General features: G+C 43.8%; 53 protein-coding genes, 2 tRNA genes and 2 riboswitches (1 of these 57 running past the window's edge). Of the genes, 16 read left to right on the top strand and 39 right to left on the bottom strand.

Annotated features, from left to right (window positions below):
* Positions 1-6: 6 nt before the first annotated feature.
* The 3 genes from MHN81_RS16965 to orn all read right to left on the bottom strand — a co-directional run bounded on the left by MHN81_RS16965 (position 7) and on the right by orn (position 1,014).
* Positions 7-82: transfer RNA gene (locus MHN81_RS16965), tRNA-Gly, on the bottom strand.
* Between the two features lie 112 nt (positions 83-194).
* Positions 195-270, bottom strand: a tRNA-Gly gene (locus MHN81_RS16970).
* 198 nt (positions 271-468) lie between these two features.
* The gene (gene orn, locus MHN81_RS16975) at positions 469-1,014 is read right to left on the bottom strand and encodes an oligoribonuclease (RefSeq protein ID WP_023397748.1); all 546 of its coding nucleotides are present in this window, start codon (positions 1,012-1,014) and stop codon (positions 469-471) included.
* Positions 1,015-1,188: 174 nt separating this feature from the next.
* Between orn and rsgA the strand changes: the two genes are divergently transcribed.
* The gene (rsgA, locus tag MHN81_RS16980; RefSeq protein WP_239426322.1) at positions 1,189-2,241 is read left to right on the top strand and encodes a small ribosomal subunit biogenesis GTPase RsgA; all 1,053 of its coding nucleotides are present in this window, start codon (positions 1,189-1,191) and stop codon (positions 2,239-2,241) included.
* An 89-nt stretch (positions 2,242-2,330) separates the two neighbouring features.
* The gene (asd, locus tag MHN81_RS16985) at positions 2,331-3,197 is read left to right on the top strand and encodes an archaetidylserine decarboxylase (protein ID WP_023397746.1); all 867 of its coding nucleotides are present in this window, start codon (positions 2,331-2,333) and stop codon (positions 3,195-3,197) included.
* Positions 3,198-3,261: 64 nt separating this feature from the next.
* Here asd and MHN81_RS16990 read toward each other — a convergent pair whose 3' ends face one another.
* From MHN81_RS16990 to MHN81_RS17025, 8 genes are all read right to left on the bottom strand, one after another.
* Positions 3,262-4,014, bottom strand: coding sequence for a HesA/MoeB/ThiF family protein (locus MHN81_RS16990; RefSeq protein WP_023397745.1), 753 nt, complete (start codon positions 4,012-4,014; stop codon positions 3,262-3,264).
* Positions 4,011-5,531 (bottom strand): bifunctional hydroxymethylpyrimidine kinase/phosphomethylpyrimidine kinase, encoded by a 1,521-nt coding sequence (gene thiD, locus MHN81_RS16995; RefSeq protein ID WP_239426289.1) that lies wholly within the window; start codon positions 5,529-5,531, stop codon positions 4,011-4,013. Before thiD ends, MHN81_RS16990 begins: the two co-directional genes overlap by 4 nt.
* Positions 5,532-5,548: 17 nt before the next feature.
* Entirely contained in the window at positions 5,549-6,346 is a 798-nt protein-coding gene (locus MHN81_RS17000; RefSeq protein WP_023397743.1) for a thiazole synthase, read from the bottom strand.
* Entirely contained in the window at positions 6,347-6,544 is a 198-nt protein-coding gene (thiS, locus tag MHN81_RS17005) for a sulfur carrier protein ThiS (RefSeq protein ID WP_023397742.1), read from the bottom strand.
* Entirely contained in the window at positions 6,541-7,563 is a 1,023-nt protein-coding gene (locus MHN81_RS17010; protein ID WP_239426290.1) for an FAD-dependent oxidoreductase, read from the bottom strand. The genes thiS and MHN81_RS17010 overlap by 4 nt, the downstream gene beginning before the upstream one ends.
* A 48-nt stretch (positions 7,564-7,611) precedes the next feature.
* Positions 7,612-9,564 (bottom strand): phosphomethylpyrimidine synthase ThiC, encoded by a 1,953-nt coding sequence (gene thiC / locus MHN81_RS17015; protein ID WP_023397740.1) that lies wholly within the window; start codon positions 9,562-9,564, stop codon positions 7,612-7,614.
* Positions 9,565-9,743: 179 nt separating this feature from the next.
* Positions 9,744-9,845, bottom strand: a riboswitch (TPP riboswitch).
* 32 nt (positions 9,846-9,877) lie between these two features.
* Positions 9,878-10,285: an META domain-containing protein gene (locus tag MHN81_RS17020; protein WP_052027333.1), complete on the bottom strand. Its 408-nt coding sequence runs from the start codon at positions 10,283-10,285 to the stop codon at positions 9,878-9,880.
* Between the two features lie 97 nt (positions 10,286-10,382).
* Positions 10,383-10,772, bottom strand: a complete 390-nt coding sequence (locus MHN81_RS17025; RefSeq protein ID WP_023397738.1) for an acyl-CoA thioesterase — start codon at positions 10,770-10,772, stop codon at positions 10,383-10,385.
* A 107-nt stretch (positions 10,773-10,879) separates the two neighbouring features.
* Here MHN81_RS17025 and MHN81_RS17030 point away from each other — a divergent pair, with 107 nt between their 5' ends.
* A complete protein-coding gene (locus tag MHN81_RS17030; RefSeq protein ID WP_239426291.1) occupies positions 10,880-12,994 on the top strand; it encodes a TonB-dependent receptor plug domain-containing protein in 2,115 nt (704 codons plus the stop codon).
* Between the two features lie 42 nt (positions 12,995-13,036).
* On the opposite strand, the gene speD is transcribed toward MHN81_RS17030, so the two are convergent.
* From speD to MHN81_RS17070, 8 genes are all read right to left on the bottom strand, one after another.
* Positions 13,037-13,846, bottom strand: a complete 810-nt coding sequence (gene speD, locus MHN81_RS17035) for an adenosylmethionine decarboxylase (protein ID WP_023397736.1) — start codon at positions 13,844-13,846, stop codon at positions 13,037-13,039.
* Between the two features lie 92 nt (positions 13,847-13,938).
* Positions 13,939-14,346 (bottom strand): OsmC family protein, encoded by a 408-nt coding sequence (locus MHN81_RS17040; protein WP_023397735.1) that lies wholly within the window; start codon positions 14,344-14,346, stop codon positions 13,939-13,941.
* 70 nt (positions 14,347-14,416) lie between these two features.
* A complete protein-coding gene (locus MHN81_RS17045; protein ID WP_172642397.1) occupies positions 14,417-14,755 on the bottom strand; it encodes a DUF3802 family protein in 339 nt (112 codons plus the stop codon).
* A gap of 196 nt (positions 14,756-14,951) precedes the next feature.
* Positions 14,952-16,424 carry a succinylglutamate-semialdehyde dehydrogenase gene (astD, locus tag MHN81_RS17050; RefSeq protein WP_023397733.1) on the bottom strand — a complete coding sequence of 491 codons (1,473 nt, stop codon included), beginning with the start codon at positions 16,422-16,424 and terminating at the stop codon, positions 14,952-14,954.
* Positions 16,425-16,437: 13 nt separating this feature from the next.
* On the bottom strand, positions 16,438-17,466 hold the full coding sequence (gene astA, locus MHN81_RS17055) for an arginine N-succinyltransferase (protein ID WP_023397732.1): 1,029 nt from the start codon (positions 17,464-17,466) through the stop codon (positions 16,438-16,440).
* Between the two features lie 86 nt (positions 17,467-17,552).
* Positions 17,553-18,764, bottom strand: a complete 1,212-nt coding sequence (locus MHN81_RS17060; RefSeq protein WP_023397731.1) for an aspartate aminotransferase family protein — start codon at positions 18,762-18,764, stop codon at positions 17,553-17,555.
* Positions 18,765-19,087: 323 nt separating this feature from the next.
* The gene (locus tag MHN81_RS17065; RefSeq protein ID WP_239426292.1) at positions 19,088-20,263 is read right to left on the bottom strand and encodes an HDOD domain-containing protein; all 1,176 of its coding nucleotides are present in this window, start codon (positions 20,261-20,263) and stop codon (positions 19,088-19,090) included.
* Positions 20,264-20,308: 45 nt separating this feature from the next.
* Complete coding sequence (locus MHN81_RS17070; protein ID WP_023397729.1) at positions 20,309-20,890, bottom strand: aminodeoxychorismate/anthranilate synthase component II; 582 nt, start codon at positions 20,888-20,890, stop codon at positions 20,309-20,311.
* Between the two features lie 286 nt (positions 20,891-21,176).
* Here MHN81_RS17070 and MHN81_RS17075 point away from each other — a divergent pair, with 286 nt between their 5' ends.
* Positions 21,177-21,329, top strand: coding sequence for a hypothetical protein (locus MHN81_RS17075; RefSeq protein ID WP_023397728.1), 153 nt, complete (start codon positions 21,177-21,179; stop codon positions 21,327-21,329).
* 54 nt (positions 21,330-21,383) lie between these two features.
* On the opposite strand, the gene MHN81_RS17080 is transcribed toward MHN81_RS17075, so the two are convergent.
* The 4 genes from MHN81_RS17080 to MHN81_RS17095 all read right to left on the bottom strand — a co-directional run bounded on the left by MHN81_RS17080 (position 21,384) and on the right by MHN81_RS17095 (position 24,420).
* On the bottom strand, positions 21,384-21,899 hold the full coding sequence (locus tag MHN81_RS17080) for a DUF2489 domain-containing protein (protein ID WP_023397727.1): 516 nt from the start codon (positions 21,897-21,899) through the stop codon (positions 21,384-21,386).
* Complete coding sequence (gene yihI / locus MHN81_RS17085; protein ID WP_023397726.1) at positions 21,896-22,474, bottom strand: Der GTPase-activating protein YihI; 579 nt, start codon at positions 22,472-22,474, stop codon at positions 21,896-21,898. The genes MHN81_RS17080 and yihI overlap by 4 nt, the downstream gene beginning before the upstream one ends.
* Positions 22,471-23,151 (bottom strand): class I SAM-dependent methyltransferase, encoded by a 681-nt coding sequence (locus MHN81_RS17090; RefSeq protein ID WP_036975103.1) that lies wholly within the window; start codon positions 23,149-23,151, stop codon positions 22,471-22,473. The genes yihI and MHN81_RS17090 overlap by 4 nt, the downstream gene beginning before the upstream one ends.
* Before the next feature lie 636 nt (positions 23,152-23,787).
* Positions 23,788-24,420 (bottom strand): c-type cytochrome, encoded by a 633-nt coding sequence (locus MHN81_RS17095; RefSeq protein ID WP_023397724.1) that lies wholly within the window; start codon positions 24,418-24,420, stop codon positions 23,788-23,790.
* A gap of 351 nt (positions 24,421-24,771) precedes the next feature.
* Between MHN81_RS17095 and yihA the strand changes: the two genes are divergently transcribed.
* Positions 24,772-25,416, top strand: coding sequence for a ribosome biogenesis GTP-binding protein YihA/YsxC (gene yihA, locus MHN81_RS17100; protein WP_023397723.1), 645 nt, complete (start codon positions 24,772-24,774; stop codon positions 25,414-25,416).
* Here yihA and MHN81_RS17105 read toward each other — a convergent pair.
* Complete coding sequence (locus MHN81_RS17105; RefSeq protein ID WP_239426293.1) at positions 25,413-25,952, bottom strand: DUF1285 domain-containing protein; 540 nt, start codon at positions 25,950-25,952, stop codon at positions 25,413-25,415. The genes yihA and MHN81_RS17105 overlap by 4 nt on opposite strands.
* Positions 25,942-26,508 carry a YceI family protein gene (locus tag MHN81_RS17110; protein WP_023397721.1) on the bottom strand — a complete coding sequence of 189 codons (567 nt, stop codon included), beginning with the start codon at positions 26,506-26,508 and terminating at the stop codon, positions 25,942-25,944. Before MHN81_RS17110 ends, MHN81_RS17105 begins: the two co-directional genes overlap by 11 nt.
* Positions 26,509-27,247: 739 nt before the next feature.
* On the opposite strand from MHN81_RS17110, the gene MHN81_RS17115 reads away from it, so the two are divergent.
* The gene (locus MHN81_RS17115) at positions 27,248-28,012 is read left to right on the top strand and encodes a hypothetical protein (RefSeq protein WP_239426294.1); all 765 of its coding nucleotides are present in this window, start codon (positions 27,248-27,250) and stop codon (positions 28,010-28,012) included.
* 139 nt (positions 28,013-28,151) lie between these two features.
* Here the strand turns inward: MHN81_RS17115 and polA are convergent, their stop codons facing one another.
* Positions 28,152-30,902: a DNA polymerase I gene (gene polA, locus MHN81_RS17120; protein WP_239426295.1), complete on the bottom strand. Its 2,751-nt coding sequence runs from the start codon at positions 30,900-30,902 to the stop codon at positions 28,152-28,154.
* Between the two features lie 419 nt (positions 30,903-31,321).
* On the opposite strand from polA, the gene elbB reads away from it, so the two are divergent.
* The 3 genes from elbB to MHN81_RS17135 all read left to right on the top strand — a co-directional run bounded on the left by elbB (position 31,322) and on the right by MHN81_RS17135 (position 35,302).
* Positions 31,322-31,975 (top strand): isoprenoid biosynthesis glyoxalase ElbB, encoded by a 654-nt coding sequence (elbB, locus tag MHN81_RS17125; RefSeq protein ID WP_023397717.1) that lies wholly within the window; start codon positions 31,322-31,324, stop codon positions 31,973-31,975.
* Positions 31,976-32,182: 207 nt separating this feature from the next.
* Positions 32,183-32,572: a c-type cytochrome gene (locus MHN81_RS17130; RefSeq protein ID WP_023397716.1), complete on the top strand. Its 390-nt coding sequence runs from the start codon at positions 32,183-32,185 to the stop codon at positions 32,570-32,572.
* A gap of 159 nt (positions 32,573-32,731) precedes the next feature.
* Entirely contained in the window at positions 32,732-35,302 is a 2,571-nt protein-coding gene (locus MHN81_RS17135) for a diguanylate cyclase (RefSeq protein ID WP_239426296.1), read from the top strand.
* Here MHN81_RS17135 and rep read toward each other — a convergent pair.
* Positions 35,291-37,303 (bottom strand): DNA helicase Rep, encoded by a 2,013-nt coding sequence (gene rep / locus MHN81_RS17140; protein ID WP_239426297.1) that lies wholly within the window; start codon positions 37,301-37,303, stop codon positions 35,291-35,293. The genes MHN81_RS17135 and rep overlap by 12 nt on opposite strands.
* Positions 37,304-37,490: 187 nt before the next feature.
* Between rep and MHN81_RS17145 the strand changes: the two genes are divergently transcribed.
* The gene (locus MHN81_RS17145) at positions 37,491-37,754 is read left to right on the top strand and encodes an accessory factor UbiK family protein (RefSeq protein ID WP_023397713.1); all 264 of its coding nucleotides are present in this window, start codon (positions 37,491-37,493) and stop codon (positions 37,752-37,754) included.
* 59 nt (positions 37,755-37,813) lie between these two features.
* Here MHN81_RS17145 and can read toward each other — a convergent pair whose 3' ends face one another.
* The 8 genes from can to ilvG form a co-directional block, all read right to left on the bottom strand.
* Positions 37,814-38,506, bottom strand: coding sequence for a carbonate dehydratase (can, locus tag MHN81_RS17150; protein WP_023397712.1), 693 nt, complete (start codon positions 38,504-38,506; stop codon positions 37,814-37,816).
* A gap of 14 nt (positions 38,507-38,520) precedes the next feature.
* Entirely contained in the window at positions 38,521-39,705 is a 1,185-nt protein-coding gene (locus MHN81_RS17155; RefSeq protein WP_239426323.1) for a methyltransferase, read from the bottom strand.
* 75 nt (positions 39,706-39,780) lie between these two features.
* Complete coding sequence (locus MHN81_RS17160) at positions 39,781-40,830, bottom strand: ABC transporter substrate-binding protein (RefSeq protein ID WP_023397710.1); 1,050 nt, start codon at positions 40,828-40,830, stop codon at positions 39,781-39,783.
* 70 nt (positions 40,831-40,900) lie between these two features.
* Positions 40,901-42,442, bottom strand: coding sequence for a threonine ammonia-lyase, biosynthetic (ilvA, locus tag MHN81_RS17165; protein ID WP_023397709.1), 1,542 nt, complete (start codon positions 42,440-42,442; stop codon positions 40,901-40,903).
* A gap of 2 nt (positions 42,443-42,444) precedes the next feature.
* Entirely contained in the window at positions 42,445-44,301 is a 1,857-nt protein-coding gene (ilvD, locus tag MHN81_RS17170) for a dihydroxy-acid dehydratase (protein ID WP_023397708.1), read from the bottom strand.
* 73 nt (positions 44,302-44,374) lie between these two features.
* Positions 44,375-45,298 carry a branched-chain amino acid transaminase gene (locus MHN81_RS17175; protein WP_023397707.1) on the bottom strand — a complete coding sequence of 308 codons (924 nt, stop codon included), beginning with the start codon at positions 45,296-45,298 and terminating at the stop codon, positions 44,375-44,377.
* A gap of 20 nt (positions 45,299-45,318) precedes the next feature.
* The gene (gene ilvM, locus MHN81_RS17180; protein ID WP_023397706.1) at positions 45,319-45,561 is read right to left on the bottom strand and encodes an acetolactate synthase 2 small subunit; all 243 of its coding nucleotides are present in this window, start codon (positions 45,559-45,561) and stop codon (positions 45,319-45,321) included.
* Complete coding sequence (gene ilvG / locus MHN81_RS17185) at positions 45,558-47,207, bottom strand: acetolactate synthase 2 catalytic subunit (RefSeq protein ID WP_036975099.1); 1,650 nt, start codon at positions 47,205-47,207, stop codon at positions 45,558-45,560. The genes ilvM and ilvG overlap by 4 nt, the downstream gene beginning before the upstream one ends.
* Before the next feature lie 517 nt (positions 47,208-47,724).
* Here ilvG and MHN81_RS17190 point away from each other — a divergent pair.
* Positions 47,725-48,603: a TraB/GumN family protein gene (locus MHN81_RS17190; RefSeq protein ID WP_023397704.1), complete on the top strand. Its 879-nt coding sequence runs from the start codon at positions 47,725-47,727 to the stop codon at positions 48,601-48,603.
* 91 nt (positions 48,604-48,694) lie between these two features.
* On the opposite strand, the gene MHN81_RS17195 is transcribed toward MHN81_RS17190, so the two are convergent.
* A complete protein-coding gene (locus MHN81_RS17195) occupies positions 48,695-50,395 on the bottom strand; it encodes a hybrid sensor histidine kinase/response regulator (protein ID WP_023397703.1) in 1,701 nt (566 codons plus the stop codon).
* A 226-nt stretch (positions 50,396-50,621) separates the two neighbouring features.
* Positions 50,622-50,798: riboswitch (Lysine riboswitch) on the top strand.
* A gap of 118 nt (positions 50,799-50,916) precedes the next feature.
* On the opposite strand from MHN81_RS17195, the gene dapA reads away from it, so the two are divergent.
* The 5 genes from dapA to MHN81_RS17220 all read left to right on the top strand — a co-directional run bounded on the left by dapA (position 50,917) and on the right by MHN81_RS17220 (position 55,278).
* On the top strand, positions 50,917-51,801 hold the full coding sequence (gene dapA, locus MHN81_RS17200) for a 4-hydroxy-tetrahydrodipicolinate synthase (RefSeq protein WP_036975095.1): 885 nt from the start codon (positions 50,917-50,919) through the stop codon (positions 51,799-51,801).
* A 10-nt stretch (positions 51,802-51,811) separates the two neighbouring features.
* Positions 51,812-52,552, top strand: coding sequence for a 2,3,4,5-tetrahydropyridine-2,6-dicarboxylate N-succinyltransferase (locus MHN81_RS17205; RefSeq protein WP_023397701.1), 741 nt, complete (start codon positions 51,812-51,814; stop codon positions 52,550-52,552).
* Positions 52,552-53,757, top strand: a complete 1,206-nt coding sequence (locus MHN81_RS17210; protein ID WP_023397700.1) for a PLP-dependent decarboxylase — start codon at positions 52,552-52,554, stop codon at positions 53,755-53,757. Before MHN81_RS17205 ends, MHN81_RS17210 begins: the two co-directional genes overlap by 1 nt.
* A gap of 2 nt (positions 53,758-53,759) precedes the next feature.
* Positions 53,760-54,872 carry a succinylglutamate desuccinylase/aspartoacylase family protein gene (locus tag MHN81_RS17215; RefSeq protein WP_239426298.1) on the top strand — a complete coding sequence of 371 codons (1,113 nt, stop codon included), beginning with the start codon at positions 53,760-53,762 and terminating at the stop codon, positions 54,870-54,872.
* 214 nt (positions 54,873-55,086) lie between these two features.
* Complete coding sequence (locus MHN81_RS17220; protein WP_239426299.1) at positions 55,087-55,278, top strand: hypothetical protein; 192 nt, start codon at positions 55,087-55,089, stop codon at positions 55,276-55,278.
* A 72-nt stretch (positions 55,279-55,350) separates the two neighbouring features.
* Here the strand turns inward: MHN81_RS17220 and trpS are convergent, their stop codons facing one another.
* The 3 genes in view from trpS to rpe are tightly spaced (at most 14 nt apart) and all read right to left on the bottom strand, a layout consistent with a single transcriptional unit that may run on beyond the window.
* On the bottom strand, positions 55,351-56,355 hold the full coding sequence (gene trpS, locus MHN81_RS17225; RefSeq protein ID WP_023397697.1) for a tryptophan--tRNA ligase: 1,005 nt from the start codon (positions 56,353-56,355) through the stop codon (positions 55,351-55,353).
* A gap of 14 nt (positions 56,356-56,369) precedes the next feature.
* Positions 56,370-57,038, bottom strand: a complete 669-nt coding sequence (locus tag MHN81_RS17230; RefSeq protein WP_239426300.1) for an HAD family hydrolase — start codon at positions 57,036-57,038, stop codon at positions 56,370-56,372.
* A protein-coding gene (gene rpe, locus MHN81_RS17235) for a ribulose-phosphate 3-epimerase (protein WP_211012944.1) crosses the window boundary here: on the bottom strand, positions 57,038-57,671 show its 3' portion. Its footprint extends 56 nt past the window's final position; only the last 634 of its 690 coding nucleotides appear in the window; the start codon falls outside the window, past its right edge; its stop codon occupies positions 57,038-57,040. The genes MHN81_RS17230 and rpe overlap by 1 nt, the downstream gene beginning before the upstream one ends.

Consider the following 57,671-nt stretch of genomic DNA (forward strand, 5'->3'; position numbering starts at 1 on the left):
TTTTGTTGGAGCGGCACACGAGGTTCGAACTCGTGACCTCGACCTTGGCAAGGTCGCGCTCTACCAGCTGAGCTAGTGCCGCTTCATAGTTTGCTCTAAGTTGTCCGCTGGAGCGCGACAGGTCGCGTCTAACGTTTCAGCAGCTGAGCTAGTGCCGCATCATATTTGCTTATTATTTAATAAGACTTTTTTGTTGGAGCGGCACACGAGGTTCGAACTCGTGACCTCGACCTTGGCAAGGTCGCGCTCTACCAGCTGAGCTAGTGCCGCATCACAGTTTGCTCTAAATTGTCCGCTGGAGCGCGACGAGTCGCGTCTAACGTTTTAGCAGCTGAGCTAGTGCCGCTTCATAGTTTGCTCAGATATTTTGAACAAAACCCGCTTAATCAACTCGCTCTTAGCCTTAAGAGCTTGTCGTTTCAAGCGGGGCAGGATTCTACAAGATACAAAATGCTTTGCAAGCTTTTTTTATAAATTGAAGAATTTTTCTTGATAAACCTTCAACTCCATAATGGAGTCTTTGATATCGTCTAGCGCTAAATGCGAGCTTTTCTTTTTGATATCATTTAAAAGTTCTGGTCGCCAACGCCTTGCAAGCTCTTTAATCGTGCTCACGTCAAGGTTGCGATAATGGAAGTATGCTTCAAGTTCTGGCATATACTTGTGAAGGAAACGACGGTCCTGCCCGATGGAGTTACCACACATAGGTGATTTGCCCGGCGGTACCCACTGCTTCAAGAAGTCGAGAGTTTGTGCTATCGCGTCTGCTTCGCTAAAAGTACTCGCTTTACAGCGGGCTGTTAACCCTGAGCGGCCATGTTGATTGGTACACCACTCATCCATATTATCAAGCAACTCATCACTTTGATGAATCGCGATCACTGGACCTTCAGCAAGCACATTTAAATCGCAATCTGTTATCACAGTTGCAATTTCGAGAATTTTATCTGTTTTAGGTTCTAGCCCTGTCATCTCTAGGTCGAGCCAGACCAAGTTTGATTCATGAAAAGACATACATTACCTTAACGGTACTTTCCTTTAGATCCAATGCAATTAGATATATCATATTAGCTTCATCACTCGACCAAAAGCTTTTTTTTACAAAGCGGGGCATTTTTATTGAGTTATAGCCTATGAATGGCTTATACACCAATCATTCGCAATAATTCGTCTCGTGAGTTTATAGATATGGCAAAACGTAAAAAACTCAGTCAAGGCCAATCCAGACGGATAAAGGCCAACCAACAAAAACGTTTGGCTAAGGCCAAACACAGTGAAACTGCTGAATTACAGTGGCAATCAGACAACCTCGGACCAACCGAGACAGCTATTGTTGTAAGCCGCTTTGGCCAACATGCGGATGTTGAAGTCGAAGGAGGCGATGTCCTGCGTTGCAACATTCGTCGCACCGTCGGTAGCCTTGTATGCGGTGACAATGTTATTTTCCGCCGGGCAAAAGTAAGCGAGGGAGATTTAGCTGGCGTTATTGAAGCTGTTGAAGAAAGACGGTCTCAACTCACCCGTCCAGACTTCTACGATGGCGTGAAGGTGGTCGCAGCCAATATTGACCAAATATTAATGGTGTCAGCGGTTGTACCCGAATTTACACCTCAAATTATTGATAGGTACCTAGTTGCATGTGAAGACATGGGTATTGAGCCCATATTGCTGCTCAATAAAATTGATCTACTTGATCAAGAAGGCCTCGAGTATGTCGATGAGGTGCTTGATATCTATCGTGATTTGGGCTATCGCGTGCTACTTGTTAGTAACAAATCAGGTGAAGGTATTGATGAGCTGAAAGATTTATTAAAAGACAAAAATAATATTTTTGTCGGACAATCAGGCGTCGGTAAATCCACCTTGGTCAATACCGTTTTACCCGACGCCGATATACTCACGCAGGAAGTCTCCGAAAATAGCGGCCTTGGGCAGCATACTACGACTGTTTCAAAACTCCACCATCTGCCTACTGGCGGCAATCTCATTGACAGTCCAGGGATCAGAGAGTTTGGCTTATGGCACTTAGAAGTAGAGCGCGTCACTTGGTGCTTTAAGGAATTTAGAGAATTTATCGGCGGATGTCGCTTTAGAGATTGCAAGCACTTAAATGATCCAGGCTGCTTAATCACCGAAGCCGTTGAGCAAGGCGCAATCAGTGAACTGCGTTTTGACAGCTACCACCGTATCTTAGAATCAATGGCTGATGGCCGTGCAGGTGCACGTGCACCCAGAGTTTGATATTATCCATCATCGGATTTAGATAAGTTAAATTAAATAATGCCAATGGCAGCGGATACGCTCTTGGCAAGATACTTCAGGAAAATAATGTGAACTTGGATAAAATAAAAATTGCAATGCAATATGCGCTGCCTAAACACGCGGTGTCACGTTTAGTGGGGAAACTTGCCGCAGCCCAAGCCGGCGCGCTTACAACTCAATTGATCAAGCTGTTTATCAAACAGTATAAGATTGATATGAGTGAGGCATTGTACGAAGATCCTGCGCATTATAAGACCTTCAATGAGTTTTTTACTCGTCCGCTTAAACCTGGTATTCGCCCGTTAGCGACTGAAGAGCATATCATCGCGCACCCTGTGGATGGGGCGATTAGCCAGTTAGGAGATGTAGTTGATGGTCAAATTATCCAAGCAAAGGGCCATGATTATAGCCTGCAAACACTGCTAGGGGGTAATGAACAAGACGTCGCCCCATTCCTTGGTGGTAAATTCGCGACTATCTATTTGGCGCCTAAAGACTACCACCGCATTCATATGCCAGTAGATGGTGTACTTAAAAAAATGATTTACGTGCCCGGAGACCTTTTCTCCGTAAATCCATTAACAGCACAAAATGTTCCAAACCTTTTTGCTAGAAACGAACGAGTCGTAGCTATTTTTGATACTGAGATTGGCCCTCTGTCTATGGTTCTTGTTGGTGCGACCATCGTAGCGAGCATCGAAACAATCTGGGCTGGTACAGTAACTCCACCAGCTGGCAAAGATGTATTTAGTTGGGATTACCCTACGGATGGGCCGCAAGCAATTAAATTGAAAAAAGGTGATGAAATGGGCCGTTTTAAGCTCGGTTCGACCGTCATTCTATCGTGGGGTCCAGAAACCGCTGAATTCCTCGCGGATCAACAGCCTGAAACGGTGACAAGAATGGGCACGCCATTTGCGACTATCAATCAATAACAAACGTAAAAGGCCCACTCTGGGCCTTTTCATGTATCTTAGCCAGCACTTTGCGTAAATTGATTTAATTACACACTTTACATGCAGGGTCTTTCGCTAAAGCAAACCGCCTTTGCATAAGCGTTAATGCATCAATGCTCACAAAAAAGCTCTCCCCTTTTTGCAAACCTAATATCGCGTTACACACAGCTTGTGCTTGCATTGAACCAACCATACCCAACAACGGGCTCATCACCCCTGCATTTTGACAGTTGAGACCTTCACGACTCTGCTCTGTTTCAGGAAATAAACATGCGTAACATGCACTCTGTTCACGGTAATCAAAAAAGCCAAACTGACCACTGGTGGCTTGCGCTGCCCCCGAGATCAACACCTTGCCATTATCAAAGCAATATTGATTGAGTAAATAACGTGTGGCGAAATTGTCACTACAATCCACGACCCAATCAACCTCTTTTAATTGCGCTTCAATGTTATCTTTGGAGAGGCGTAGATTATATGGATTGAGTTGAATATCATTGTTCAAACTTGCCAACACTTTTTTAGCAGCAAGACTTTTGCCTTGACCCAAATGATTAACTTTATACAAGATTTGACGCTGCAGATTAGACAACTCGACTTTATCATCATCATAAAATGACAAAGTACCGATGCCACTGGCCGCCAGATAAAATAAAACAGGGCTACCTAGCCCGCCGCAACCAATAACTGCTACATGAGCTGATTTGAGCTGTATTTGGCCTGCTTCTGTGACTTTATCTAACAAGATATGCCGACTGTACCTCAGCCGCTCTCTATCGGTTAATTCCTCACTCATGGCTCGCCTATAGCCTGCTTAAGATTGACAATAGCTTGCTCAGGTGACTGCGCTTCAGTAATTGCACGTACAACTGCAACACTGCCGACTCCTGTGTCTGCCACTTCACTGGCTCGCCCTAAATCGATCCCGCCAATAGCAACCGTCGGGTACTCCGACTTCATTAATGGTACGAAATGACGCAGCTTCTCTAGCCCTTGAATTTGTCCCGTCATATCTTTGGTTGTGGTTGGGTAGATAGCACCAAAGGCCAAATAACTTGGGCGGTAATTGTGCGCGCGTAGCATTTCATAAAAACCATGTGTCGATAAGCCTAAACGTAACCCAGCTTGTTTAATGGCATTTAAATCCGCAACATTTAAGTCCTCTTGTCCCAAGTGCACACCATAAGCACCGTGCTTTATCGCAAGTTGCCAATGATCATTGATAAACACACGACCACCATAGGTGTTACCAAGCTCTATTGCTTTAGCAATATCCTGTTCAAGGGTTGGAGAGTCAGCATCTTTGATGCGAAGCTGGACTGTTTTAACGTCATGCTTTAAACAAAGCTCAACCCAGTCAAGGGTATCAACAACAGCATATAAACCTAAATCACCCTCAATAGGCGCGAACCCAGCCGCATAGTTGTAATCATCTGGCACACAAAACTCAAGTTCATCACCCAACCAACTCCCCGCTTCAATAACTTGTGGATAGTCGCCGATGTTATGAGGAAACGCAGTATGTGCCACCGGTCCAATACCTTCGCCGTAGCGTATCGCAGATTTTAAGCCCGCATTGATATACGCCTTACCTAAGATAAAAGCATCTTTTAACGGGTACCCTTTTGCTAAACTTGCTGCGATCACGGATGACAAACTACACCCAGTACCATGTGTGTGCGGCGTGTTTATTGACTCATTCCCCAGCCAATACTCTTCTTCTTGATGCCAGCAGTAATCAATGCAATATCCCTTTGGATAATCCCAATGTCCACCTTTAATCACCACAGATTGAACGCCAAATGCACGCAATTTTTCAGCCGCTTCTCGCACCGCATCAGGTCCGATCAAATACACACCTGTCAATAATTGGGTTTCATGTGTGTTTGGCGTTATCACATCGATCAAGGGAAGCAAGTGGGTTTTCAGCGCATCAACGGTATCTTCTTCGGTCAGCGCATCACCACTTGTCGCGATGGCCACAGGATCATATACCACAGTGGGTGGCGTGTCCCAACGTTGCTTGTAGCGTGATATATGCTCAGCAACGAGCTGAATTTGCTGTACATTAGCAAGCATGCCAATCTTTATGACTGACGCTTTCATATCGGATTCAAGCGCCAATAATTGCGCTTCGATCACGTCTGTAGATACCGCGTTGAGAGATTCTACACCCAAACTATTTTGCGCAGTCAGTGCAGTTATCGCCGTGCAACCTTGTACTCCAAAACTGTGCATTGCTTTTAAATCAGCTTGAATTCCTGCTCCACCTCCCGAGTCAGAACCAGCGATACTCCAAACAACTTTCGACACTTTAACTCCTAAATTCTTTAATTTTGATGCCAAAAAGGCATTCCCATAGTTGGGGTTGAAGGCGCTGCGACTTCTTTTTCAGGCATCGCTTTTGCTACATAGCCCATGCGACCGGCTTCAACAGCGTGGGAAAATGCTTTTGCCATTTTAACCGGATCACCTGCCCCCGCAACAGCACTGTTTAGTAGCACCGCATCATAACCCAGCTCCAACGCAGTACAGGCGTGTGACGGCACGCCTAAGCCTGCATCAACAATCAGGGTGTGCTCAGGTAAACGCTCTCGTATGGTTTTCAGGTTATATGCGTTAATTAAGCCTTTCCCCGTACCAATCGGCGCTCCCCAAGGCATCAGTACTTCACAGCCAAGATCCGCTAACCTCTGACACAACACCAAATCATCAGTGCAATAAGGAAGTACTTTAAATCCCTCTTTTAGGAGTATTTCAGTGGCTTCCAGCAAACCGAATGGATCAGGCTGTAAATTGTATTCATCGCCGATCAATTCCAACTTGATCCAATCGGTTTTGAATACTTCTCGACACATTTGTGCCAGTGTTATCACTTCTTTTACACTGTGACAACCTGCTGTGTTGGGCAATACTTTTAGGCCTGTTTCTTTGATCAGCTGCCAAAAGTCTTCACCAGCAGATACTGAATTTTGCCTGCGCAATGAGACTGTCACTATCTCGGCACCTGAGCTGTGTATCGCCTGTTGCATAATTTGAGGTGACGGATACAAAGCAGATCCAATGAGCAGACGACTATCAAAGTATTCGCCGTATATATTCAATTGTTCGTGATCTGAACTACTCACTTAACCCCCCTGAATAGGTGAGAGGACTTCAATACTGTCACCACTGTTGGGCTTAGTGTCAGGAAGTTGTCCGGCTGGTACAAATTGGCCGTTTAACGCAACAGCAAAAGGCGGTTTCGCCCCTTTACTGACAATAATTTGCTGTAAAGACTGTTCGCTATCTACGCAAATAGCCTCTCCGTTATAAGTTAGATTCATAATAGCCCCTTTGAAAGTGCTTGCTGTACAACAACTGGCGCAAGTAAATAACCATGTCGATATAATCCGTTAATTGAAATTACATTATCTTGAATATCAATATGTGGATGATTATCTACAAAAGCAGGCCTCAAACCTGCGTTAAGCGACAACACACGCCCCTCGGCAAAACCGCTGTGCACGGTATATGCGGCCGACAATAACTCTAATGTAGAACGCACTGTAATATCAGCGGCATCTTGCGACTCTATTTCGGTTGCACCTATCACAAATTGATGATCCGGCTTGGGTGCGATATAGATAGGGTATCTTGGGTGCATCAATCGAACAGGACGCTGTAACTTAACTTCAGGCGCATAAATTCGTGCGACTTCACCGCGTACACCCCGCAGTCCAGGTTTATCCTGCTTTGCGCCGAAACCTCTGCAATCTATGATCCAGTCAAATGCTTGGTTGTTTACCTTACCCGTTTCAATTTTCGCCTCTTGAGCAAAGTGAAACTGTACGCCACGAGCAACAAGCGTATCATAACTGCTGGTAAAAAAAGCTTGGTTATCAAGTTGACCTTCACATGGCAAGAACAGCCCCTGACTAAATTTGCTGCCAAGTTCGGGCTCCAGTTTAGCAATTTCTAACTGATTAACGGTCTCAGCTCGATGCTGCTTTAGTGGCTTCAAACGCTGTTGAAAGCTCAGCAGATCGCCCCTATCTTGCTGATGGGCAACAATCAAACTGCCTTGTTGCTGAAAAAATACTTGAGAGTCTAATTTGGCCAGCAATTTTGGCCACATGGCGATGCTCTTTAAGCCTTGCTCTGCCAAGGCTTGATCGCAAATCACCGACTCTGCCAAAGGCGCCAGCATCGCTGCCGCTAAAGTACCCGCGCCAGTTTGAGCGTCTTGCGGATCTTTTTCAAAAATAGTTAGCTGATATCGCGCCATTAACTCCAACGCGACCACTCTGCCAACCAAGCCAAACCCAACGATAGCAACGGACGGTTTTGCTCCGTACTCTGTCATGAGAATTCCAGTTGTTGTGCGCTGCAACGAGATTGCAGCGCGATAAGGTTAAATGGCTTTGTGATAGATTTCAGAGCCAGTGCTCTTGAACTCTTCAGACTTTGCTTTCATTTCGGCTTCAACATCAACCATTTTTATTTCAATTGCATCGCCAACATTGTTTGGATCAATGCCCCGCGCTTCAAGCTCTTTTGCATAATCACGCACATCTTGGGTGATCTTCATTGAACAGAACTTAGGTCCACACATTGAACAGAAATGTGCAACCTTGCCTGATTCTTGCGGCAATGTCTCATCGTGATACGACAAAGCTCTTTCCGGATCAAGGCTCAGATTGAACTGATCGTGCCAACGGAATTCAAAACGCGCTTTTGATAATGCATTATCACGGATCTGTGCACCGCGGTGACCTTTTGCAAGATCGGCTGCGTGGGCTGCAATTTTATAGGTGATCAGGCCTTCTTTTACGTCTTCTTTGTTTGGTAAACCCAAATGCTCTTTAGGCGTTACATAGCATAACATTGCAGTGCCATACCAAGCGATTTGCGCTGCACCAATACCAGATGTAAAGTGGTCATAACCTGGGGCAATATCAGTCGTCAGCGGGCCTAGTGTATAGAAAGGCGCTTCGTGACAGTGCTTTAATTGCTCGTCCATGTTTTCTTTGATCATATGCATAGGAACGTGGCCTGGACCTTCAATGAATACCTGAACATCATGCTCCCAAGCAATTTTGGTCAGTTCACCCAAGGTGCGCAGCTCTGATAATTGTGCATCATCATTTGCATCGGCAATCGATCCTGGACGCAAACCATCTCCTAGCGAGAAACACACGTCATACTGCTTCATAATTTCACAGATGTCTTCAAAGTGCGTGTATAAGAAATTTTCTTTGTGATGTGCAAGACACCACTTCGCCATAATTGAACCACCACGCGATACAATACCTGTAACACGTTTCGCTGTCATAGGCACATAACGTAATAACACACCCGCGTGAATCGTAAAGTAATCCACTCCCTGCTCGGCTTGTTCAATTAAGGTATCACGGAAAATTTCCCAAGTAAGATCTTCTGCAACACCATTTACTTTTTCAAGCGCTTGGTAGATAGGCACAGTACCAATTGGTACAGGTGAATTACGCACTACCCACTCACGCGTTTCATGGATGTAGCGTCCTGTCGATAGATCCATGACGGTGTCTGCGCCCCAGCGAGTTGACCAAACTAGTTTTTCAACTTCCTCTTCAATTGATGAAGTCACTGATGAATTACCAATGTTAGCGTTCACTTTTACTAAAAAGTTACGGCCCACTATCATTGGCTCAGACTCAGGGTGGTTAATATTATTTGGAATAATTGCACGACCTCGAGCAACTTCAGAACGCACAAATTCAGGTGTTATAAAGTCTGGGATCTCTGCACCAAATGATTGCCCCTCATGCTGCTCCGCTAGCAACTCTTCGCGGATCTTTGCGCGCCCCATGTTTTCACGGATTGCCACAAACTCCATTTCAGGTGTAATAATCCCCTGACGTGCATAGTGCATTTGTGTCACATTTTTACCAGGCTTTGCACGGCGAATTTTAGGTAGGTTTTCAAAGCGGATATGATCTAACCCTTCATCAGCCATGCGTTGTTGAGAGAACTTTGAGGTTACCGAGTTCAATAACTCAGTGTCGTCACGATTAACGATCCAGTCTTCTCTATACTTAGGTAAACCTTCACGCACATTTAAGGTGAACTCAGGATCTGTGTAAGGACCAGACGTATCATATACCCTAACTGGTTCATTTTTTTCGTAAATAGGTTCCTCTTCAGTGCCCCCAACAAAAGAGTCGTTTAATGAAATTTCTCTCATGCCGACGCGAACGCCTTCCTGCTCTCCATCTACATAGATTTTTTTTGAGTTTGGAAACGGTTGACCTTTGAGGTTATAAATAAATTCCGAAGCCGCTTCGCGAGACTCGCGACGTGACAACTTGCTACTGTTATTTGACATGACATGCCTCATTGTTAGTTAAGGTGTCTTGTCAGAATTCCAAAACGGAAGAGATTGGGTTCACACAAGCAATTAAGATACATTAAGTACCTTACAACTTGGGTGATACAGGTGGATAGTTTGATTAGCACGACACTAACAAACTTGGCAGCCTTAGTATCCATACAAAGCATGGCGATACACTAGGACAGCTTGTTCCCTACGCAGGCATTAACCTGATCAGGTCCACGGATCCCGCAATACAGCGATCTCAGCCCACAAGGGCACTCCGACAAGTAACGAATTGAGTCAAAGTCTACTGAATGTCACAGCATTAGTCAAAGTGACCTTTTACCAATTTAAAGTGCCATTTTGAGTCGCCCAGCAAAACTAGTTCATTTTGACTATGTTGAAGCGGCACGCCAATTTGCAACATGTTTAAAAACGCTTGTTCGTGTTCATTTGTGTCCGGATCACACAGTTTTCTTGTCATGCCTATATCTGTGACAAACAGTTGCCCTTCTTTGACCTCCCCTTGGCCAAAAAAACGGTTGCAGCCAGCAAAGCCATTTACCCGAAACGCATCTAAAAACTCGATGCGGATAGGTTCATGTTTGGCGCCTGTATCTTTCGCTACAAACTGCCAACTAGAATATTTGAGTGTGTCAGCGTTTACCGTCCCTGTACTTGAGCATCCCATCAACATCACACTCAAAAAGCATAATAAAAAGGAAATTTTCATGGTAAACCAATCGTTTGATAATCAGTGTTAATTATAACGCTTGGAGTCACATAATAGGCAGTAAAAATATGTAATAAATTGCCTATCTAGCCAAATTTTAAGAAAATAATAGGTCAATTTCCGGAGGTAGGAACGGACGACCTCGCTCATTCACCGATGTACCCGTTATAACCGCATCTAGCATCAGCTTTTCATCGCTGCTTCTTACTACTTTTTGATGAAATGCAAATTTTAATTTACTGACCTTTTCGACCTCTACTTCAACATAAAATGTATCACCCGGTCGCAGTGAATCTTTGTAATTCATTTCTGAGCGGATCACGACCAGGTTGACTTTTTGTTCAGCCAAAGCGGCAAAGTCTATGTTTTTGTATGCCAAGAACTCATGGCGCGCATGTTCCAAATAATTAAAATACACACTGTTATTCACGATCCCCTGCAAATCGCACTCATAATCTCTCACTTTAAAGTCAACTTTAAACGTCATATTTCGTCCTCTATATTGATTGCAAAAGTTTATATCACAAATATTCAGTCATCTGGTCGGGCTTTTGCTAAACTAGTGCGCAACTAACACGGGACACATATAAACGAATGAAATTAAAACTCTCTTTACTCACCCTTGGGCTGATGATGGCATTTTCAAGTTCTGCCGACGAGCAAACCTTAACAACAGAAAATAACATTGAAACCATCGAAGTTAGTGGCGATTTTCAACAAGAATCACTACAAACATTGAGTGCTAGTGCATCTGTCTTTGGCGAAGCGGAAATTTCCACTCGTGGCGCCAGCTATTTGGATGAAATCCTCAATAGTGCCGCTAACGTTAATTTTACTGCAGGCGCTTCTCGCGGACGCTTCGTGCAGATCCGTGGGGTGGGCCTTCGTTCACAGTTTGTTGACCCCATAACGCCTAGTGTCGGCGTTTTAATAGACAACATTAACTATTCTGGATTAGGCGGCAGTGCCTTGCTGTTTGACGCCGACCAAGTCGCAATTTATCGCGGCCCTCAAGGGACTAAATTTGGTGCCGATGCCATGGGTGGGATCATCGATATTCACTCAAATCGCCCAACCCAAGCACCGAGCCTCAATCTAAAATTAGGTGCTGCAAACTATGGAACTCACGAAGCTGGCATTGCAGTCGGTACAGGCATATCGGAGAATATTACTGCACGCGCTAGCATTTACCAAAAACAGTCTGATGGTTTTGTCGATAACATCTACCTCAACGACGATACGCAAGATCTAGATGAAAGTGTCGCACGCTTTAAACTGAATTATGCAGCCAGCGATGATTTAAATCTTGGATTTGTATATCACCACATTGATATTGACAACGGCTATGATGGCTTTACCTTGGACAATACTCGCCAAAGCGTCGCAAGCCAACCAGGTAAAGACACTCAACAAAGTGACGCGTTCTCACTGACTGCCGATTACACTGGCCTATCGTCCGTCGATATTGAAATTCTCACCAGTGGCCTTCAAGCTGATACCGAATATAGCTATGACGAAGACTGGGTTTGTGCTGATACTGCGCAGCCAATCTTGTGTGAAGCAGGCTTGCATCCTGATCACCTTGAGTACTATGGTCAATACTTTGATGCCTATGTCCGCGATCATGAAAGGGGCTCTGCTGAGATCAGAGTTAAAAGTAAAGATAAATCATGGGTTATTGGCGTTGTCAGCCGCAGACATGATGTCGATTTAGATCGCCAAAGAACCAAATTTGGCAATCTGCCAACGCAATTCAAGTCGACCTTTGAAACCCAAAACCACGCACTATTTGCGCACAAAGTAACAGCTCTACAAGAGGATGTCAGGCTAGTCACTGGGATTCGAGTAGAGTCTTATACTAGCGATTACTTAGATAGCAACGCATTTGATCTTGAATCGGATGACATCATGGTCGGTGGTAAAGTGGCACTTGAATACCAAGTTGTTCCGCAAACAATGATCTATACCAGTTTAAATCGCGGTTATAAAGTGGGTGGCGTTAACGGTGAAGCACTCGCGAAAGCCAAAGACGATGGTATCTCTATCCCTCAATCAGGCTTTACTTTCGACCCCGAGTACCTCTGGAACCTCGAGTTTGGTGTTAAAGGCCAATCAAAAGACAAACGTCATACATTACACCTCACCGCATTTTATATGCACAGAGAAGATATGCAGCTTAAACAGTGGCAATTAGAAGGTGTGCAATTTGCCGGCTTTATTAGCAATGCGGGCAAGGGTAAAAATTACGGCCTTGAAATCGAAGGTACGAGTCAATTGTTTGATGCTCTCTCTTTACAATACAGCCTAGGCTACTTAGACACTAAGATTGAAGACTTTATTACTGTTAGTGGTGATGACTTTGATGGTCGAGAACAAGCACAATCACCAAAATATCAGTATGCATTCTCATTTGTTTATGATTTGAATGACAGCATCAGTGCTCAATTAGGCTTTGAAGGCAAAGATGACTATTTCTTCTCTGATAGCCATAATTCACAGGCGCCCAACCAAAACCTGATCAACGCCAGTGTGTCTTATTACAGCGACAGCTGGAGCCTAACGGCATGGGGCAGAAACTTAGCAGATAGAGATCTACCTGTACGTGGTTTCGAATTTGGTAATGACCCGAGAAACGGCTGGGCAACCAACACTTATGTGCAATATGCTGAACCGAGAGTATACGGTTTAACATTTAACTATACGTTATAATAAAAACGGCGCTCAAAGCGCCGTTTTTTTATTTCCAGTCCGTTACTCGGCATCTGGTAAGTTTCTACCGTAGAATACTTCTTGAATTTCTCGGTTTAACTTATGGCGAATTTCTTCTTCCTCTTGCTCCGATAACTCATCCGTCGTAATACCAAATAAGTAGGTATTGAGATCTGTTTCTTTGAGCATCATTTTAGTGTGGAATAAATTCTCTTGATACACATTAACATCCACCATTTGGTAAGCGTCTTTTGTATCATCTGTCATAAAGTTTTGGATAGAGTGAATTGGGTGATCAATGTAGTGTTTTACACCATTCACATCTCTCGTAAAGCCACGCACACGATAATCGATCGTCACAACATCGGACTCCAATGAGTGGATCAAAAAGTTCAGTGCTTTCAAAGGCGAAATGATACCACATGTCGATACCTCAATATCGGCACGGAATGTACAAATACCATCGTGAGGATGCGCTTCAGGATATGTGTGAACACATATGTGGCTTTTGTCTAAGTGTGCAACCACTGAATCTGGCAAAGGTCCAGGTGTTTCTTGTGAGTGAGGTACAGTGCCTTCTACAGGTTCTTCTGATACTAAGATTGTTACACTAGCCCCTTGCGGGTCATAATCCTGGCGAGCAATATTAAGTACATTGGCACCGATAATATCAACCACTTCTTTAAGAATATCGGTTAGGCGATCAGCACTGTACTGCTCATCGATATATTCAATATACTCTTTTCGCTGTTGCTCAGTTTTGGCGTAACAGATATCGTAGATACTAAAGCTTAAACTCTTTGTTAAGTTGTTAAAGCCATGGAGTTTAATTTTATTAAAGGGCTTGTTCACGATAGACCCACCTTAAAACAAGAAAATCTGCACTGCAGAACTAAAAGTTCGCGGATTTTATACGAAAAATAGCAGCTTAAAAAGCGTTATTTTTATCCGCCTTGTACAACCTCGTGGGTATGTGTAATTTCAACTGCTTTTTCAAGCATTAAGGCAACTGAACAGTACTTTTCAGCAGATAAATTGACTGCGCGAGCTAGGTGCTTTTCCGACACATTATCACCAGTAACTACAAAGTGTAGATTGATTTTTGTGAATACTCTAGGCGCTGATTCAGCGCGCTGTGCTGTCAGTTCTACTTCGACGCTCTGTACGCTTTGTTTTGCTTTTTTTAGAATACTCACCACATCCACAGAAGCGCAGCTGCCAGCTGACATCAAAACCATCTCCATGGGACTGGGTGCCGCACTATCCGCACCAGCATCAAATACCACATTATGCCCTGAGTTCGACAGCCCTAAAAACGTATCTCCGCCAACCCACTTCACACTTGCTTTCATATAGCACCTCCCTAAACGAATAACACCGCCCAGCAGGCGGTGTTTAAAAATACAATAAATTAGATTAAGACTACTGGATGGCTGAATCAAATAAGTTCTTCACCAGCCCAGCAAACTCTTCGATAAACTCTTGCTGTTCTTCTGTAACACGTTGATCTACTACGCTCGACAGCACTTCCTGTAAGTCGTATACAATGCCATCAACTTCGCGCACAATCAAGCTACGCTGCTCCGTTGACAGGCCAGTGTGCTGTTCGCATAAACGAATTACGTGTTCCGCAATTACGTCTTCTATTAATTCGACGACCTTAGGTGCATTTGGCTTTACCACACCCGGCTTTTCAAACAAGGCTAAATTTTGTGTCAGATACATGACTAACTCATCATATCCTTGTTTATCTAAAACCATATATTGCCCACCTGAGTTTACCAATGACATCTCCTATTGATTTAAGCAGAAACTTGATCTGATTGCTACTTTTGAGCGGCCCAGAAAAATAAAAAAAGCAGCAAATGCTGCTTTTTTAAGAATAAAGCGTGAGGCTAACCTCACACATCACAACGTTGCACAAAACAACATTGTGAATTACCTAATGAAGGTAATTTTAATCTAACGATAGGCCTGGACTCAAGCTTCCTGGTAATGTAACTTTTTCAAGTTCTACAGAGGCAACCGGATATGCACAATAATCAGCTGCATAGTAAGCACTTGCCCTATGGTTACCTGATGCCCCAATACCACCAAATGGTGCTGCACTTGAAGCACCAGTGATTGGGCGGTTCCAGTTCACAATACCTGCACGAATACGACGTAAGAAGTGATCATAATCAGCTTCATTGTCACTCAATAGACCCGCAGATAAACCAAAACTCGTGTCATTAGCAAGCTCAATAGCTGCATCGAAGTCTGTATAACGGAATACTTTAAGAAGAGGACCAAAGTGCTCATCATCAGGGAAATCAGTTACATTTGTGCACTCGATAATACCCGGAGTTACAAAGCCAGTGCCTTGAGTTTGCTTAAGCTCCAATAAGATCTCACCACCTAGCTCAACAAGCTGTTGCTGTGCAGCAACCATGCCCGCAGCTGCTGCAGCTGAGATCATTGACCCCATAAACGGCTGTTCAGCGTCGTCAAAGTTACCAATCTTGATTGCTTTAGTCGCGCGCAGCAACTGCTCTAGAATCGCATCGCCCTGCTCGCCTTGTGGCAAGAATAATTTGCGCGCACAAGTACAGCGCTGACCGCTTGAAATAAACGCCGATTGAATAATATCGTGTACAACCGCTTTGGTATCAGTTACATCTTTCACGATAAGTGGGTTATTGCCACCCATTTCAAGTGCTAAGATTTTACCTGGCTGGCCTGCAAACTGCTCATGAAGGAAATGACCAGTGCGAGATGAACCAGTAAAGAATAACCCGTCAATGCCTTTATGTGACGCAAGCGCTTTACCTGTCTCTACTTCACCCTGAACTAGGTTAATAACACCCGCAGGTAGGCCTGCTTTTTCCCATAGTTTTAGCGTTAGCTCTGCTACATATGGTGTCATTTCAGAAGGTTTGAATACTACTGTATTACCAGCCAATAGTGCAGGTACAATATGACCATTAGGTAAGTGACCAGGGAAGTTGTAAGGGCCAAATACAGCCACAACACCATGTGCCTTGTGGCGGATCACAGCGCGACCTACTGGCATCGCATTTTCCACAACACCAGTACGCTCTTGATAAGCCTTTTCTGAAATGGCAATTTTACCTACCATTGCGCCAGCTTCAGTACGCGTTTCCCAAAGAGGCTTACCCGTTTCTTTTGCGATCGCAATAGCAAGCTCTTCACTGTTTTCTTTCAAAACGTCGGCAAAACGTTTAACTACATCTAAACGCGCTTCAAAAGTTAGGTCACTCCAAAGGTAATATGCTTCGCGTGCCGCTTTTACTGCGCCATCAACCTGCTCCGCAGTCGCTGCGTTTGCTGACCAAATTTGTTCGTTGTTTGCTGGGTTGATAGACGCAAATTCTGCGCCTTCACCCGCTGACCATTTACCATTGATAAATTGTGCTGCATGAGTTGTCATAATTCTATCCCAATTAAAGAGTTGCGATGCTAACAGTGTCGCCTTCAGCTACCTGAAGCGCATTTGCCAATTCTGCCGAGATGGTGATTTCGTCACCGCCCTGAGGCACTTCAAGCTCAACTGCCGTAGCACGATAGCCTGCAAGTTTATCATTAGCAATAAGTACTGGGGAACCATTTGTGTGCTCTGTTCCTTCTTTGGAAATGCACACTTTGAAAAATTGCGTTGCACGAATAGTACGAATATTGTCAACTTTCGCTTCAACTGTAGGGCCTGCATCGAAAATATCGACATAGCCATTGAAAGTAAAACCTTCACCTTTCAAAAGCTCAATCGCAGGACGTGTATTATCGTGTACTTCACCAACAACAGCTTGAGCTTCTTCACTCAGCAGGTTGACATAGATAGGATACTTTGGCATCAACTCTGCGATAAATACTTTCTGACCAATGCCAGTCAGGTAATCTGCGGTTGGAAAATCCATCGAAAAGAAGTGCTCTTCTAACCACTTCCAAAATGGGCTACTGCCATTCTCATCCGATACACCACGCATTTCAGCAATGACTGTTTCCGCAAATCGTGATTTATGCTGATTTATAAACATAAAACGTGACTTGGACAAAAGCTTACCATTTAAGCCTTTGCGGTACTTATCTTTCAAAAATAGAGTACATAGCTCTGTCGCACCGGTGTAGTCATTACACAGCGTTAGAATATCCACTGCTTTATAAACATTTAAAGTGCGAGAAGAATGGATAACTTTACTCAAATGATAGTGGTAAAACGCGTCGTCCAGCCCCACTGCAGCTTCAATTGCACTGGTGCCTACAACCTCTCCCGTTTCTGAATCTTCAAGCACGAACAGATACCCTTCATCAAATGGCACATCTGTTTCTTTACTGAAAGACGTCATTGAACGTTCAATCTTGTTTTGTAACAACTCTTCATTTAGAGGTAATGAAGTAAAACCATGCCCCGACTCTTGGGCAATGTTCAAAAGCGCTGGATAATCGCTTTTTTGGATTGGGCGAAGGATCATCATGAGCCCGCTTACTCCTCAGTAAACCTTTAGACAGGTGGCGCTCAACAGAACGCCACGTTGGTTATCGCTATGGTTTGCGCGACAACTTATGCGTTGTTTTCTACAACGCGAGCAACCGCTCTTTCGAAGCGAGCCATACCCTCACGGATATCTGCTTCTGGCACCACTAGAGATGGTGTAAAACGAACCACGTTTGCACCAGCAACCAGTGACATAACGCCTTCTTTAACACCCTCAGTTAAGAACTCTTTAGCCTTACCTGCATACTTCTCTGTTACCACACCACCAATCAATAGACCTTTACCACGGATCTCAGAGAACACTTGGTACTTATCATTGATCGCTGTCAACAGCTCACGGAATAACGCTTCTTTTTCTTTCACGCCATTCAACACTTCAGGTGTATTAACTGTATCAAATGCAGCTTCAGCCACAGCACACGCCAGCGGGTTACCGCCATAAGTTGAGCCGTGAGTACCAATCTTAAGGTGCTGCGCAATCTCTGTAGTTGTGATCATACCACCAATTGGGAAACCACCACCCAGTGCTTTTGCAGTTGTTAGGATATCTGGTGTAACACCAAGACCTTGGTATGCATAAAGCTCTCCTGTACGGCCTACACCTGTCTGTACTTCGTCAAAAATCAGTAACGCATTGTGTTTGTCACAAAGTTCGCGTACACCTTTCACAAATTCAGCTTCAGGAGAAACGATACCACCTTCACCTTGTAGCGGTTCCATCATCACAGCACATGTGTTGTCAGAGATTAGCGCTTCAAACGCAGCTAGGTCGTTGTAGTCACAGTGTACGATATCGCCAGGTTTTGGACCAAAACCATCTGAATATGCCGCTTGACCACCCACAGTTACAGTGAAGAAAGTACGACCGTGGAAACCTTTATTAAAGGCAATGATTTGAGACTTTTCAGCGTTGAATTTATCAAGCGCCCAACGACGAGCTAGTTTCAGAGCTGCTTCGTTCGCTTCAGCACCTGAGTTCGCAAAGTAAACTTTGTCAGCAAATGTCGCATCAGTTAGCTTCTTTGCCAGTCTTAGTGCAGGTTCATTGGTCATGACATTAGATAAGTGCCAGATTTTTTCGCCTTGCTCTTTAAGTGCAGAGACAAGTGCAGGGTGACAGTGACCCAAACAGTTTACAGCGATACCACCTGCAAAATCGATGTATTCACGACCTTCTTGGTCCCATACGCGAGAACCTTCACCTTTCACAGGGATAACAGCAGAAGGTGAATAGTTAGGTACCATTACTTGATCGAATAATTCACGATTAATAGTCATTTTAATTCCTCATTTTAGCGAGTTCAGCACTGAAATTTGAGTGGCCGGCATTACACGAAATCACCTTAAGCAATACTGTAAAAGATCCGAATTTACCCAAATTGGCGCAAATTTCATACGCACATTATTCCAAAAAAATACCGGTATGTCTCATATAAAACATTCCTGTAAGCCTTGATATTCAAGGCTTTAGTATATTTTTTCATGAACAGTGAATAACTATTAGCGACATGATTGGATACGCCCCCATCATACAAGGATTTTAGTCGATCCTTTGCGATGGGGCGAATGAATGAATAAGCGTGAAAAAATTTCCAGTTTTTTTACAAAATTGTCAGCTGAAGGCTCTGTAGAGACGTTTTTTCCAACAATTTTTCTTCTTTATCGGTTAAATTGAGATAGATGAACCAATCTTTTGCTTCATCTGGTTCAATTAAATGACTGTCTTTTAAAAGTTGGTATTGCGCATACCCATACGCTTTTTTCAATACCTGCGTTAAAGGTAACAATTCAGCTGTATTATTATTCACGTCAGGCAAATAACTTTGCGCGAACTCTGACATGGCAGCATTAAAAGGTAAGTACTTAAACGACATTTGCTCGATCAATCGCTGAGATACAACCGCCGCATGCTCTAACAGTAAGTTTCTCAAAAACAGGGGATCTGGTCCTAGCTCCAATAGCGCTGTGTGCAAATCTTTTTGATTTTTATCTCTGGCAATCTTTACCTTTGCCTGCCAAACACGTTCAAACGTCCGAAGGTATAGACGGGTCAATGCAATTTTGCCCAGATCAAGTAACATCCCCAAAGTAAAGGCGTGCTGCTCTTTGACATCATAGAGTGGGGCAAGAGCTTTGGCTGCTATCGCGCTGGCCATGCTCACGTCTCTTAGCTTTCTTTTTAATAATGGGAAGGGCTCAGTTGAATGTGGCATCCAGTGACGCACGGCAAACGTTGGGATCACCATTTGCAAGTTTTCCAGACCCAAATAGCGCAAGGCCAATGCGGGTGTATCGACTTTAACCGACGTGCCTTTACTGTTTACTTTGCGATATTGCGGCAAATTGACCAGCGATACTAAGTCTCTTCCCAACCATGACAAATCATTGACCAGAGGTTCCAAACGACCAACTGATGCAGATTTAACCGCAAGAATATCCAATACGGTTGGAACCGCATCTTGCACGCCAACAACATCGGTATAGATAGAATCTAAGTCGCTTAATTGAGTCTCTATTCCACTTTCAATAACTTGGTGTAAATGATTACTCGCTTTTGCAATGTACTTGTGATGACTGGTGCTTTTTTCTTGACGTTTTGCCGCAGCCGCGAGCTCTACTTCAAGCATTGTTCGCTGTGGAATAGACTCACCAAAGTTCATGTCAAATGTGTGAATATAACCTATCTGCTGTTGAGCAAAGTTATGGCTAATTAGAACGTCATGTGCACGCTGAGCGATTGCTTTAGCAATGTGTGACTGCCTAATATCTTGTGTCATCAATTATAGTCTTTTTCGGTATATTAAAAGAAAGCTCTTTAAAGGTTAGAAGCGAGCAATAAAGTTATCAAGTAGTCTTAATCCATACTCAGTTAAGATTGCCTCTGGGTGGAATTGCACACCTTCCAATGCAAGCTCAGTATGGCATAAGCCCATAATTTCATCTAGTTTCCCTTGTTCTGTTTGGGTCCAGGCAGTCACTTGTAATGTACTGGGTAAAGTCGCAGCATCTACCGCAAGAGAGTGATATCTACATACATTAAAGTGGCTAGGCAGGCCTGCAAACATACCTTTATCTGCATGATAAATTCGCGACACTTTTCCGTGCATCACTGATTTCGCTCGATGTACGCGTGCACCTAAAGCTTGTGCAATCGTTTGATGACCCAAGCACACACCTAAAATCGGGAAGTGCCCTTGTAATTGTTGTACAACCTGCAAAGAAACACCGGCTTCATCAGGACTGCACGGCCCAGGTGATATCACAATGTGATCGGGATTAAGTTGCCTAATTTGCGAAATAGATATTTCATCATTTCGCTTGACCAAAACGTCTTGATCTAACTTTTGAAAATACTGAACGAGGTTAAATGTGAACGAGTCATAGTTGTCTATCATTAATAACATTCAGCGTTTACCTCTAAACTTTTAAGACTCACCATTGTGCATACTACATCAATATCCAACCTACCCCTCTGTCACGCTCTTAATAAAGGTAGACAGCTAGGCAATAGCTACATAAGGCGGGCATAGTAACACATTTTGTCAAACCACTGGCAAAACCTCTGAGTGCACTCATCTCAATTATCACTTTTATGCAATAGTGACACACAACCTGTTACATATGACCACTGGACAAATAAGGAAAAAACGAAAATAGTTAAGCGGTGCATACAACTATAAGGAAAAAGAAATGAAATTCACAATCAAAAAGAAATGCATCAAAAACTTATCTGAAAATCAGGCCATCAACGCTCAAAAAACCCAACTCGTTGCCGGTGGCGCATTTAAGTCTCCAGACAATGACTTCTCCGCAGGCCAGGATGTAACTTGTAAAACAGCATAAATAAGCATAAAGCTGGGCCCACACTACCGCGACCCAGCTTTATTCCACACAGCTTTATTGAAAAACTACGTTTTCACTACCTGGTAACGCTTTGAACTCCTCAAGCAGTTTATCGCAATCTTGCAGAATTTGCGCTTCAAGTCGCTCCTCTGCGCGCCAGCGCTGCGTATCCATTTTAAAAATCTCTTTTTTCGAGTACTTTTTACGCGCATCGTGTGTAGGCATTTCCTTCACTTCGTCATACATTTCGTACACCCCAGGGTAGACTTTTTCTAGTACCACCTCTGAGTCAAAACTGTATTGAGAGATCAGGACCCAAACCCGCAAACACCCCTCAGAATATTCGCACTGCTTTTGCTTCATGGCTTTGGCGATTAGGTTAATGCTATCCGCCAACTTGCCATTTCGCTCTTGCCTAGACTGTTCAAGCTTTTGCGCTTGCTCTTCTTTCAATTTAGCAATCGTGTCATTCTGAACTTTGAGTTGCCACAGCAGCTTACCGGCATAAAATGCCAAACCCGCAACAATTAAAGCACCGACGACTAATGCGACTACCCACATTGTGCTCATCGCTCATCCTCATCATCACTTAACCACTCATCTGCCAGATCATTACTGACAAAATCCGCTAATGGATCAGCTTCGATCATATCTTCTTCTTCAAACTCATCATCAATGCCAAGGATCTCACACAACTCTTGATGACGTGCAATGGCACGGTTAAAGAACTTTGCATCTTTGCCTGTTAATAACTCTCCACGTTCATGACGTTCAAGTAGTTTCATCAGGCGTTCATCGTTTTCAAGCTGTTGCAACTCTTGCTCAAGGGTCAGCTCCGGTTCTTTTGCTTTAGTGAGCGATACTTGTGGTGTCAGGTGTCGCTTCAATTGCGGCTCAGTCTGCGGCTGAGCGGCCTCAGGTATTAACGCAATCTTTTTCTTGCTGCCTGCACGCGGATCTTTCTGTGATCCAGCCTGCGACTTGATCTCAATTTTGGCTTCTTGGGCATTTCTCGAGCCCGCTTTATTTCCTTTGTTCTTTTTAATACGCTGCTCTTTCATAGCGCGTAATTCATGAAGCTTTTCCTTACTTAATCTCGGTGTGCCGTTTTCACCTAACTTGCGTGATTTTTTCTTTCTAGTCATGCTTCTCTACCATCTACTTTTGCCACCTCTTGCTTACTTAGAATGATCACGTCATTGCCAATAAACTCGAGCTTGGTGCTAAATTGCTTTGCTATATATTCAAACGTTTCGCGACTAAAAAATGAGATATGTGTTTGGTCATTCTTGTAATGCCAAGATGCAAAACGTTTCGGATCTATTACTAGTTTGGTCATCAATGCAAGTGGAGCGCCGGGCTTTAACATTGCCAATAACTGCGTCAGCACAGCCTTAGGGTGCCCAACATGCTCTATCACTTCTGTACACGTAATAAAATCATACTGTCGCTGCAACACTTCTGGGTTGTCAGCATAGTATAAATCATACAGTGCGACTGAATGCCCAACCTCTTCAAACATCTTTGCCAACAGAGGCCCCGGACCACACCCAAAATCAAGCCCATGTTGATGGCCTTGCAAACGCGAGTTAACGGGCTCAAACACACGCGATAAAAATCGGCGGTACCCCGTATCATCTAAGTCGTTTTCATGACTGTCATAAATGGCTTTTTCTTCTTGAGGAGATAATCTGTCACAGGCCGCCACACAGACTAATTTACATTGCTGGCACTGCCAGTAATCGCGAAACTTGTCTTGGTGATAATGTTCGAGCAACTCTGACTCACAGAGGCCACATTGGAGCTTTTGTGGATTTTGCAAAGGTGATGAACCAAACGTACTTAAAAGGAGTATTGTAACAGCAATTAAAAAGTGTACAAATAAAAAGACGGCAGAGATTACTCTCTACCGCCTGCTAATCTGAGCGTCACAATCCGGACACTTCTCCCTTCGACTTTTAGTCTTTATTTTTCTTATTATTTATCTTCCATTTTGTTTTTATTGTACTTCCGTGAGACTTTCCATATTGTTTTTGTTATCAAACTTCCATTGCTTTTTTTCTTTTCGGTCTTCCTAACGCTTTTGTAATCATCCTTGTTAGGTTGTATTCAAATGAACACATAATATATGCCGTCTACGCTTCCGTTTCGAATTGTCCCTGTTTTTGTATTGTCTCGACGACAGGGATTAATCTACGCTTATTTTAAACAGTTACAACTAATCAATAACAAAATTATTACCTTAGCAACAGCCGTTAAAATAAAAACAAATTAAATACATAGACTTACACAAAAAAACAAATTCAATTTGCGTTAAGTCCTACAATTTAGGAACGTCACTATCTTACACACAAAGTGAGAAATATCTCACAGCGCACAGATCAAAAAAAGGCAACGATTACGCTGCCTTTTTCGATACTAAAAGTCTACGCGACGTCGCGTAAAATCAAATACGACTTTAGTGCAAGCCGCCTAGATATTTAGATAAAATCTCAATGTCTTTGTCTGTTAATTTCGCTGCAATATCTCTCATCATTCCGTTGGCATCGTTCTCACGAGAGCCATCACGAAACTTTTCTAGTTGCGCTTTTATGTATTCAGGATGCTGGAAGGAAATTTTTGGGAATTTTGCCAACGACGTGCCATTCCCTCTGGGGCCATGACATGCCATACAAGATGGAATGCCACGCTCAGCGTCACCTGCCCGGTAAAGCTTTTGTCCTTCTGTAACTACACTTTCTGGCGTGGTCCCTGCACTCATAGGCATAGCGGCAAAGTAAGCTGACAAATCCTTCATGTCCTGGTCTGACAACGGCATAGCCATGCCACTCATCACCGGTTCCATGCGACCCTCAGCACCACCCGACGTCATGCCAAGCTTAAATTCTTTGAGCTGTTTATAAATATAGTCAGCGTGCTGACCTGCTATTTTTGGGTACATAGTTACAGGAGCATTGCCATTTGGTCCATGACACGCTGCACATGTTGCCGCTTTTGCCTTACCAGCCTCGGCGTCCCCATCGAATGCTACTGCGTTGTTAAATGACAACGTACTTAGTAGCATAGTTAAAGATAATGCTATTTTTTTCATGGTAAATTCTCTGTTCCGACCCTGTAACTATCAACCCAATAGAAATACGCTAAATTTCACGACACTGGGCAAATGCTATTCTATGTACATTGACTTAAGTGAATTAAGTGACGCTCAATGTTTTTGTTTTACGTTGCAACTTTTACATTCTAGACAATAAAAAAGCCCCGCCATGCTTTGCGGCCATTATAAAACCACAAATTTTATAGGTAATTGACATAGATTAAACTTAGTTCAGAAATTCTATTGACGCAGCTAAAAATTGTCGACTTTCTCTACTTTTGCATTGTGTGACAGATGTAATAAAATACGTATGAACAAAAGAATCAATTAATCCGTCTAGGAGTTAGAGTGTTAAAATCTCGTATGCCATATAATCGCGCTACTTTCATAACCAGTGCACCTGATATTTCCCGCCTTCCCGCAGACAGTGGCATAGAGGTCGCATTTGCAGGGCGTTCTAACGCAGGCAAGTCCAGCGCATTAAATGCTCTGACAGACCAAAAACTCGCTCGCACCAGTAAAACACCTGGCCGCACCCAGCTGATTAATACTTTTGCACTCGATGAAGAAAGAAGGCTTATTGACTTGCCAGGTTACGGCTTTGCAAAAGTGCCTATTGAGATGAAAAAGAAATGGCAAAAATCATTAGGTGAATACTTACAAAAGCGCCAAAGCTTAAAAGGTATTGTTGTACTGATGGATATCCGCCACCCTATGAAAGACTTAGATATGGATCTAATCAATTGGGCTGTTGGCAGTAATATCCCCGTACTTGCGCTACTCACCAAAGCCGACAAACTAAAGCAAGGTAAACGAAAAGCGGAAGTCTTACAGGTACGCAAAGCACTATCGGAACTTGATGGTGATATTACCGTACACGCATTTTCATCACTGAAAGGGCTTGGTTTGAAAGAGCTCGCTTGGCAGTTAGATGATTGGTTTTTAGGGCCATACGTTAAAGAAGAAACTGACGAAGACGCACAAACGAACTAACTCAATTCGAACGTCTTACCAGCAGAGCGCAATAGCATCATGTCATTTTGCTCACTGAGCTCTGCTATCTCTATCCATTGATAAAATACATTGCGATCTATACGCGCATGTAAGCCATAATTTAGCTTCAAGTGTGGGATCTGCTGCCCTTTATAATCGTCTAAATATAGAGGAAAAGTATCGCAAATTGGCCAAAATCGCCCTAAGTTATCTTCACATATTATCGTCGGCGCAACCCCATATTGAGCAGCTATTTGGCATTCATGCCAAGCAACAATAACAAACGGGCTCGCATCAACAGAGACAGGACAAGTTTCAGAGGGTGTCTTTAACCGATACGTTCCATCTTCACGACATAAAACACTGGCAAACAGCTTTACCAAAGCAAGCCGCTTTATTTCATCCCCCTGATGATACCAGCGTCCACTCGTGTCAATTGAAAACTCACCCACACCACACTCACCAGCTTGCCAGCGCTCCGTTGGTGAGTGTGATGAAACATAGTGTGCTAATAGCTGCGCAAGTTTACTGGTCATTGAATACCAAATTAAATGTAACTGGTACAGCTTGCGAAATATGACTTAGGCCCGCTAATTTACGCAGAGCTTCTACGCCACCTTCGAGATCAAAATCACGGCTGTTGATCAACACAGCGCGCTGAGAAGATACATGCATTGTTTTGCCCAGCTTGTTGACAACTAGGTCCAGCTTCAATACTAAATTTTTACCATGTAAGTTAAGCGTAACAGGCAGAGCTTTTATAATCTGCATGCCGTCTTTCAGTTGAGGTAACCACGGTGTTAGATCCGTTTCAATAGTTGCCGCTTTATATTCTGAGACCTCAAACAGCACCTTTTTCATGCGCTCATTTCTGATCGGGATCAAAGACTCTATGCTACTCAGGTCAATAGCGATTTTAAGTTTACCTGCATCGCTAATTTGGCCCGATAGCGAAGTAAAATGGTGATTTTCAGCAATGCTATTCAGTTTGATTGAAGTAAAACTCAGATCACTCAGTTCATTATTTAATTGCCAAGCAGACACGGCTTGAGACATAAAACATAAGCTACCGATCAATAGAGGCTTAAGCATGACGTATTCCTGTATGTAAAAGTTTCTCACATCTTAACAAATAAATATGAAGAGAGTTAGGATGGTGTCAAATGGAGTAGCGCTTAGTAAATTACACGGTAGCGAGACACAAAGCTGTCTGAGATACGGATGATATCAAGTGAGAGAGAAAAATCGGCTCGTATAAACCTTTTACGAGCCGTTATAGCAATCTGGGGAGAAGCTATCAATACACAGTATCCTCTTTCGAGAGATACATCATCAACAGGATGTCCTACAGGATGAGGACGGCGCGAACTGTAGCAAATAGCCATCTAGAAATAAACAGCACAAAGCAAATAACGAGCCAATTTGATAGTTTTTAAACAAACGAGTGATACTTTTTACGTTAGCTTTACACAAGCCCAGTAAATTCGGGACATAGCGGCATTTTAGCTTGGCCAAGTTCATTGACAGTTTCCTGCCCTAAAAATGAATAAATAGAGACAACTTGAAAAACATGACATCACATTAACTGAACAGATGCGACTTTAATGGTGAGGGCACCGTAAATTGTACCAAATTAATCGAATATGAGCTGGAGGCAGGCGTGCAAACATAAAATGAAACACCCGACCACAAACACCACAACACAGATAACCAAGCTAAATCACAGTCAGATGACCTTCAAATTGAAGGGTCCCAGTACAGATTTACCCTCACCAAACTTATCGATTCAGTGAATTTCGGAAAGATTTATGACACTAGTTTAGATGGAAAGGTGCTAAAAACATTCAGTTACGGACGCAAAAGCGTCGGTGACTATGAATACACAGCACAGCGTCAAGCTTGGCAAAAAAGTAAAAACCATGTCGCCCAGCCGTTCGCTTATGGAGAAATTTCTCCCGTCACGCGACAACCAGAAAAGACTAAATCTGAAGAACGTCCATTGGATTATTGGGCACACAAAACTGGAAATTATTACACTAAAACTGGAATATTGATGGAAAAAGTGACCACACTCACATCACTACTTTCACAGCCAGCAAACCCAGCAGTTTATTCAACCAACCCTTATGAGGTGCTCGACTCGGAAGTAAATCTCGCCAGAGACCTCTATATCATTAGAAGAAGATTAATTAAAAGCGGTATTTACCATAACGATATCAAAGCCTCAAATGTAGGAATAGGTAAAAATGGCCAATGGAAAGCCATCGACTTTGGTACTGCAGATGCTAAAGGAGTCAAGGACCGACCTGGAGAAAGTTTCAATCTAATCCCAGAGAAAACTTATATTTGGTGGCAGATCCCTTATAGGGTAAACAAACGGTTGTCAGACGCTAAGTTCCATCCAGCCGTGTCTGAAATATACAAACTCAATGAATTGTCTATCTCTGCAAGCACATTGCACATTTCTGACGAGCTAAAAATTATTATGGATAAAATAGACAACGCAGAAATTCCAAGCTTTTCTGACATGAAACGGACATTGATGCATGAACAACCAGAAAGTGTCAGGAAGGCATATAGATTTAAGCAGGCTTAATCCATACGTTTTGAACGTAACTTGAAAATTTGTTTAATTTCGTGATTGGCTCGCTATGAATCTACAGCCTATGGAATCAATAGTGATAAGGTAAAGTAATTAGAGCATGGTTTGCCCATGCTCTATGTTGACACGCAATTTAGTGCGCTTGCTCCCAGTTGTCTCCATGATCCGCTTCAACAACCAAGGGGACGTCTAAGGTCGCAGCTTCACTCATTAGACGACAAATGTGCTCACTAAACTCGACCACTTTGTCGGCTTTGATCTCAAACACCAATTCATCGTGTACTTGCATCAACAATTTGATCTCATCTTGGCTATGCTCTTGCAGCCACTGATGTACCTTGATCATCGCTTTTTTAATAATATCTGCAGCTGTGCCTTGCATTGGCGCATTGATTGCGGCGCGTTCAGCAGCTTTGCGGCGAGCGCCATTGCGCGCTTTAATATCAGGCAAATACAAACGGCGGCCAAATAGTGTTTCTACATAACCCTGCTCAGCGGCTTTTTCACGTGTGCTTTCCATATACTCTAACACGCCAGGAAAACGCTCAAAGTACTTATCCATATAGTGCTGTGCTTCGTTGCGAGGAATATCTAACTGACGGGCTAAACCAAAGGCACTCATGCCGTAAATCAAACCAAAGTTAACCGCCTTTGCTTTACGGCGCATATCCGAGGTCACATCTTCGAGTGGCACTGAGAAAACTTCGGATGCCGTTGCACTGTGGACATCTTTCCCCTCTGCAAAAGCACTCAGTAACCCTTTATCTTGTGATAAATGGGCCATAATACGTAATTCTATTTGGCTATAGTCAGCCGCTAGGATCACGTGGTTTTCATCCGCAACAAATGCCTGGCGAATACGACGCCCCGCTTCATTACGGATTGGAATATTCTGCAAGTTTGGATCTGTAGAGCTCAAACGACCTGTCGCTGTCACGGCTTGATGATAAGAGGTGTGAACACGCTGAGTCTCATCATTAATAAGCTTTGGTAGTTTGTCAGTGTATGTTGATTTTAGCTTGGCCAAACCACGATGCTCTATGATCAATTTTGGCAATGGGTAATCGTGTGCCAACTCTTGCAATACTTCTTCAGCCGTTGAAGGGGCACCTTTTGGCGTTTTCTTCAATATCGGCAAGCCTTGCTTTTCAAACAAAATCGCTTGTAGCTGTTTCGTAGAGCTTAGGTTGAACTCTTCTTCAGCCAACTCATAGGCTTCTTGCTCAAGCTCAGCCAAGCGCTTTTCAATCTCTAGGCTTTGTTCACCAAGCATAGTGCTATCTATTTTAACACCGGTACGTTCCATGTCAGACAGTACATTGATCAGTGGCAACTCTATGTCACGAAATACGCTGACTAAACTGGCTTCTTTTTCCACCAGAGGCCATAGGTGCTGATGTAGGCGGAGCGTGATATCGGCATCTTCAGCGGCATAAGGCGCAGCCTTTTCAAGTTCGATTTGGTTGAATGTCAGCTGTTTTTTACCCTTGCCTGCGATTTCTTCAAAGCTGATATTTTTGTGACCTAAAAACTTAAGTGCAAGCGAGTCCATATCATGACGCGTACCTACACTGTTAAACACGTATGACTCAAGCATGGTATCAAACTCGATACCATTTAAGGTGATCCCAGCTCGGGCTAGTACACTCTTATCGTATTTTAAATTTTGGCCAACTTTCTTGATGTTGTGATCTTCCAAGATTGGCTGTAACAGCTCAAAAACAAGCTGTTTATCAAGCTGCTCTGGCGCTCCCATATAGTCATGGGTCAAAGGTAAATATGCAGCTTCACCCGCTTCAACCGCAAAGCTCATTCCTACCAAATCAGCTTGCATATAATCCAAACTGGTTGTTTCGGTGTCAAAAGCCATCACCTCTGCACCTTTGAGCTTTTCAACCCAGATATTCAGTTGTTCAGACGTTAAGATGGTTTCGTAATTACCAACAATTTCAGGTTGAGGTGCCGAAGTTGCTGATGGTGCCGAACTTTGCGGTGCCGCTTTGCCGTCAAGCAACTCTGCAAGCCAGCGTTTAAACTCGCATTGACCATACAGCTCAATCAAGCGATCTTTATCCACTGGCTGGATCTTAAATGTGTCTAGATCTTCTTCTACGTCACAATCGAGCTTGATGGTAGCCAATTCATAGGACAGCTCTAACTGTGCTTTATGCTCTTCTAGTTTTTTCGCCATGCTCTTTGAGCCGCGAAAGCCTAGCGGCGCAATTTGCTCTAGGTTGGCATACAACTCTTTGATGGAGCCCAAGCCTTGCAACATCGCCAGCGCGGTCTTTTCCCCTACACCAGGGACGCCTGGGATATTGTCGACTTTGTCACCCATGAGAGCTAAAAAGTCGATGATAAGCTCTGGACCGATGCCAAATTTGCCTTCAACGCCAGCCGGATCCAACACTGTATCTGTCATGGTATTGATTAAAGTAACGTGCTCATTAACCAGTTGAGCCATATCTTTATCGCCAGTACTGATCAACACATGGCGTTTTTGTTCCGTAGCAATACGGGAAAATGTACCGATCACATCATCAGCTTCAACGCCAGCAATGCTGACCAAGGGCAGACCCATCGCTTTAATAATTTCATGAATAGGCTCAATTTGGGTACGGAGATCATCAGGCATCGGAGGTCGATTGGCCTTGTACTCTGAGTACATGTCGTTTCTGAAAGTTGGCCCTTTGGCATCAAAAACAACCACCATATGGCTAGGATCAAACTGCTTAACCAAGCTTTTCAGCATATTGATTACGCCATAGATCGCACCAGTTGCTTCACCCTGAGAATTCGTCAAGTGCGGTGGCGCATGATAGGCGCGGAATAAATAGGAAGAACCATCCACCAAAATTAAAGGGTTTTCTGGGATCTGAGGCATAATATTTGGGATCCTAATTAAAGAGATTTAAAAACTCGCTAAGAATGCCACAAGGCTTAGCATAAAACGAGAGGAGTGCAATGAAACTTTACAAGGAAAAACTGTGGATAACTTTGTAGATAAACACAAGAAAAGCACCGGCGATAAAATAAAGCCAGTGAAAAGAAATCATAAAACTCTGATTTTTATAACAAAATACATAAGCTAATTTTTATTCTTTATAAAATGAGTTTGTGGAAATCTCACAACTCATGTATTTTTCACCATTGAAAAGTGGTGATAAAACGACCCGTTTTTTCGAGCGGACGCGTATACTAACATAAATGATCAAAGATCAAAGCAGATCCTTTATATTTTTTTTCACACTCGACATTCTTACATTGAATATAGCAGGCAGAATCAGCCTTAGGAGATTAATAATGAAACAAGTAGCAATCATTTTTAGTGGTTGTGGGGTTTTTGATGGTGCAGAAATTCATGAATCTGTACTGACCATGCTGCACCTTGAGCAACAAGGTATTCAGTACCGCTGTTTTGCACCCGATATCGAGCAACATCATGTTATCAATCACTTAACGGGAGAAGAACAGGCTGAGACACGCAATGTCTTGACTGAAGCGGCGCGTATAGCGCGCGGTGATATTCAAAATCTTGATCAACTTAACGCTGATGACTTTGCAGCACTTGTTATCCCTGGCGGATTTGGTGTGGCTAAGAACTTATCTGACTTTGCCTTCAAAGGCCCTGAGTCTCAGGTGCTAGACGCTTTGAAAAGCGTTTGCCAACAGTTTAATACTCAACAAAAACCAATCACCTACCTGTGCATCGCACCAGCGCTGATTGGTCATATACATCAGCCTGGCACTAAAGCAACAATTGGCAATGATGCCGACACTGCCGCAGCGGTTACGGCACTGGGCGCAGAACATGTGGAGTGTGCAGTCACTGATATCATTGTAGATGAACAGCAAAAAGTCATCAGTACACCAGCCTATATGTTAGCTGGCAATATCAGCGAAGCCTCTGCGGGTATTGAAAAAGCGATTAAACGTCTAGCTCAACTTATCGATTAACAGCTCGATTGACTGCTCACAGATAATTTACTTGATTTTAAGCACAAAATGCCAAATCTTTGCCCTAACGCAATAAAAGATGTTTTTTATACGCTTAAGATCAAGTTTAAATTTTAACTAATTTGGTGGTGACGTTATACTCAATTAGGAACCGTCATCCGTCGTGCTTCGTGATCGAAGACATTAAATTTGAAGTGAGCAAGGTAAATGAAGAAACTGTCAGCAGCACTCTTAATGCTATCCACGGCCGCCGTTGCCCAGCCGTATGATAATTCTCTAACCGAAGAAGCCATCAAAAAGCGCTTAGCCCCAATAGGTTCTGTGTATTTGGCTGGTGCCGAAGATACTGCTGCCGCGGCTCCAACTGGACCACGCTCTGGCGAGCAAGTATACCAAGCATCTTGTTTTGCTTGTCATGGCACTGGGGCGCTCGGTGCACCAAAGACCGCAGATGAGTGGGCTACCCGTTTGTCTAAGGGCTCAGACGTCTTACTTGATCACGCAATTAAAGGATTTAATGCGATGCCGCCAAAAGGCACCTGTATGGACTGTAGTGATGAAGAGATCGCAGCTGCTATCGAGTTTATGATCAAATAGCTGTCGTATAAAAAACGGAGACAAATACTCGCTTATTTGTCTCTATTAAGGCAAAATGTTTATCCAAGAACTGAATTAACATTTTACACTTGACCCTCCAAGTCAAAAGTGAAAATATAAAGTTTAATAAATAAACAATAATAGCCTTTGGTTTAATCATTGGAAGATCCAAACGACGTTGCAATTCGCAAGCTTACTCGTAAGAATCGCCGCTTAGAGTCCTTGCTGAAAAAATACAAACAAAACTATCACTTGCAACATGCCTTGATACAGCTCTCTGAACAGGCTAGTACGGTTGCCGAGCTAACTCTTCTATACCCCGCAATTCACAGCATACTTGAGCAACATTTGCCGAGTAAGAGTTTTTATGTTGTGTTGCAAAATCAATTTACTCAAACTCTAGAATTGTCTTATTTTGTCGATGAAAAAGATGGCATCTCCGTACCACTTCACGAATCACACCATTTTGATCAAGGTGTTACAGGGTATGTCTTTAAGACTAAAAAAGTGCTGTATTTAAGCAAAGATGAAATGCAGCTGATGATTGACGACAATAAATTCAAAGCCTTGGGTAGCCCTGCTGAACACTGGGTTGGTGTGCCTATATTCAGAGATAAAAACATCATTGGCGTCATGGTTTCCCAGAGCTATCAACCTCAACAAGCTTATAACGAGCATCAAATAGAGCTTCTTGAGGTGATGTCTCTATATTTGGCAACCGCCATAGAAAGAGTTAAAAAGCGAGAGTTACTTGAATCAGAAGTCAAAATCCGCACACGTGCTTTGATGCAGAGTAATGACGCGCTTAACAAAGAAATAGAACAGCGTAAACGCGCCTTAGAAAGACAGCAAATACTGTTTAAGATTTCTGAATTAGCAACACAATTCAGTGACATTGACGATGTTTACAAGCAGGTTCATAAAATCATTCGCTCTATCACGTTTGCCAATAACTTGTACATCGCGCTACATGATACCGGCTCCAACTGGCTGAGCTTCCCCTATTGTGTGGATGAAGTGACGGAATATCGCCCTCGACCCTTTGCCAAAGGCTATAGTGAACTGGTGATAACCACTGAGCGAAGCCAACTTATAGACACCAATCGCGCTGATATACTTATCGATGGCGGTGTGGTGAAACGCCCTCCTGATTACGATGACTTAGAAACGGCAACAAGCTGGTTGGGCGCACCTCTAAAGACTGCGAAAGGGGTAATAGGGCTAATTGCTTGCCAAGCTTACAATCATGAATACGAATACAATCATGAAGATGTAGAACTTATTTCTTTTGTCTCCAATCAGATTGCCTCTGTTTTACAAACACATCTGGCTAACCAAGCGCTCAAAGCAAGTAACCAAGAGCTCGAACACCGGGTTGCTGAAAAAACCAAGGCATTGCGACAAACCAATTTACATTTGCAAATGCAAATTGAAGAGCGTAAAAAAATCGAGCAACAGCTCTATCACGACGCACATCATGATCCACTCACCTCATTACCCAACCGAAGTCTGTTTTTGACTCAACTAGAAAAAACACTGCAAAAATATCAGCGCTACCCTGAGCACAACTTTGCGGTATTGTTTATCGACCTTGATAAATTTAAAGTCATAAATGACGAATTAGGGCATCAAGCTGGCGATCAGTTTTTAATTTGGGTTAGCTCTGCGTTTTCTGAGTGCATTCGAGAACACGACTTATTAGCGCGCTTGGCTGGTGATGAATTTGTGATCTTGCTCGATCACCTTACCGACAAACAGCAAGCTGAAGACGTTGCCAAACGCCTTATTCGCGTCATGCAACAGCCATTCTGCATGAAAGGAGTATGCATGCAAAGTGGTGCCAGTATTGGTATTACGTACAGTAATAAAGAATATAAAAATACCGATGAGATCATTCGTGATGCTGACGCAGCCATGTACTATGCAAAAAATGCAGGCCGTGGTCGCTACGAGTTTTATCATCCATTGCTCACAGCTTCGTCTGGTAGTGCAACAAAAGCAGAAGAGCAACACCACTTGACCGCGCTGCCAACCCACTTTAGAAGCACAGAAATCGTTGATTTTGGAAATCAAGCCACACAAATCGTGACGCTGGAAGCCTTTGGCGAACACCCCGTATTGGGCAGTACTAGCTTCGATGTCTTGAAAAAGTTTGCCGCGGCCAAAGACGAGCAATTGGATATTGAATTAGGGTTACTAGAAAAAGCACTTAAGATTGCACAAAGTTACAATCAAGATGTCCTACTTGCTTGTTCTACCATCGTTTTAGAGTCTTCTGCCTTCGTTACCTTAAAACATATGCTCAGCCAAAGTAACACACAGCTGTGTTTAATGTTTGATGAAAATGAAGTGCGATACGCCTCCAGCGTGCAATTAGAAAACCTCAAAGAGTTACCTCAGCTGGGCGTAAATATTGGCCTCAACGACTTTGCCAAAGATCGCTGTGACTTAGCCTTTTTAAGCAGCATCGATTTCAAATACGTATTGTTGAGTTCGGTATTTAGTAAACGCGTATTGCAACAAAACAGCTATGATATTCAGCTACAGGGGATTTTGGCCATAACACATTTGAAATCAATTCAGGTCATTGCTAAAGGACCCGCCATCTTGAACTTTAGAAGCCTCTTAGAAAAACATGGATTGCAGTTATTTTTTGGCAAGCAACAAAATTTAAAAAGTGCTCGTCAAAGCAGCAACTGCGTCAACGAGCACGAAACTCTAACGTTTTAACATCGCACGTAGATTAGCGACTCTAGCTTGTCCTTTTTCCATTCTCTCTGATTGCGACACAACTGCTTTTTTTCCTTCGAACTGCAAGTCATCTTGAGGTAGCTCTTGTACAAAACGGCTAAGTTCTGGCGTAATTTGCTCGCCGAATTGGCGGCGGCTTTTCGCATATGTTAACGTCAGAGTCTGCTGAGCACGAGTGATCCCAACATAAGCTAGACGTCGCTCTTCTTCGACGTTATCTTCATCGATGCTGGTTTGATGCGGCAACAAGCCCTCCTCCATGCCAACCATAAAGACATGAGGGTACTCCAAACCTTTCGAGGCATGTAACGTCAACAGTTGAACTGCATCACTCTCATCTTCCTCCTCGTTGCGCTCAAGCATATCTCTAAGTGTCAATTTGGTCACTACCTCAGACAGTGTCATTGGCGGATTGTCAGCATCGCCGGTCAACATATCGCTGATCCAACGGTATAACTCAGAGACATTTTTCATTCTCATTTCTGCTGCTTTCGCGCTAGTCGATGACTCATATAGATACGTTTCGTAATTGATCTCACGGATCATATCTTTAACTGCTTCAAGGGTATTTCCGCGCACGGCTCGATCACTCAACTCCACAACCCAACGCGCAAAGCCCGCTAATGCATTAAACCCCTTGCCTGTCAGACGTTGAGTCAAATCTGGATCAAAGCATGCCTCAAACAGACTAATGTGCTTGTCATTGGCCAAGCTCCCCAGCTTTTCAAGGGTGACAGGGCCTATTTCACGTCTTGGCGTATTCACTATGCGCAGAAACGCATTGTCGTCATCTTGATTCACCAACAGACGTAAATAAGCCATGATGTCTTTAATTTCACTGCGCGCAAAAAACGACATCCCCCCGCTTATCTTGTAAGGAATGCGGTTCGCCATCAAGGCCTTTTCAAATACCCGTGCTTGGTGATTGCCACGATACAAAATCGCATAATCTTTATAGCTAGTGCGCTTCATAAATTTGTGAGAAATGATCTCTGCAACCACGCGCTCAGCTTCATGTTCCTCGTCACGAGTGGCTATGACGCGCAGTGGATCCCCATATCCCAATTCACTGAATAACTTTTTATCAAATTCGTGAGGGTTATTGGCTATCAAAATATTAGCGGATTTCAAGATACGCCCTGCACTGCGATAGTTTTGCTCTAATTTTATTAAACGCAGCCCAGGGTAGTCTTTGCTCAAGAGTACTAAGTTTTGTGGCTTTGCCCCCCGCCAAGAGTAAATTGATTGATCGTCATCACCTACCACTGTAAATCGTGCACGTTCGCCAACTAATAGCTTTACCAGCTGGTACTGGCTGGTATTGGTATCTTGATATTCATCCACCAACAAATACCTAAACTGATTTTGCCAGCGCGCTCTCACGTCTGCTGAGCTACCAAGTAACAACGTAGGGATCATGATCAGATCATCAAAATCTAGGGCATTGTAGGCTCTAAGCTGAGTTTGATAACGCGCATAGAGCTGAGCAAACAACGCCTTTTGCGGCTCTCGCGCTTCTCTAATGGCACGTTCAGGTAAAATCAGGTCATTCTTCCAGTTGCCTATTTGCATCTTGAGTAAGTTCAAAAGATCTTTGTCTTTCTCTAGCTCTTTCTCTGTTAACTCAGCCAGCAACTGGTTGGTATCTTGATCATCAAAAAGTGAAAAACCAGGTTTAAAACCGAGTGTTTTCACCTCTTTTTTAATGATATTCAATCCCAAAGTGTGAAATGTAGAGATCCACAACCCTTTGGCATCTTGTTTTCCTAAAGTTTGCGATACACGTTCGCGCATTTCCTTTGCGGCTTTGTTGGTAAATGTCACCGCAGCGATATTGCGCGCTTTATATTCACAATGCTGCACGAGATAAGCGATTTTATTTGTGATCACGCGAGTTTTTCCGGAGCCTGCGCCCGCTAATACGAGGCATGGACCACTAATATACTTAACGGCTTCATCTTGTTTGGGATTGAGTTTCATAAAAGGCGTGTATCCTGAGCAACTGGAACCGCCTAGTTTATCTTATTCATACCATAATACCAATTTGCAAAGTTTTGATTATGATTAAACAACGCGGTTGATCCCGATGCCAAGGGCACTAAAATACTTTTATAGAGCCAACGGTTTACGGTAAGATATCCGCAATAACTAGCTATAAGGCACTGACATGATAAACCCAGCAAAGATCGAAGAGATCGCAAAGCAGATCTCAAGTAACATGCCACAAGGTGTGCGTAATTTAGCAGAAACATTTGAAGCGAAAACCAAACAAGCCATTCAAACAAAATTGACAGAAATGGACTTTGTAAGTCGCGAAGAATTTGATATTCAAAGTAAAGTTTTGATCAGAACCCGTGAGAAACTGACTGAGTTAGAGGCCAAAGTTGCCGAGTTAGAAGCTAGACTGGAAAAGCAAAACGACGCAGAATAATCGCTTCATCTTTACTTCATGTAAAAAGCACACAACTCTGTGTGCTTACATCCAATCGATTAAACTGCTTGTTGATCGCCACGGTCAACGTACCGGGTCACTAGTGACAGTAGTGCTTGCTCATAGCTTGATGACAAACCAGGGTCTGAACTGACGCCAGGAACAAGCTCATGTAGTAGTCCATCTTCAAGTCCATATACCCATCCATGAACTTCTAGCTTTTGTCCTCTGTGCCATGCATCTTGCACTATGCTTGTGCGACACACATTGCGAACTTGTTCTATGACATTAAGTTCACATAAAACATCACTACGCACAGAGGCGCTTACCTCTCGTAATACTGCTTGATGCTTCTCTTTAATATCAACAACATGTCTAAGCCAGTTGTCGATTAACCCAAACTTAGCACCGTCCAATGCTGCTTTTACTCCACCACACCCATAGTGCCCAACAACCATGATATGGCTCACCTTCAATACTTCTACAGCGTATTGCATGACCGAGAGACAGTTGTGATCCGTATGAACAACCACATTTGCAACGTTGCGATGAACGAATAACTCGCCAGGAAGTAAGTCAACGATCTCATTGGCCGGCACTCGGGAATCAGAGCAACCAATCCATAAATAATCTGGGTTTTGTTGCATTGACAACGTTTTGAAGAACTCTGGGTCACGTAATTGTGTTCGCTCGGCCCACTGGCGATTATTTTCCAGCAAGTGCGCTAGATGACTTTTTTGTTGTTGGCACATATCTATCCCCTTACCTACTGGCGCTTTGTCGCCTGTATCAATAAATTCCTTGGTGTCAGTGACTTTTCACAGAACTGTTCAAGTGTCACATCATACCCAGCCGATTGTAAATATAACACTCTATCTAGCACCAGCCACAATTCTATTGCACGCCTAAAACCATGGCGAACTAGCTCGATGCGCTCGGTGACTTTTTGCCGTTTTTGAGCCTGAGCCAAGTAATGTTGATAATCAATTTGTTGGGGCAGCTTTAGTTCTTTTTGTTCAGCCGCCCAGTGACAAAACTCGTGGAATTCACCAGAGAATATTGCTTTATTTACCGAAGGGACACTAACATAATTTGTACTTTGTGTAATATCACGCCTCAGCGCATCAAATGCTAATCGCCATAAAACTTCTTTTTTACGCACTTTTGCCACCCGAGAAGGCGCAGTAACCGTTTCTTGAAGCGCAAGTTTCATGTCGTTGTGAGTTAATCGCAGTTGGCTCTTCTTGCCCACATCACTCATAGCTTGATATTCATCACTGGTGAATAAATGATAACAACAAGGCGATAAGCTAATTTTTTCACAGCCCACTTGCGTAGCTTCACGCATAAAGTTTTGATGCAACTTACCACATGCATGCAGTGCGACCGCGTGCTGGTGCGGTTTAAAGTGGTGACCCACCGGCTCTGTCAAGACATTCGCGCAGTGGAACGTCATCGCTAGCTTTTGATGCGCAGCACTGTGCGCGCCCTGCTCACACAAATGCGCCTGTAGCTCAATGCTATCGACATGAGGCACCCCTCGATACGCCAATATCCTGCCTAAATGCCCCTTGCCAGCGCACCATTCTAATATTGGCAACTCTCGCTCATCTAGCGCAGCGACAAAGTCTTGCAATTGTCCGACTTTGCGCCCTTTAATGCCATTACTTAACCAAAATGGGAGTTCTGGACGGTCCCGAAGTGGCATATTAATTTTCGTTAATTCACTGATCTGCGTCAGCTGTGGTATATGCGCTGACAACGCTTGCTGCAGTGCTGTTTGGTCCCTATCCAATGCACTCAACGTGGCTTCATCGAGTTGCAATAGATAATCATCCAATTCTGGCCACGGCGTTGTCAGGTGATCAAAAGCCAATAGCTGCCAGTATTGTCGGGTTTCATAGAGTAGTCTATCCAGTGACTGAAAATGCGAAGTGTAAGACGAGATCATAAGCAATAGAGGTTACTTCAAGTCACGCTATTGTAATCTATCCGAGACAGATTAGAAAATCCTCACGCCTTCATTTCAATCTTGCAAACTATAGCTTTTCCGCTGCAAAACTAAACTAATGTACATTGGCACACACAAAATGCTTAGCACGATAGCTAGGATCAACATCCAAGACCAGTTAATTTCTGTTTTGCTACCATCTGAATACAAAAAAGCATTTTTGTGTTCATGAAAGCTCGCAAGGTCAAGATGGTACAACTGTGCGATCCATTGCCATCTTGCCAATGACATATTGCCAACCGGTATCCCTGGCGCCTTAATAAAAGGCAGTAATTTATCTGCTTCATTAGCTAGTTCTTCATAGCTTTTATGCTTTGCATATAGCTTAGTGATCTGTAGCGCTTCATCTAAGTTTGCCAAAGCGTATCGCCATCCGCGCAAACTGGCACTGCGAAATTTCGCGACCATTTCCGGTCGATATGTGTATACATCTTCAGACGTAAACAATATATCCGCATACACATTGATCCCGTAGTGCTTTGGACAGATCTGCCTTGTCGCTATACCCTGCTGCGCCATTTTGAACGGTTCATTGGAGATATATACTTGCAATGCATCAAACTTACCCATTTTGAAGTCCTGTAAAGGTGACAGTCCTGAGTAAATTGGCAATTGACTTACATCTATACCCGCACGCTCTAAAATGAGTACAAGCTCAGCCCCCTCTGAACGACCTAAATGACTAATTCTCTTACCTTGAAAATCTTTGGGAGAGTAGATATCACTATCGGCGTGTACCATCCAGCAATAAGGGGAAGATTGAAACACCGCGGCAAGAGCGACAAGCGGTTTTCCGGACATGCGCTGTTCCAACAAACCTGAATGTGTCACGCCAAATTGTGCCTGACCGGTGAGCACTTTGAATTGTTCATCAGGTTGGTGCATTTGAGCTGGCATGATATTGACATCTAGCCCAGCCTCTCGATAAAAACCTTTTTGTTTCGCAACATAGTAGCCTGCAAATTGAAATTGATGCACCCATTTCAATTGCAGAGTCACAGGCTCTAGCACGGTGGCATGTGCACCACCACAAACAAATATAAGTAAAATGAGGCAACGGAGCATAAGCTATCCTTAGTCTTTCTATATTGAATATAGAAGGCTAAGGACAGAAAAGACAGTCAGAGCATCAAACTCAACTTACTTTGCGGGCGTAGTCCTGATCTGATTTGAGGTATTGGCTAAAACAGGGGTTATTGGTCTCATCTTGATAGTCATAACCCAAGCGGCACAAGTGCTCTTCAAATTTAGCATACTCTTGCGGAGCCATTTCAAACCCGGCTAAAACATGCCCTTTTGCAGCGCCATGATTGCGATAGTGAAATAGCGTAATGTTCCACTCACAACCCAGCATCTCTAAAAACCTCAATAATGCACCTGGGTACTCTGGGAATTCAAAGCGCAATAACCTTTCCTGAATAGCCACAGGCGGTTTTCCGCCAACCATATACCGAATATGTAACTTGGCCAACTCATTGTCTGACAAGTCGGTAAATTCATATTCATTCTCTTCCAAACTCGCTTTTAACTCTTGCAACTCTTCATCTGCACTGCGCAGCCCTATCCCGACAAAGATCTGGGCCTTATTGCCGCCAGCAAACCGATAATTAAACTCTGTAATTGAACGCCCGCCAAGCGTATTACAAAACTGCTTAAAACTCCCTTTTCGTTCATCTATGGTCACACCGAGTAGAGCTTCGCTTTTTGCACCAAGGGCGGTTCGCTCTGCAATATAGCGCAGCCGATCAAAATTGAGATTTGCCCCCGACAATACTGCAGCCAATGACATCGATGACTGAGAGTGCTCGGCACTCCATTTCTTTAATCCAGCTAGAGCAACCGCACCTGAAGGCTCAGCAATTGCGCGCGTTTCGATAAAGATATCTTGCACTGCCGCACAGATCTCATCTGTTGTCACCAACATCACTTCATCACAGTATGTTTGTGCTAGTCGAAAAGTTTCCTCTCCAATACGTTTGACGGCAATACCATCGGCAAAACATCCGACTTGTTCTAACTCAACAGGTTCACCTTCCTGCATTGCTGCGTACAAACAAGCACTTTCCGTGGCTTCAACACCAATTACACGAATATCTGGACGCAGGGACTTAATATATACCGCCATTCCCGCTAACAGACCACCGCCTCCCACTGGGATAAATACAACATCCAGTTTATCCAGTTGCTGCATCATTTCTCGTGCCACAGTGCCCTGCCCAACAATCACATCTTTGTCGTCAAATGGCGGTACAAACACACCGCCTTGTTGCTGACACAAAGCTTGTGCATGAGCGTTCGCCGCATCGAAGTGATGGCCATGCAATACAACGTGACCACCCATATTCCTCACTGCGTTAACCTTAATTTCTGGCGTAGTCACAGGCATCACAATAGTTGCTTTATGCCCCAAATGAGCTGCACTCAGTGCAACCCCCTGAGCATGATTTCCCGCAGATGCGGTTACCACATGCGAATTTGTAGGTAGTTGACGCAACTTATTAAACGCACCTCTGAGTTTAAATGAATAAACAGGCTGCTGATCTTCACGTTTTAGCCAAACTTGATGGTTGAGCCGCTCAGACAACCCTTTTAAGTGACTCACATCCGTTTGCTTCACCAGTGGTGCCATATTTGCTTGAATTATAGCCCTAAAGTAGTCTAGCTCTTGTGCCACCATAGCTAACTGAGCTCCTCTAATTTTTCCAGGTCTCTTACAGCGCCTTTATCAGCACTGGTTGCCAATAGCGCATATGCTTTTAGTGCTGGCGTAACCACGCGCTCGCGATTGAGCGGCTTATAGGCTTCTTTACCACGTGCACTTTGCTTTTCACGGCGCAGCGCTAACTCAGTATCATCCAACAATACATCGATTGAGCGCGTGTGAATGTTAATCGCTATCAGATCTCCATTTTCTACTAGTGCTAATGTCCCTTCGCTCGCCGCTTCTGGTGATACATGGCCAATCGATAAGCCTGATGTACCACCTGAAAAGCGTCCATCAGTTAAGAGCGCACAATCTTTATCTAATCCCATCGATTTAAGGTAACTAGTTGGATACAGCATTTCTTGCATCCCGGGCCCACCTTTTGGACCTTCGTAGCGGATCAAAACGACATCCCCTTTTTTGACATCGCCGCCTAAGATCCCTTCTACCGCATCGTCTTGTGATTCATACACTACCGCAGGTCCAGTAAATTCCAGCATTTCATCAACCACACCGGCACTTTTCACAATGCAGCCATCTGGTGCTAAGTTACCAGTTAAAACCGCTAAGCCTCCGTCTTGACGAAATGCATGTTCGACACTGCGAATACATCCACCTTCGCGGTCTAGGTCTAACGTATCCCAGCGATACTCTTGGCTCATTGCTGTCGTTGTACGGATCCCCGCAGGGCCGGCACGATAGAATGTTTGAGCCTTTTCATTTGTGCTGTCATTGGCATCCCAGCGCGCCAATACATCACCGAGTGTGCCACCAGCCACATGACCAACAGAAAGATCCAACTTACCGGCTTTTGCCAACTCGTTTAGAATCGCCATAATGCCACCAGCTCGATGCACATCTTCTATGTGGTATTGCTGAGTCGCCGGTGCAACTTTGCACAAGAATGGCGTATTTCTCGACAACTGATCGATATCTGCCATATCAAAGTCGACACCCGCTTCTTGTGCTGCGGCTAAAATGTGTAGTACCGTATTTGATGAACCACCCATCGCAATATCCAGCGTCATTGCATTATTAAAAGCGGCTTGGTTGGCAATATTTCTCGGTAGCACTGCTGCATTATCTTGTTGATAATACTCATCACATAGCGCGACAATGCGTTTTGCTGCGCCATCATATAGTTGCCGTCTATCTTTGTGCGTCGCAAGTGTTGTGCCATTGCCAGGCAAAGCAAGCCCAAGAGACTCAAGAAGACAGTTCATTGAGTTCGCAGTAAACATGCCTGAGCACGATCCACATGTCGGGCAAGCAGAACGTTCAACCTGTTCTGAATCTTCATCGCTCACAGTTGGATCAGCGCCTTTTACCATCGCATCGACCAAGTCGAGCTTCAAATCGATATCTGCTAACCGGGTTTTGCCCGCTTCCATCGGACCACCTGAAACAAAAATAACTGGGATATTGAGTCGTAAAGCGGCTAACAACATACCTGGAGTGATTTTGTCACAGTTAGATATGCACACCATCGCATCGGCGCAGTGTGCGTTTACCATATATTCAACGGAGTCAGCTATTAGATCTCGTGAAGGTAAAGAATACAGCATACCCCCATGGCCCATGGCGATCCCGTCATCAATGGCTATCGTATTAAACTCACGCGGCACACCGCCTGCTTCTCTGATGGCATCAGCCATTAAATCACTGAGCTGATTAAGGTGTACATGACCAGGTACAAATTGCGTGTATGAATTGACTACCGCGATCATCGGTTTATGGAAATCTTCGTCCGTCATACCTGTCGCACGCCAAAGTGCTCTCGCGCCTGCACGTTTACGACCTTCTGTCGTTGTTTTACTTCGTAACTTAGCCATGTATACCCCTTTTTCTCATTTTTACCGATACCCGGTAATACCTCATTCCCAAAAATAAATAATCTACAAAGTTTTAGCTATTCACGTAATCTAGCCAACCCTCTGGATCTTTCGCTTGCCCTTTGACTAAATCAAAATAAGCTTGCTGTAGCTCTGCCGTGATTGGTCCGCGTTTACCTGCTCCAACTTGGATCTTGTCAACGCTGCGCACAGGGACTACTTCCGCCGCAGTTCCCACCATGAAAAACTCGTCTGCCAAGTACAACGCTTCACGAGCAATTGGCTCTTCTCTGACTTCATAGCCACGCTCTTTTGCTAAATGAATAATGGTATCGCGGGTTAAGCCAGGTAATATACACGCTGTAGTTGGGGGTGTATAAAGCACGCCCTTTCTAACCATAAAGAGGTTTTCACCAGCACCTTCACTTAAGTAACCGTTCACATCCAGTGCAATGCCCTCTACATAGCCATTGCGTTTAGCTTCACCTGAAATCAACTGTGAAGAAAGGTAATTCCCCCCCGCTTTTGCGGCAGTTGGCATGGTGTTTGGCGCAAGGCGACTCCAAGATGACACGCACACATCCACCCCTTCAGCCAAGCTATCTTCACCAAGGTATGCCCCCCACTCCATCGCCGCGACTGTTACATCAGCAACATGTGATTTAGGGTTAAGCCCTAGCCCGACATGGCCTAGAAACGCAAATGGTCTCAAGTAAGCATTGCTGAATCCATTTTCTTTAACCGCCTGCTTACAAGCTGCTTTAACCTCTTCTTGAGAAAACGGGATCTCCATACGATAAATTTTCGCGGAGTCAAACAAACGCTGAATATGATCGTCCAAGCGAAATATGGCAGGACCATTTGGCGTATCATATGCTCTGATCCCCTCGAATACCGAACTGCCATAGTGTAGTGCATGGCTCAATACATGCGTTGTCGCCTCTTGGTAAGGGATCATTTCACCGTTGTGCCAAATAAGTTCTGATGTTTGTGTCATTCTTTAAAACCTTAATATTGTTATATTGCCTGCTGCTGTAATGTATGCAAATCAACCGACTGCACATCCACTAGCTTATTTAATTGTGATGTTAATAGATAGATAGGTTTCTCACTATCTACTGTCATTTTGACGAGAAACAACTCATCCTGCCCCTCTAATTGCAGTTGCATTAGACGAAATCCACGGTGTCGAGCCACACGTAGAAAACGCTCAACAGCAACGCTTTGATTTTTTACAGCCACAGTTAATTGATGTTTCATTGTGTGTTCTCCGTTAACATTTCATCATTTGCCGCACCCGGCGGTACAAGAGGCCAAACATTTTCTTTGTCATCAATACAGGCATGTAAAATGTAAGGACCAGAGCTATTTACTAGTTTTTCAATTGCATCATCTACTTCCGATGCATGTGTGATAGTTTGTCCAGGGATACCAAACACAGCGGCCAGCTGTACAAAATCAGGGTTATCCGACAAGTTTGTTTCACTATATCGCGCCGAGAAAAACAACTCTTGCCACTGTCTCACCATACCTAGCCTTTGGTTGTCTAGAATAACTATCTTGACGGCAAGATTATTTCTTCTGATGGTCGCTAACTCTTGGATATTCATCATGATGGAACCATCGCCTGAAACCGTGATAACCATATTGTCCGGGCGCGCAATTTTCGCCCCAATTGCCGCCGGTAGGCCAAATCCCATAGTACCAGCGCCGCCACTGCTGAGATGGTTGCTCGGATGACTGAATTTCATATGCTGTGCAACCCACATTTGATGCTGGCCCACATCGCAACAAACAACCGTATCTTGAGGTACATCTTGGCTCAATTTATTAAGCAAATAAGGCGCAAAAACTTTCTCCCCAGGGTAGTCATAGCGCCAAGCATACTCTCGCTGCATATGGCTGATATGCTCACGCCAATCCGCAGGCGCCAAAACTCCCTGTAATAGAGGCAAAGAGACATTTAAATCAGCCACCAATGAAGCCGCTGCTGGCTTGCGTTTGCCTATTTCTGCAGCATCAATGTCTAAGTGGATCACTTTTGCTTTCGCCGCAAACTTGGCCAAATTTCCCGTCACCCGATCGTCAAACCGAGCACCGATACATACTAGTAAGTCACATTCTTGCACAGCCAAGTTCGCCGCCTTGGTCCCGTGCATACCCAGCATGCCCAAATCGTACTCGTATTCAGGTAAAACACTGCCAAGCGCTTTCAAAGTGGACACTGCAGGCATCTGGGTTTGCTCCAAAAATGCCATCAATGCAGGTTGTGCATCTGCGCTATGAACGCCACCACCGACATACGCCACTGGCTTTGAGGCTTTTCTCAATAGCTCATTAGCCAAAGCTAGATCATTTAATATCGGCGCTTCTTGCGTCTGAGTGTCTGCACTCCAAGGAGAAAAAGGCACTAGTGCTTGTTGAATATCCTTTGGAATATCAACTAATACAGGTCCAGGTCTACCAGATACCGCTAAGTGCATCGCCTGTTGCAGTACTTCAGCCAAATCCTCTGCACGCTCTACCATAAAACTATGTTTCGTACAGGATAAGGACATCCCCAAAACATCAACCTCTTGGAATGCATCTGAGCCAATCGCCGCAGTAGGAACTTGTCCAGTGATTGCCAAAAGCGGAACCGAATCCATCATTGCATCAGCCAGTGCCGTCACTAAATTCGTAGCGCCAGGCCCCGAAGTAGCAAAACAAACACCTAACTTACCCGTGCTGCGTGCATAGCCAACTGCCGCAAACCCTGCTCCTTGCTCATGGCGAGTTAAATAATGCTTGAGTGGCGCACCATATAACGCATCGTAAATCGGCATAATTGCCCCGCCTGGGTAGCCGAATACGTCTGAGATCCCCTGTTTAACAAGGATATCGATTACCATTTGTGCGCCTGTCATTGTTTTGCTCATTGCCCTTTGCTCTGTTTTTTTGCCCTAAAACGAAAAAGCCCCCCGAACTTTTCAGTGCGGGGGGCTTTTAGCTGATTCTTTTCTTACAGCACTACAAAGCCCCCGCGGTAATAATAATCACCACGTTGATAATCACGACTAGTAGTTTTGCTGTTAGTAACATAAATCCAAATCCAAAAAATTGTACTGTGCTTGATTGCATCCACTGGCAGACGAATACTGTCTGCCTGTTCTTTATTCTATTAGTAACCTGCGACAGGTGACATGTCAACCATAAAAACTATGCCATTTCATTGTAAAAAAACAGAAATAGAGAAATAAAAAACCCAAAAACAACCCATTTACGACATTTTAATTCAAAACAATAGGGGCAAACTTACATTAGGGTAAACTACCTCAATATATCGAAGACAATTATGCATGTCAGATTTCTGTATTAAATTTTTGTGATTTACTTATTCAATTGATTATGATGTTTAATCCAAGACATAAAAGGACCACCGCAGTGAAACACATTTTGTTTTTTAAATTAGTCTCGTCATTTTGCTTATTGCTGTTTTTTAGCACACTAAGTCAAGCTGCTCCAGCACTGTGGAGCGTAGAAAAAAACGGGGTGACTTCCTATTTATTCGGTACTGTTCATGTTGGTGATCCAAGTATGCAAGGATTGCCTGGCAAGGTTAAAAGTGCCATTGAGCAGGCTGAGAATACCGTTGTAGAGCTCAATATGAGCGCGCTGTCAGCATTTGAAATTCAGACTAAAACAGCCGCATTTATTGCCAATTCCAATAGCCGCCCTCTGCCACTGGCAGTCTCCCAAAAAGTTTATAAACAACTCGAAGCCTATTTTACCAAGCGGGGGATCAATATCGCACTATTCAACAGTACGCCAGCGTGGGCTGTTATGCTCACAATTGTGCAACTTGAATATCAAAAAGCGGGATTAACTGATACTTATGGCATAGATAAACAAGTTATTGCACACGCAATTAAACATAAAAAAAACATTAAAGAGCTGGAGTTATTTGAGCAACAATTAGAAATGTTCAGCCAGATCGCGATTATGAGCGATGAGATGGTGACACAAACTCTCTCTCAAATGGAAGAAGCTGATAAATTCATTAAAGATATGATAGAAGCCTGGAAAACAGGTGATGATGCTAAACTGGGCAAGTACTACGAGCTGAGCTTTGATGACTCAAAATATGCACGGCTTGCCGAACAAGTTCTCGTAATTGATCGCAACCATACCTGGGTTCGCACTCTTGCCCCCAATATGGGTAAAACATCGCATTTCATTGCCGTAGGTGCACTGCACTTGCCCAAACAACACGGCCTGATTGAATTGCTAAAAGCGCAAGGCTTTAAAGTGAAGAGAATATAAATTGGTCGGTGTAAGGATGCCTTGCACCGCTCCTTTTATCTACCAAGAAAACTCCGCCACCTAACCTAACCATCTTAAAAACCGTTAATTATTACAGTGAGTCGTTCACTACCGAGGGGGTGATTAGCAGTTCGACCTTTTCTCGTAAGGTTTTTAAATCCACAGGTTTAAATAAATGGGCATTCGCACCTAATTCATACACTCTATTAATAGCCTGCTCCGTGGTATTTGCGGTAAGCACCAAGATGGGCAACTCTAGTCCAAGGTTATGGCGGATCATTTTTATTGCCGTGAAACCATCCATCACAGGCATATTTAAATCCATCAATACCAAACTAAACTCTTGCTTTTGTAGCTCAGATAGCGCTTCTTGCCCATTTACTACATGTATTACTGACAGGCCCAACTTTTCCAATAATGTCACGACAACACGCGCATTTAGTAAGTTGTCCTCCACCAATAAAGCCGGATTTTCTCGACTCAATTCAAACGGTGTCAATGCAGCTGATTTAGCCACTTTCACCGGGATCTCTAATAATACCTGCGTACCGCTTGGTATATTATCCGTAAAACTCATTTCGCCACCGAGCATATTGATGATGAGCTGTGCGCGAGTCAGCCCCAACTGCATACCTTGATAATTCTCCTCTTCATCAATTTTGGCTTGGGTTTGACTTATACCTGGCCCGGTATCTGTGATCAGGCAGTGAAAGATGGCTTCTTCTTCACTCCTTTGATGACAATCCGCTTCTAGCCTCACTTCTCCGTATTCAGTGTATTTCACAGCATTATCTAATATTTGCCCAACCAACCAAGCTAACCGATTGTGATCACAATCGACAACTTGAGATAAACCAGACCCTAAGTCCGTTGTAAAATTTAATGATTTTTGCTGTAGCAGAGGCTTATAAATTGCTAACGAGTGAGACAAAGTATCAAATAGACAAGCGGTTTTATTGTCTAACTTAATTTCTTTATTCTCTGATAGAACATTGTAATCATCTATTGCTGAGAGCAGAATATTGAGCTGCTTTGCAGCGTGCTCGACAACCTCTAAATGAGCAGGTTGAGCTGATTCTTTAAACAGCGCAAGATACCCCATAACGGCTTGCAGTGGTGTACGCATCTCGTGACTTGCTCGCGCCAAGAACTCACTCTTACTACGCTTCAAGCGATTGGCTTCAATGCGCAGTGTCTGAAGCCGCGTAATTTTATTTTGAATGCTTTTTTCCATCGGATAGAAAATCCAACGCGCTTCAATAATGAGGATCAGCATGCCAAATAGCCAAATAAATAACTCGACATTTTGCAGCTTCTTTACTTTGTTAGTAGCAACTAACTCATGTAGTGTAACCGCCTGATCTAGTGCAACTAAAAGTTCGTTGGCTCGAGATTGCACTTGGATTAATTTTTCGACTTTCAAATTGCCGACAAGGGCTAGGCTATGCGCAGTTTTGACTAAATCAATGTACTCTTCAACCCGTGCTGCCAATGCAACCGGGGGGTGAAAATAAAACTGTTGCAGGTCAGAAGATAAATGACTATATCTACCACCCGACTTTGCTAATAAAAAAGCTTGGTTTTCAGCCATTTTATCTAATGCATCACGCAGCATTTGCTGTTCATCAAACGTACCTGGATGCTCGCGTATGTACTCAGCCCCTAATAGTAACGCCGTTTTTTGCGACAGCATTCTCTGCATCCCCGCCGTATTGATCACGTAAGTACTGGCAGCTTGCTGAGACAAGAGTATCTGCATTGTTGCCATCGCCGTAGTGATGACAATGATCATAATAGAAATCGCTAAAATATACCTGAAGCGAAATGTTTTCAATATCTTAAGCAACCGGCTGCCTCCGTGTTTGGCGCAAAATAATAGAGATAAAATTGAGCTGTATACAAACAGAAGTGTAGCTTAATTTCAGTCTTTTACAGATTGGAGCTTGACACCTAGACGGCCAAAATGTTTCAATCCCGTCTGACCCTATTATCGCAAAATAGCTGTAATGGCTATTTTGAGGGCTGGAAGAGGTGCGTTATTCAGGTAGCTAAATTGAGGAGAGCAAACTCCGATGACATTTAGTGAGGGGAATTAACGCCGAGAAGAAATCATCTTTGCTAATTGATTTTTTCGGGCGCATGGGCTGAATCCCAGCGACTGTCACCAACATATTTGGTGGAGAGCTTCTGGTCTTAGAAAGATAAGGCCATGCCTTATGCTATTTTAAGTCCATTGCTCTTCGAATTTTAATTGTTCGGAAGCTGGATTTGCACTTCAAGTCACCTTCCGAGCTGCATTTAAGTTCGGTAGAGATGAAATCTAAATACAACTTATCTGACTACCCGTTATGGACAGCGCTTGTTACGCCGTTCGACGATAACAACCACGTTGATTTTCACACGTTAGCGCAACTAGTACTTGCACAACAACAAGCTGGTAATGGCATACTTTTACTCGGTAGTACCGGTGAAGGGCTTGCACTGTCACAGCAAGAGCAGCGCGACATTGTGCGTTATGTTTGTGAGCTGTCGCCAACGGTGCCATTGATGGTTGCTATTGGCGGCCATGATCTTGCGTTACAACTCGACTGGGTTGAATTTTGCAACACCCAACCGATCGATGCCTTTTTGGTTGGCTCACCGCTCTACGCGAAGCCAGGTAACGTGGGCCTGACACACTGGTTTAAAACATTATTGGATGCCAGTAATCACCCATGCATGTTGTACAACGTTCCTGGACGCAGCGCTGTTTCAATAAGCCCAAATGTTATTGAAAATCTTGCTTCCCATCCCAAACTATGGGCGCTCAAAGAAGCCAGTGGTGATATTGCTACCTTTGAATCTTTCCGCAAAGCATCACCTGATCTCGCTATTTATAGTGGAGACGATGGATTGATGCCGTACTTTGCACAAGCGGGCGCAGCAGGCCTTGTCTCTGTTGCTGCCAATGCTTGGCCTCAGCAAACAGCAGAGTTTGTAAAGCGCTCGCTTGCTGGCACGTTTCCAAATTTATTTACCACTTGGACAGACGCGGTAAACAGCTTGTTTAGCGTAGCCAACCCGATCCCCGTCAAGGTCTTAATGCACTTGCAAGGACAGCTGGCTTCGCCGCGTCTTCGCCCACCACTGACCCACTTAGAGCTCAGTGACACAACGTTTATCAAAACCGCAAATTCAACTATTTTATCTTGGAGTTAAGGAAGTATACATGAGCTGGTTAACCCTATTAAACAACCTAGAAAATGGCACTGTTCGCGCAGCGACACAGGATGAACAAGGCAACTGGCATGCCAATGTCGAGGTCAAAGAAGGTATCCTAGAAGCCTTTAGAAACGGTACAAATACAGAATACCCAGGAGGCTTTGTCGACAAAGATAACTTAGCACCTCAAGGATTCGCGGCTGAAGCCGGTGTGAGAATGGTCCCAGGTGGAAGCAGCGTTCGACGTGGCGCATATGTCGCTTCAGGCACAATTATTATGCCACCAGCTTACGTGAATATCGGTGCGTATATCGATGAAGGTACTATGGTAGATAGCCATGCTTTGGTTGGCTCTTGTGCACAAATTGGTAAAAATGTGCATCTCAGCGCGGCCGTACAGGTAGGCGGTGTATTAGAGCCGGTCGGGGCAAGCCCAGTGGTCGTGGAAGACGATGCTTTCATTGGCGCAGGTTGCGTTTTAGTTGAAGGCGTTGTAGTGAAAAAAGGCGCTGTATTGGCACCTGGCGTACGTCTCTCTGCAAGTATTCCTGTGTATGACTGCGTTAACGAAAGGGTATTAGAAAAAGGCGAAGCAATCCCTGAAAATGCCATTGTTATCCCAGGCTCTCGCCCTGCAAATGGTGAATGGGCACAACAGCAAGGTCTAAGCTTGTCCTGTGCTCTTATCGTCAAATACCGCGATGAGCAAAGTGATGCAGCCCTTGAGTTAGAAGAGGTGCTTCGCTAATGTCTGCTTTGAGTACGCCAGTAAAAACAGCGATTTCTGCTCTGGCGCAGAACCAGCATGAACCGTTCTATTTTTACGATTTAGATGCGTTGCACGCTCACCTGAGACAATTAAGTGAACAAACCGTTGTGAAACTTTGGTATGCAGTCAAGGCAAACCCATTGTCTAGTATTATTCAAACATTAGACCAAGCGGGATTTGATTTTGATGTTGCCAGTAGCGGCGAATTGCAACAGGTTTTAGCACAAGGCATCGATGCGAACCGCGTACTCAATACAGGACCAGCTAAGTCCAAACGCCAAATTGAAGAATTCTTAAACTCAGGTGTAACCACCTTTGTAGCGGAAAGCCTCAATCAGGTTGCTTGGCTGCAAGATGCAGCCAAGCGTCATAATGCTCAATTACGTATCTTGCTACGCGTTCAGTTACGCTGGCCCGATAATGAAAAAAACCCATTAGGCGGAGATAGCTTAACGCCATTTGGTTTAGGAACACAGGAATGGTCATCACTGTCTATCAGTGAATATGATCATTTGGATTTTGTCGGTCTGCATATCTTCCAGTGGGGTAATATGCTAGATGCGGCAAAATTAGCTTCTCTATGGCAGCAAATGATAGACCCACTCGTGACTTTAGCCGAACAACTCAATATCAATTTGCGTGTTTTAGATTTAGGTGGAGGCTTAGGCATTCCTTACACCGCATCTCAATCTGCGATTGATTGGTGTGCTATTTTAGACAGCTTAGAAAACATTAAGAAACAAGCCAATGTAGATGAGCTGTGGATGGAGCTAGGTAGGTATGCGGTGGGTGAATGCGGCTATTATATTAACCCTGTTGTGGAACAAAAGCGCAACTACAGTAGCAATCAGTTGATACTAGCAGGCGGCATAAATCATATTTTGCGCCCGGCAGTAACCGCACAGGCATTTCCCGCCGAGCTGTTACGTGACAGCAGCTCTGCACCGAAGACGTTTACCCTGCACGGCCCACTATGCACAGCCTTAGATCACTTGGGGGAACATACGCTTCCAAGCGATATATCCGAACAAGATTGGATTGTATTTAGTCAGTGTGGTGCCTATGGTTTCACTGAAAGTATGCCCTACTTTCTCTGCCATACCCTGCCAAGCGAGTACACCTACCAGTCCGGTCAAACACGCTGCGTTAGGCCCCCACTGACACCGCAGAATTATTTGAGGTAACCATGAATCAGATAACCCAAACATCCATTCAAGTTGCAGAGCTGGCTAACGGCCAAGCTATGTCGATCCCTGTTTTTACTGTTGGTGATCAGAACGAAGGGCCCAAAGTCTACATTCAAGCAAATATGCATGGCGCCGAAGTGCAGGGCAATGCCGTGATCTATGCTTTACTAGAAAAGCTAAAAACCGTTCAATTGCGCGGTTCAATTACCTTGGTTCCCTATGCAAATCCGATTGGATGTAATCAGAAGTCAGGAGAGTTTACACTGGGCCGCTTTGACCCCATCACCGGAGAGAATTGGAATCGCCTGTATCATGATCATACTCATCTGGTCGCTGACTTTGCCGAAAAGTACGTTGATGCTTCTGAGCAAGTGATCCGCAGTGAATTTAAACAGCTATTAATTAGTAAAACGGATGAGATACTTACCCAACCGTTACACCAGCTCAAAACCGGCAAGCGCATTGCAGTCAATCTTCAACGTCTTGCTCATGAGGCTGACTTAGTCCTTGATTTACATACGGGACCTGTTTCTGCAAAACACTTGTACTGCCCAGAATATGCACAGGCGAGCGCTAAATACTTTGACATTCCTCACACATTACTGATACCTAATGAGTTTGATGGTGCAATGGACGAAGCTTGTTTTTGTCCTTGGTGGCAACTCAGCGAGGCGTTCAGCGCACTAGGTAGGGATTTTACAACGACAAATGAGGCATTTACTGTAGAGCTTGGATCTCAGGAGCACATTGACCTGAGCGAAGCACAACAAGATGCCGATAGCCTCCTGAGCTATCTAACTCATAAAGAAGTGATCCTAGACAGTACGTACCAACCTAAACCAATACAACGATATGCTTGCTATTTGCAAGACTATGTAGCCTTTTACGCCCCGATAGGCGGTATGGTGGAATACCAAGCTGCGCTTGGTGGACATATTAAAGCCGGAGAGACACTCGTCAATATTTTGCGTATGGACAAATATGCGCAAGGCGAGGCTTTAAACCCGATTACGTTTGACAGTGATGCCATTGCCATATTGCACTTTGCTTCTGCAAGTGTAAACCAAGGTACCGAACTGTATAAGTTATTTACTAATTACTTTGAACTCTAAAAAATTGCGTGAGAGTAGGTAGGTCTGAGACTTACTTGCTAAGGTGTGGTGACATGGTCGCCACCCTTTTTTTAATTTTTCACCATATCTCTAGTGCCTACCATCTTTAGAAATCCTTTTGCGTATTTGAATTTATCTCACTTTACAAGCGGTTGAATTTTAAACAACCTATTAATTCGTTAATGCAGATTTTTAAAAGGAAATAATGATGAAAATGCAAATAAATAAAAAACACCTAAAAACCCTGTCACAAGATAAACAATTGCTACCTAATGAAAACACGCCCCATGTAGCTGGCGGTACAGGGTCATGGCCGACACCTGCAACTACTACAGTTAGACAGAGAACTTGCCCGACTGGCGATGCTTGTAAGACTAATCAGGGGATTTACTGCGTTACACGTTAGGCCCCCCCCCCTTAAAAGTAAAAAAGCCAACGTGTGCACACGTTGGCTTTTTTGTCATTTACACTCGGTAAGCTATGGGCGAGGAATAAACCCTAATGCGTCATAAACCGATTTCAGTGTTTTTTCGGCGCGTTCACCTGCTTTTTCTGCACCACTGCGCATAATATTGTCAAGAAGCGCCTGATCAGCTCTAATTTCTTTAAAGCGCTCTTGGATTGGCGTTAACATTTCAACCACAGCAGCAGCCGTATCCTTTTTCAAATGGCCATACATTTTATCTTCGTATTCTGGCACAAGTGCTTCTACTGAACGGCCCGTTGCAACTGACAGTAAAGTTAGCAGATTAGATACACCCGGTTTCTCTTGTCGGTCAAAATAAATACGCGCCTGTTCGTCCGAGTCCGTCACGGCTTTTTTGAGCTTTTTCTCAATCTTTTTTGGTTCGTCTAATAGCAAGACAAACGCATTTGGATTGTCATCAGACTTTGACATCTTTTTCAACGGATCTTGCAAGCTCATAACGCGCGCGCCTAGCTCAGGAATGTACGGCTCTGGTACTTTGAATACATCACCATAAATATTGTTGAAACGCGTCGCAATGTCACGTGTGAGCTCTAGGTGTTGCTTCTGATCCTCACCCACTGGTACTTGATCTGCTTGATACAATAAAATATCGGCAGCTTGTAACACTGGGTATGAGAATAAACCGACGTTGACATTATTCGCATGCTTCGACGACTTGTCTTTGAATTGGGTCATGCGATTCAATTCACCCATTTGTGCATAGCAGTTTAGTACCCAGCCTAACTGCGCATGTTCAGGTACTTGAGACTGAACAAAGAGTGCCGACTTCTCAGGGTCGATACCACATGCTGTGTACATAGCAATGCCATCTAATACACGCTCGCGCAAAGCGGCAGGGTCTTGGCGCACAGTAATGGCGTGAAGATCAACTAACATAAAGAAACAATCGTGATCTTCTTGTAGCTTAAGCCACTGGTTTATGGCACCTACGTAATTGCCTATTGTCATACCACCGGTTGGCTGAATGCCACTTAATACTACTGGTTTTGTCATCTTGTTCCTTTATCTCAATTATGGTTTGTTAAAATGGGAATTATATCTGAGAACTGCTCACAGAGGTACTGTGGATTAAATTGCGAGAGTGCTTCCCCCTGATTATACCCATAGTTCAAAGCGATCACAGGCATATCCGCACTGTGTGCCGCTAAAATATCACTTTTGGAATCACCTATCATAATGGCTTGAGAAGCGCTCACACCGAGTTGTTTACACGCTTTCTCAAGCAATTGAGGATCTGGTTTCTTGTTTCCATCATCACCACATACGATAACATCAAAATGCTTGTCAATGTTAAGTTTTTGCAAAAGTTGTAATGTAAATACTCTATCTTTGTTCGTCACTAATGCTTTTGGTACACTCCCGAGTTCATATAGGCCTATTTCTACACCGGGGTAAAGCTCGGCATACTCACCGACTAACTCTTGGTAGTGTGCTTTAAATCTCTCTGTTGCTTGTTTGACAAGCGTCGCTGAGAGATCAGGGTTAATCTCACTATCACAGCTCAGTCCACGCTGAACGAGCTTGTCTATGCCATTTCCAACCCATTGTTGTACCTGCATTTGTGAAACAACAGGAAAAGCAACATCTGATAGCGCCAAATTGAGCGCTAAGTGCATATCTTGAATACTGTTGACTAAGGTGCCATCAAGATCGAATAAAATCCCTTCGATATTCATTAGCGTACCTTAGCGAGTTCTTGACGCATTGCATCAATAACCGATTTATAATCAGGTTGATTAAAGATAGCTGAACCCGCCACAAACATATCTGCGCCAGCTGCTGCGATTTGCGCAATATTGTCTACCTTCACACCGCCATCGACCTCTAAGCGAATTTTTTTACCTGATGCTTCGATACGCTCTCTTACTTGTTTTAGTTTATCGAGTGTATTGGGAATAAAGCTTTGCCCACCAAAACCTGGGTTCACTGACATCAGTAATATTTGATCAACTTTGTCCATAACATAGTCAAGGCAATGTAATGGCGTAGCAGGATTAAGTACCAAGCCTGCCTCACACCCCTGCTCTTTGATCAAAGCAAGACTGCGATCAACATGTTCACTCGCCTCTGGGTGAAATGTAATGATGTCAGCACCTGCTTTGGCAAAGCTTGGGATCAACGCATCTACCGGTTTAATCATTAAATGCACGTCAATTGGCGCTGTAATACCATAATTTCTTAGTGCCTCACAGATCATTGGCCCAAATGTCAGATTTGGTACATAGTGATTATCCATCACATCAAAATGCACGACGTCTGCACCTGCATTAATTACTTTTTCAACATCGCTACCTAGACGTGCGAAGTCG

This window comes from Pseudoalteromonas sp. Of7M-16 (assembly GCF_022347805.1).
GTDB lineage: Bacteria > Pseudomonadota > Gammaproteobacteria > Enterobacterales > Alteromonadaceae > Pseudoalteromonas > Pseudoalteromonas luteoviolacea_F.

Bases quoted from the DNA above. Each gene is read 5' to 3' on its own strand.
- MHN81_RS17020 (WP_052027333.1), bottom strand. From the start codon at position 10,285: ATGAAAATTTCCTTTTTATTATGCTTTTTGAGTGTGATGTTGATGGGA.
- MHN81_RS17175 (WP_023397707.1), bottom strand. From the start codon at position 45,298: ATGACACAAACATCAGAACTTATTTGGCACAACGGTGAAATGATCCCT.
- thiS (WP_023397742.1), bottom strand. From the start codon at position 6,544: ATGAATCTAACTTATAACGGAGAGGCTATTTGCGTAGATAGCGAACAG.
- MHN81_RS17075 (WP_023397728.1), top strand. From the start codon at position 21,177: ATGAAATTCACAATCAAAAAGAAATGCATCAAAAACTTATCTGAAAAT.
- rsgA (WP_239426322.1), top strand. From the start codon at position 1,189: ATGGCAAAACGTAAAAAACTCAGTCAAGGCCAATCCAGACGGATAAAG.
- MHN81_RS17215 (WP_239426298.1), top strand. From the start codon at position 53,760: ATGAATCAGATAACCCAAACATCCATTCAAGTTGCAGAGCTGGCTAAC.
- ilvM (WP_023397706.1), bottom strand. From the start codon at position 45,561: ATGAAACATCAATTAACTGTGGCTGTAAAAAATCAAAGCGTTGCTGTT.
- MHN81_RS17105 (WP_239426293.1), bottom strand. From the start codon at position 25,952: ATGACCAGTAAACTTGCGCAGCTATTAGCACACTATGTTTCATCACAC.
- MHN81_RS16990 (WP_023397745.1), bottom strand. From the start codon at position 4,014: ATGAGTGAGGAATTAACCGATAGAGAGCGGCTGAGGTACAGTCGGCAT.
- MHN81_RS17080 (WP_023397727.1), bottom strand. From the start codon at position 21,899: ATGAGCACAATGTGGGTAGTCGCATTAGTCGTCGGTGCTTTAATTGTT.
- trpS (WP_023397697.1), bottom strand. From the start codon at position 56,355: ATGACAAAACCAGTAGTATTAAGTGGCATTCAGCCAACCGGTGGTATG.
- astD (WP_023397733.1), bottom strand. From the start codon at position 16,424: ATGACAACTCATGCAGCACAATTTATCAATGGTAAATGGTCAGCGGGT.
- MHN81_RS17095 (WP_023397724.1), bottom strand. From the start codon at position 24,420: ATGAAAAAAATAGCATTATCTTTAACTATGCTACTAAGTACGTTGTCA.
- MHN81_RS17210 (WP_023397700.1), top strand. From the start codon at position 52,552: ATGTCTGCTTTGAGTACGCCAGTAAAAACAGCGATTTCTGCTCTGGCG.
- MHN81_RS17010 (WP_239426290.1), bottom strand. From the start codon at position 7,563: ATGACAGAGTACGGAGCAAAACCGTCCGTTGCTATCGTTGGGTTTGGC.
- MHN81_RS17110 (WP_023397721.1), bottom strand. From the start codon at position 26,508: ATGCTTAAGCCTCTATTGATCGGTAGCTTATGTTTTATGTCTCAAGCC.
- MHN81_RS17160 (WP_023397710.1), bottom strand. From the start codon at position 40,830: ATGCTCCGTTGCCTCATTTTACTTATATTTGTTTGTGGTGGTGCACAT.
- elbB (WP_023397717.1), top strand. From the start codon at position 31,322: ATGAAACAAGTAGCAATCATTTTTAGTGGTTGTGGGGTTTTTGATGGT.
- ilvD (WP_023397708.1), bottom strand. From the start codon at position 44,301: ATGGCTAAGTTACGAAGTAAAACAACGACAGAAGGTCGTAAACGTGCA.
- astA (WP_023397732.1), bottom strand. From the start codon at position 17,466: ATGATGATCCTTCGCCCAATCCAAAAAAGCGATTATCCAGCGCTTTTG.
- rep (WP_239426297.1), bottom strand. From the start codon at position 37,303: ATGAAACTCAATCCCAAACAAGATGAAGCCGTTAAGTATATTAGTGGT.
- orn (WP_023397748.1), bottom strand. From the start codon at position 1,014: ATGTCTTTTCATGAATCAAACTTGGTCTGGCTCGACCTAGAGATGACA.
- dapA (WP_036975095.1), top strand. From the start codon at position 50,917: ATGAAATCTAAATACAACTTATCTGACTACCCGTTATGGACAGCGCTT.
- MHN81_RS17030 (WP_239426291.1), top strand. From the start codon at position 10,880: ATGAAATTAAAACTCTCTTTACTCACCCTTGGGCTGATGATGGCATTT.
- polA (WP_239426295.1), bottom strand. From the start codon at position 30,902: ATGCCTCAGATCCCAGAAAACCCTTTAATTTTGGTGGATGGTTCTTCC.
- MHN81_RS17040 (WP_023397735.1), bottom strand. From the start codon at position 14,346: ATGAAAGCAAGTGTGAAGTGGGTTGGCGGAGATACGTTTTTAGGGCTG.
- MHN81_RS17025 (WP_023397738.1), bottom strand. From the start codon at position 10,772: ATGACGTTTAAAGTTGACTTTAAAGTGAGAGATTATGAGTGCGATTTG.
- MHN81_RS17145 (WP_023397713.1), top strand. From the start codon at position 37,491: ATGATAAACCCAGCAAAGATCGAAGAGATCGCAAAGCAGATCTCAAGT.
- MHN81_RS17155 (WP_239426323.1), bottom strand. From the start codon at position 39,705: ATGATCTCGTCTTACACTTCGCATTTTCAGTCACTGGATAGACTACTC.
- can (WP_023397712.1), bottom strand. From the start codon at position 38,506: ATGTGCCAACAACAAAAAAGTCATCTAGCGCACTTGCTGGAAAATAAT.
- MHN81_RS17070 (WP_023397729.1), bottom strand. From the start codon at position 20,890: ATGTTATTAATGATAGACAACTATGACTCGTTCACATTTAACCTCGTT.
- MHN81_RS17065 (WP_239426292.1), bottom strand. From the start codon at position 20,263: ATGACACAAGATATTAGGCAGTCACACATTGCTAAAGCAATCGCTCAG.
- MHN81_RS17060 (WP_023397731.1), bottom strand. From the start codon at position 18,764: ATGACTATTAATCGTGAATTATTCGATCAAGTAATGGTACCTAACTAT.
- MHN81_RS17230 (WP_239426300.1), bottom strand. From the start codon at position 57,038: ATGAATATCGAAGGGATTTTATTCGATCTTGATGGCACCTTAGTCAAC.
- MHN81_RS17220 (WP_239426299.1), top strand. From the start codon at position 55,087: ATGCAAATAAATAAAAAACACCTAAAAACCCTGTCACAAGATAAACAA.
- ilvG (WP_036975099.1), bottom strand. From the start codon at position 47,207: ATGACAGGCGCACAAATGGTAATCGATATCCTTGTTAAACAGGGGATC.
- yihI (WP_023397726.1), bottom strand. From the start codon at position 22,474: ATGACTAGAAAGAAAAAATCACGCAAGTTAGGTGAAAACGGCACACCG.
- MHN81_RS17205 (WP_023397701.1), top strand. From the start codon at position 51,812: ATGAGCTGGTTAACCCTATTAAACAACCTAGAAAATGGCACTGTTCGC.
- MHN81_RS17045 (WP_172642397.1), bottom strand. From the start codon at position 14,755: ATGGTTTTAGATAAACAAGGATATGATGAGTTAGTCATGTATCTGACA.
- ilvA (WP_023397709.1), bottom strand. From the start codon at position 42,442: ATGGTGGCACAAGAGCTAGACTACTTTAGGGCTATAATTCAAGCAAAT.
- MHN81_RS17195 (WP_023397703.1), bottom strand. From the start codon at position 50,395: ATGATCATTGTCATCACTACGGCGATGGCAACAATGCAGATACTCTTG.
- MHN81_RS17130 (WP_023397716.1), top strand. From the start codon at position 32,183: ATGAAGAAACTGTCAGCAGCACTCTTAATGCTATCCACGGCCGCCGTT.
- thiC (WP_023397740.1), bottom strand. From the start codon at position 9,564: ATGTCAAATAACAGTAGCAAGTTGTCACGTCGCGAGTCTCGCGAAGCG.